At 53.2% G+C, this 53,840-nt stretch carries 52 protein-coding genes and 7 tRNA genes (1 of these 59 only partly in view); 43 read left to right on the top strand and 16 right to left on the bottom strand.

From position 1 onward, the window contains the following. Together glnS and nagE are read right to left on the bottom strand one after the other, a co-directional pair. Window positions 1-964 carry the 5' portion of a glutamine--tRNA ligase gene (gene glnS / locus KCR01S_RS14715; protein ID WP_061283440.1) on the bottom strand. It extends 695 nt beyond the left edge of the window, so 964 of the gene's 1,659 nt are visible here — the first part of the coding sequence; the start codon lies at window positions 962-964; the stop codon falls past the left edge of the window. Window positions 965-1,149: 185 nt separating this feature from the next. Next, a complete protein-coding gene (nagE, locus tag KCR01S_RS14720) occupies window positions 1,150-3,099 on the bottom strand; it encodes a PTS N-acetyl glucosamine transporter subunit IIABC (protein ID WP_061283441.1) in 1,950 nt (649 codons plus the stop codon). 341 nt (window positions 3,100-3,440) lie between these two features. On the opposite strand from nagE, the gene nagB reads away from it, so the two are divergent. From nagB to asnB, 5 genes are all read left to right on the top strand, one after another. Then, a complete protein-coding gene (gene nagB / locus KCR01S_RS14725; protein ID WP_061283442.1) occupies window positions 3,441-4,241 on the top strand; it encodes a glucosamine-6-phosphate deaminase in 801 nt (266 codons plus the stop codon). A gap of 57 nt (window positions 4,242-4,298) precedes the next feature. Beyond that, entirely contained in the window at window positions 4,299-5,447 is a 1,149-nt protein-coding gene (nagA, locus tag KCR01S_RS14730) for an N-acetylglucosamine-6-phosphate deacetylase (RefSeq protein ID WP_061283443.1), read from the top strand. Window positions 5,448-5,455: 8 nt separating this feature from the next. Continuing rightward, a complete protein-coding gene (gene nagC / locus KCR01S_RS14735; protein WP_052284825.1) occupies window positions 5,456-6,676 on the top strand; it encodes a DNA-binding transcriptional regulator NagC in 1,221 nt (406 codons plus the stop codon). A gap of 68 nt (window positions 6,677-6,744) precedes the next feature. Further along, window positions 6,745-7,497 (top strand): HAD-IIA family hydrolase, encoded by a 753-nt coding sequence (locus tag KCR01S_RS14740; RefSeq protein WP_061283444.1) that lies wholly within the window; start codon window positions 6,745-6,747, stop codon window positions 7,495-7,497. Window positions 7,498-7,892: 395 nt separating this feature from the next. Beyond that, window positions 7,893-9,557: an asparagine synthase B gene (gene asnB / locus KCR01S_RS14745; protein WP_061283445.1), complete on the top strand. Its 1,665-nt coding sequence runs from the start codon at window positions 7,893-7,895 to the stop codon at window positions 9,555-9,557. A 77-nt stretch (window positions 9,558-9,634) separates the two neighbouring features. Here the strand turns inward: asnB and KCR01S_RS14750 are convergent, their stop codons facing one another. From KCR01S_RS14750 to KCR01S_RS14770, 5 genes are read right to left on the bottom strand one after another with little or no spacing between them, the layout of a single operon-like run. Beyond that, the gene (locus KCR01S_RS14750) at window positions 9,635-11,719 is read right to left on the bottom strand and encodes a heavy metal translocating P-type ATPase (RefSeq protein WP_061283446.1); all 2,085 of its coding nucleotides are present in this window, start codon (window positions 11,717-11,719) and stop codon (window positions 9,635-9,637) included. Then, window positions 11,716-12,018 carry a YtxH domain-containing protein gene (locus KCR01S_RS14755; RefSeq protein ID WP_061283447.1) on the bottom strand — a complete coding sequence of 101 codons (303 nt, stop codon included), beginning with the start codon at window positions 12,016-12,018 and terminating at the stop codon, window positions 11,716-11,718. The genes KCR01S_RS14750 and KCR01S_RS14755 overlap by 4 nt, the downstream gene beginning before the upstream one ends. Further along, on the bottom strand, window positions 12,005-12,316 hold the full coding sequence (locus tag KCR01S_RS14760) for a magnetosome protein MamC family protein (RefSeq protein ID WP_061283448.1): 312 nt from the start codon (window positions 12,314-12,316) through the stop codon (window positions 12,005-12,007). The genes KCR01S_RS14755 and KCR01S_RS14760 overlap by 14 nt, the downstream gene beginning before the upstream one ends. Further along, entirely contained in the window at window positions 12,300-12,995 is a 696-nt protein-coding gene (locus KCR01S_RS14765; RefSeq protein ID WP_061283449.1) for a YtxH domain-containing protein, read from the bottom strand. Before KCR01S_RS14765 ends, KCR01S_RS14760 begins: the two co-directional genes overlap by 17 nt. Window positions 12,996-13,014: 19 nt before the next feature. Beyond that, complete coding sequence (locus tag KCR01S_RS14770; RefSeq protein ID WP_061283450.1) at window positions 13,015-13,341, bottom strand: HMA2 domain-containing protein; 327 nt, start codon at window positions 13,339-13,341, stop codon at window positions 13,015-13,017. 205 nt (window positions 13,342-13,546) lie between these two features. On the opposite strand from KCR01S_RS14770, the gene KCR01S_RS14775 reads away from it, so the two are divergent. The 8 genes from KCR01S_RS14775 (at window position 13,547) to KCR01S_RS14810 (ending at window position 14,821) form a co-directional block, all read left to right on the top strand. Beyond that, complete coding sequence (locus tag KCR01S_RS14775; protein WP_061283451.1) at window positions 13,547-13,912, top strand: hypothetical protein; 366 nt, start codon at window positions 13,547-13,549, stop codon at window positions 13,910-13,912. A gap of 200 nt (window positions 13,913-14,112) precedes the next feature. Next, window positions 14,113-14,189: transfer RNA gene (locus tag KCR01S_RS14780), tRNA-Met, on the top strand. Between the two features lie 9 nt (window positions 14,190-14,198). After that, window positions 14,199-14,283 (top strand) — tRNA-Leu (locus KCR01S_RS14785). Window positions 14,284-14,306: 23 nt separating this feature from the next. Next, window positions 14,307-14,381: transfer RNA gene (locus tag KCR01S_RS14790), tRNA-Gln, on the top strand. 36 nt (window positions 14,382-14,417) lie between these two features. Next, window positions 14,418-14,492: transfer RNA gene (locus KCR01S_RS14795), tRNA-Gln, on the top strand. Between the two features lie 20 nt (window positions 14,493-14,512). Further along, window positions 14,513-14,589 (top strand) — tRNA-Met (locus tag KCR01S_RS14800). Window positions 14,590-14,635: 46 nt separating this feature from the next. Continuing rightward, window positions 14,636-14,710, top strand: a tRNA-Gln gene (locus KCR01S_RS14805). 36 nt (window positions 14,711-14,746) lie between these two features. Next, window positions 14,747-14,821 (top strand) — tRNA-Gln (locus tag KCR01S_RS14810). Between the two features lie 128 nt (window positions 14,822-14,949). Here the strand turns inward: KCR01S_RS14810 and ubiF are convergent. Next, window positions 14,950-16,125, bottom strand: a complete 1,176-nt coding sequence (ubiF, locus tag KCR01S_RS14815) for a 3-demethoxyubiquinol 3-hydroxylase (protein ID WP_061283486.1) — start codon at window positions 16,123-16,125, stop codon at window positions 14,950-14,952. Between the two features lie 150 nt (window positions 16,126-16,275). On the opposite strand from ubiF, the gene miaB reads away from it, so the two are divergent. The 10 genes from miaB (at window position 16,276) to rihA (ending at window position 26,578) form a co-directional block, all read left to right on the top strand. Then, window positions 16,276-17,709 carry a tRNA (N6-isopentenyl adenosine(37)-C2)-methylthiotransferase MiaB gene (gene miaB, locus KCR01S_RS14820; RefSeq protein WP_061283452.1) on the top strand — a complete coding sequence of 478 codons (1,434 nt, stop codon included), beginning with the start codon at window positions 16,276-16,278 and terminating at the stop codon, window positions 17,707-17,709. A 154-nt stretch (window positions 17,710-17,863) separates the two neighbouring features. Beyond that, complete coding sequence (locus KCR01S_RS14825; RefSeq protein ID WP_061283453.1) at window positions 17,864-18,910, top strand: PhoH family protein; 1,047 nt, start codon at window positions 17,864-17,866, stop codon at window positions 18,908-18,910. Continuing rightward, on the top strand, window positions 18,907-19,374 hold the full coding sequence (gene ybeY, locus KCR01S_RS14830) for an rRNA maturation RNase YbeY (protein WP_061283454.1): 468 nt from the start codon (window positions 18,907-18,909) through the stop codon (window positions 19,372-19,374). Before KCR01S_RS14825 ends, ybeY begins: the two co-directional genes overlap by 4 nt. Window positions 19,375-19,472: 98 nt before the next feature. Next, a complete protein-coding gene (gene corC, locus KCR01S_RS14835) occupies window positions 19,473-20,351 on the top strand; it encodes a CNNM family magnesium/cobalt transport protein CorC (RefSeq protein WP_052284875.1) in 879 nt (292 codons plus the stop codon). 5 nt (window positions 20,352-20,356) lie between these two features. After that, on the top strand, window positions 20,357-21,895 hold the full coding sequence (gene lnt, locus KCR01S_RS14840) for an apolipoprotein N-acyltransferase (RefSeq protein WP_061283455.1): 1,539 nt from the start codon (window positions 20,357-20,359) through the stop codon (window positions 21,893-21,895). Between the two features lie 399 nt (window positions 21,896-22,294). Further along, complete coding sequence (locus KCR01S_RS14845) at window positions 22,295-23,218, top strand: amino acid ABC transporter substrate-binding protein (RefSeq protein ID WP_061283456.1); 924 nt, start codon at window positions 22,295-22,297, stop codon at window positions 23,216-23,218. Window positions 23,219-23,384: 166 nt separating this feature from the next. Then, on the top strand, window positions 23,385-24,125 hold the full coding sequence (locus KCR01S_RS14850) for an amino acid ABC transporter permease (RefSeq protein ID WP_052284813.1): 741 nt from the start codon (window positions 23,385-23,387) through the stop codon (window positions 24,123-24,125). Beyond that, window positions 24,125-24,799, top strand: a complete 675-nt coding sequence (gltK, locus tag KCR01S_RS14855; protein WP_061283457.1) for a glutamate/aspartate ABC transporter permease GltK — start codon at window positions 24,125-24,127, stop codon at window positions 24,797-24,799. Before KCR01S_RS14850 ends, gltK begins: the two co-directional genes overlap by 1 nt. Then, window positions 24,799-25,524: an amino acid ABC transporter ATP-binding protein gene (locus KCR01S_RS14860; protein WP_061283458.1), complete on the top strand. Its 726-nt coding sequence runs from the start codon at window positions 24,799-24,801 to the stop codon at window positions 25,522-25,524. The genes gltK and KCR01S_RS14860 overlap by 1 nt, the downstream gene beginning before the upstream one ends. A 118-nt stretch (window positions 25,525-25,642) precedes the next feature. Further along, entirely contained in the window at window positions 25,643-26,578 is a 936-nt protein-coding gene (gene rihA, locus KCR01S_RS14865; RefSeq protein ID WP_061283459.1) for a pyrimidine-specific ribonucleoside hydrolase RihA, read from the top strand. 58 nt (window positions 26,579-26,636) lie between these two features. On the opposite strand, the gene KCR01S_RS14870 is transcribed toward rihA, so the two are convergent. Continuing rightward, window positions 26,637-27,119: a zinc ribbon-containing protein gene (locus tag KCR01S_RS14870; protein ID WP_061283460.1), complete on the bottom strand. Its 483-nt coding sequence runs from the start codon at window positions 27,117-27,119 to the stop codon at window positions 26,637-26,639. A gap of 225 nt (window positions 27,120-27,344) precedes the next feature. Here KCR01S_RS14870 and leuS point away from each other — a divergent pair, with 225 nt between their 5' ends. The 15 genes from leuS (at window position 27,345) to lipA (ending at window position 42,923) form a co-directional block, all read left to right on the top strand. Next, complete coding sequence (leuS, locus tag KCR01S_RS14875; protein ID WP_156478768.1) at window positions 27,345-29,927, top strand: leucine--tRNA ligase; 2,583 nt, start codon at window positions 27,345-27,347, stop codon at window positions 29,925-29,927. Between the two features lie 14 nt (window positions 29,928-29,941). Next, entirely contained in the window at window positions 29,942-30,514 is a 573-nt protein-coding gene (gene lptE / locus KCR01S_RS14880) for an LPS assembly lipoprotein LptE (RefSeq protein ID WP_061283462.1), read from the top strand. Then, window positions 30,514-31,545 (top strand): DNA polymerase III subunit delta, encoded by a 1,032-nt coding sequence (gene holA, locus KCR01S_RS14885; RefSeq protein WP_061283463.1) that lies wholly within the window; start codon window positions 30,514-30,516, stop codon window positions 31,543-31,545. Before lptE ends, holA begins: the two co-directional genes overlap by 1 nt. Further along, window positions 31,538-32,197: a nicotinate-nucleotide adenylyltransferase gene (gene nadD, locus KCR01S_RS14890; RefSeq protein WP_061283464.1), complete on the top strand. Its 660-nt coding sequence runs from the start codon at window positions 31,538-31,540 to the stop codon at window positions 32,195-32,197. Before holA ends, nadD begins: the two co-directional genes overlap by 8 nt. A 24-nt stretch (window positions 32,198-32,221) precedes the next feature. Beyond that, complete coding sequence (locus KCR01S_RS14895; protein WP_061283465.1) at window positions 32,222-32,833, top strand: adenosylcobalamin/alpha-ribazole phosphatase; 612 nt, start codon at window positions 32,222-32,224, stop codon at window positions 32,831-32,833. Window positions 32,834-33,092: 259 nt separating this feature from the next. After that, window positions 33,093-33,410, top strand: coding sequence for a ribosome silencing factor (rsfS, locus tag KCR01S_RS14900; protein ID WP_061283466.1), 318 nt, complete (start codon window positions 33,093-33,095; stop codon window positions 33,408-33,410). Between the two features lie 3 nt (window positions 33,411-33,413). Continuing rightward, entirely contained in the window at window positions 33,414-33,881 is a 468-nt protein-coding gene (gene rlmH / locus KCR01S_RS14905) for a 23S rRNA (pseudouridine(1915)-N(3))-methyltransferase RlmH (RefSeq protein WP_061283467.1), read from the top strand. A 27-nt stretch (window positions 33,882-33,908) separates the two neighbouring features. Next, window positions 33,909-35,810, top strand: a complete 1,902-nt coding sequence (mrdA, locus tag KCR01S_RS14910; RefSeq protein ID WP_061283468.1) for a peptidoglycan DD-transpeptidase MrdA — start codon at window positions 33,909-33,911, stop codon at window positions 35,808-35,810. 2 nt (window positions 35,811-35,812) lie between these two features. Next, on the top strand, window positions 35,813-36,925 hold the full coding sequence (mrdB, locus tag KCR01S_RS14915; protein WP_061283469.1) for a peptidoglycan glycosyltransferase MrdB: 1,113 nt from the start codon (window positions 35,813-35,815) through the stop codon (window positions 36,923-36,925). Window positions 36,926-36,935: 10 nt separating this feature from the next. Beyond that, window positions 36,936-38,045, top strand: a complete 1,110-nt coding sequence (gene rlpA / locus KCR01S_RS14920) for an endolytic peptidoglycan transglycosylase RlpA (protein ID WP_061283470.1) — start codon at window positions 36,936-36,938, stop codon at window positions 38,043-38,045. 138 nt (window positions 38,046-38,183) lie between these two features. Continuing rightward, window positions 38,184-39,383, top strand: coding sequence for a D-alanyl-D-alanine carboxypeptidase DacA (gene dacA, locus KCR01S_RS14925; protein WP_061283471.1), 1,200 nt, complete (start codon window positions 38,184-38,186; stop codon window positions 39,381-39,383). A gap of 105 nt (window positions 39,384-39,488) precedes the next feature. Further along, window positions 39,489-39,752, top strand: coding sequence for a DUF493 family protein YbeD (gene ybeD, locus KCR01S_RS14930; RefSeq protein WP_035894333.1), 264 nt, complete (start codon window positions 39,489-39,491; stop codon window positions 39,750-39,752). Between the two features lie 99 nt (window positions 39,753-39,851). Further along, on the top strand, window positions 39,852-40,493 hold the full coding sequence (lipB, locus tag KCR01S_RS14935; RefSeq protein WP_061283472.1) for a lipoyl(octanoyl) transferase LipB: 642 nt from the start codon (window positions 39,852-39,854) through the stop codon (window positions 40,491-40,493). A 306-nt stretch (window positions 40,494-40,799) separates the two neighbouring features. After that, window positions 40,800-41,756 carry a YbeF family transcriptional regulator gene (locus KCR01S_RS14940; protein WP_061283473.1) on the top strand — a complete coding sequence of 319 codons (957 nt, stop codon included), beginning with the start codon at window positions 40,800-40,802 and terminating at the stop codon, window positions 41,754-41,756. A 201-nt stretch (window positions 41,757-41,957) separates the two neighbouring features. Continuing rightward, window positions 41,958-42,923, top strand: coding sequence for a lipoyl synthase (lipA, locus tag KCR01S_RS14945; RefSeq protein ID WP_061283474.1), 966 nt, complete (start codon window positions 41,958-41,960; stop codon window positions 42,921-42,923). Between the two features lie 210 nt (window positions 42,924-43,133). Here the strand turns inward: lipA and tatE are convergent, their stop codons facing one another. Both tatE and KCR01S_RS14955 read right to left on the bottom strand, forming a co-directional pair. Further along, window positions 43,134-43,334 (bottom strand): twin-arginine translocase subunit TatE, encoded by a 201-nt coding sequence (tatE, locus tag KCR01S_RS14950; protein ID WP_061283475.1) that lies wholly within the window; start codon window positions 43,332-43,334, stop codon window positions 43,134-43,136. Between the two features lie 126 nt (window positions 43,335-43,460). After that, window positions 43,461-44,249: a deaminated glutathione amidase gene (locus KCR01S_RS14955; protein WP_061283476.1), complete on the bottom strand. Its 789-nt coding sequence runs from the start codon at window positions 44,247-44,249 to the stop codon at window positions 43,461-43,463. A 174-nt stretch (window positions 44,250-44,423) separates the two neighbouring features. On the opposite strand from KCR01S_RS14955, the gene crcB reads away from it, so the two are divergent. Next, on the top strand, window positions 44,424-44,801 hold the full coding sequence (gene crcB, locus KCR01S_RS14960; RefSeq protein WP_061283477.1) for a fluoride efflux transporter CrcB: 378 nt from the start codon (window positions 44,424-44,426) through the stop codon (window positions 44,799-44,801). Window positions 44,802-44,863: 62 nt separating this feature from the next. Here crcB and cspE read toward each other — a convergent pair whose 3' ends face one another. Together cspE and pagP are read right to left on the bottom strand one after the other, a co-directional pair. Then, on the bottom strand, window positions 44,864-45,073 hold the full coding sequence (gene cspE / locus KCR01S_RS14965; RefSeq protein ID WP_000034826.1) for a transcription antiterminator/RNA stability regulator CspE: 210 nt from the start codon (window positions 45,071-45,073) through the stop codon (window positions 44,864-44,866). Between the two features lie 162 nt (window positions 45,074-45,235). Next, window positions 45,236-45,811: a lipid IV(A) palmitoyltransferase PagP gene (gene pagP, locus KCR01S_RS14970; RefSeq protein ID WP_373880252.1), complete on the bottom strand. Its 576-nt coding sequence runs from the start codon at window positions 45,809-45,811 to the stop codon at window positions 45,236-45,238. 696 nt (window positions 45,812-46,507) lie between these two features. Between pagP and dcuC the strand changes: the two genes are divergently transcribed. Together dcuC and rna are read left to right on the top strand one after the other, a co-directional pair. Beyond that, a complete protein-coding gene (dcuC, locus tag KCR01S_RS14975) occupies window positions 46,508-47,878 on the top strand; it encodes an anaerobic C4-dicarboxylate transporter DcuC (RefSeq protein WP_052284791.1) in 1,371 nt (456 codons plus the stop codon). Between the two features lie 94 nt (window positions 47,879-47,972). Beyond that, on the top strand, window positions 47,973-48,773 hold the full coding sequence (gene rna / locus KCR01S_RS14980) for a ribonuclease I (RefSeq protein ID WP_061283479.1): 801 nt from the start codon (window positions 47,973-47,975) through the stop codon (window positions 48,771-48,773). Window positions 48,774-48,806: 33 nt separating this feature from the next. On the opposite strand, the gene KCR01S_RS14985 is transcribed toward rna, so the two are convergent. Next, the gene (locus KCR01S_RS14985) at window positions 48,807-49,637 is read right to left on the bottom strand and encodes an alpha/beta fold hydrolase (RefSeq protein WP_061283480.1); all 831 of its coding nucleotides are present in this window, start codon (window positions 49,635-49,637) and stop codon (window positions 48,807-48,809) included. 234 nt (window positions 49,638-49,871) lie between these two features. On the opposite strand from KCR01S_RS14985, the gene rnk reads away from it, so the two are divergent. Together rnk and uspG are read left to right on the top strand one after the other, a co-directional pair. Further along, complete coding sequence (rnk, locus tag KCR01S_RS14990; RefSeq protein WP_061283481.1) at window positions 49,872-50,282, top strand: nucleoside diphosphate kinase regulator; 411 nt, start codon at window positions 49,872-49,874, stop codon at window positions 50,280-50,282. 162 nt (window positions 50,283-50,444) lie between these two features. After that, complete coding sequence (uspG, locus tag KCR01S_RS14995) at window positions 50,445-50,873, top strand: universal stress protein UspG (RefSeq protein ID WP_061283482.1); 429 nt, start codon at window positions 50,445-50,447, stop codon at window positions 50,871-50,873. 83 nt (window positions 50,874-50,956) lie between these two features. On the opposite strand, the gene ahpF is transcribed toward uspG, so the two are convergent. Both ahpF and ahpC read right to left on the bottom strand, forming a co-directional pair. After that, window positions 50,957-52,522, bottom strand: a complete 1,566-nt coding sequence (gene ahpF, locus KCR01S_RS15000; protein WP_061283483.1) for an alkyl hydroperoxide reductase subunit F — start codon at window positions 52,520-52,522, stop codon at window positions 50,957-50,959. A 244-nt stretch (window positions 52,523-52,766) separates the two neighbouring features. Further along, window positions 52,767-53,330 carry an alkyl hydroperoxide reductase subunit C gene (gene ahpC / locus KCR01S_RS15005; protein WP_052284784.1) on the bottom strand — a complete coding sequence of 188 codons (564 nt, stop codon included), beginning with the start codon at window positions 53,328-53,330 and terminating at the stop codon, window positions 52,767-52,769. Between the last annotated feature and the right edge of the window lie 510 nt (window positions 53,331-53,840).

Here is a 53,840-nt window from a genome sequence, read left to right on the forward strand (position 1 = left end):
TGTTATCCTGTTTGGTCACGCCGATACGTTTGCAGAATTCACGGATAGCGGCCGCGGTATACCCACGACGACGCAGACCGGAAATAGTCGGCATACGAGGGTCATCCCAACCTTCAACGTGCTTCTCGGTCACCAGTTGGTTCAGCTTACGCTTGGACATCACGGTGTATTCCAGATTCAGGCGCGAGAATTCGTACTGGCGCGGGTGAACCGGAATAGTGATGTTGTCGAGAACCCAGTCATACAGACGACGGTTGTCCTGGAATTCCAGAGTACACAGAGAGTGCGTAATCCCTTCCAGCGCATCGCTGATGCAGTGGGTAAAGTCGTACATCGGGTAGATGCACCACTTGTTACCGGTCTGGTGGTGTTCGGCGAACTTAATACGGTAGAGCACCGGATCGCGCATGACAACGAACGATGATGCCATGTCAATTTTAGCGCGCAGACAGGCTTTGCCCTCTTCGAAGCCACCGGTACGCATTTTTTCAAACAGCGCCAGGTTCTCTTCAACGCTGCGATCGCGGTATGGGCTATTTTTACCCGGCGCAGTCAGCGAACCACGATACTCACGGATCTGTTCTGGCGTCAGCTCATCGACGTACGCCAGACCTTTATTGATAAGTTCAACCGCATAGGCATGCAGCTGATCGAAGTAATCAGAGGAGTAGCGGACGTTGCCAGACCAGTGAAAACCTAACCACTCGACGTCATTTTTGATGGACTCAACGTATTCGATATCTTCTTTTACCGGGTTGGTATCATCGAAACGCAGGTTGCACTGGCCCTGATAGTCTTGCGCAATGCCAAAGTTCAGGCAGATAGATTTCGCATGGCCGATGTGCAGATAGCCATTAGGCTCTGGCGGAAAACGAGTATGCACCGTGTTGTGCTTACCGGTAGCCAGATCTTCGTCAATGATCTGACGAATAAAGTTAGTCGGGCGGGCTTCAGCCTCACTCATCGTAGATTCCTCAAAGCGTAAACAACGTATAACGGCATATGATCTTATAAGCCGGACGGACTGACAACCTTTAGTTACGCAAAAAACGTCGCAAACGAAAATATTGGGGCAGATTGCTGTAAAAAAAAGCGGCGGAGGATTTCCCCCCGCCGCTTAAGGCATTAATCAACTTTACTCAGGAGCGATTATTTACCTTTAATCTCATACAGTGGCGTTTGACCCGCAACCACGTGACCTTCGGCTTTAATAACCAGCGCGCCGAAATCATCGCTGTTACTGCAAACAACCGGGCTAATCATTGAGCGCGCATTCGCGTTGAGGAACTCCAGATCCATTTCCAGGATTGGCTGGCCTGCAACCACTTCAGCACCCTCTTCAACCAGACGTTTGAAGCCTTTACCTTCCAGCGCAACGGTATCGATACCCATATGGACAACGATCTCCGCGCCTTTGTCCGTTTCCAGGCAGAACGCGTGGTTGGTGTTAAAGATTTTCACGATAGTGCCCGCTGCCGGTGACACGACGGTTTTATCCGTTGGTTTCACCGCTACGCCATCGCCTACCGCTTTGCTCGCGAACGCTTCGTCAGGAACCTGTTCCAGAGCCACAATGTCACCGGTAATTGGTGATACCAGCGTTTCAATGGTCGCCGCGTTAGCCACTGCCTGCGGTTTTACCGCGGCGGTCGCTGCTGCGGGTGCGCTTTCTGCCGCTGCTGCTGCAACCGGACCACGTGCAACCACTTTCTTCATCGCGTCGCCGATAGATTCAGCTTTCGCGCCAACGATGACCTGAATGGTCTGTTTGTTCAGTTTCACCACACCGGAAGCACCCAGACGTTTGCACATCGCATCGCTCACCTTGGCGGAATCCCCCACGGTCAGACGCAGACGGGTAATACAAGCATCGATCGCTTTCAGGTTGTCAGTACCGCCAACCGCTGCAATGTAGCTGGTTGCCAGTTGATTCAGACCTTCTTCGGTGTTGCTGTTTGCTTCTTCAGTAACAACGTTGTCGTCTTTGTCTTCGCGGCCAGGCGTTTTGAGGTTAAACATGCGAATAACCACGCTGAACAGCACGAAGTAGATAACGAAGAACACCAGACCCATCACCACCAGCATCCAGACGTTCTTACTTGCTGCCGGCAGGCTGTACATCAACACGTAGTCGATAGCACCTGCGGAGAAGGAGAAGCCTGCGTGGATACCCAGCAGCGTCGCGATAAACAGGCTTACGCCGGTCAGAATCGCGTGCAGGAGATACAGCAGCGGAGCCAGGAACATGAACAGGAATTCCAGCGGCTCGGTAACACCGGTCAGGAACGCGGTAACCGCAACGGACAGCAGCATACCGCCAACCATTGGACGACGCTCTTTTGGTGCCGCGAAGTACATCGCCAGCGCCGCACCCGGCAGACCAAACATCATGATTGGGAAGAAGCCGGACATGAACATACCCGCAGTGCCGTCACCCGCATAGAAGCGGTTGATGTCACCGTGGAACACTGCGCCAGCGGCGTTGGTGAACTCACCAATCTGGAACCAGGCGATGGTATTCAGCACCTGATGCAGACCGGTTGGGATCAGCAGACGGTTGATGAAACCAAAGATACCGGAACCCAGCGCGCCTGCGCCAACGATCCATTCACCACCGGCATGGATTGCGTTCTGCACCGGTGGCCACACGTAGCCGAAGATAGCAGCCAGCACCAGACAGAAGAAGCCAGTGGCGATCGGTACGAAGCGTTTGCCGCCGAAGAAGCTCAGGAAGTCAGGCAGTTTGATACCCGCCCAACGGTTATACGCGGCACCACCGACCAGACCGGTAATGATACCCGCCAGTACACCCATGTTAATTGCTGGGTTGATGGTTACCATGGCTTTCGTCAGGACGAAATAACCCACGGCACCCGCCAATGCTGCCGAACCCGCGTTGTCTTTCGACCAGCTGGATGCCACACCGATGGCGAAAATCAGCGCCAGGTTATCAAAGATTGATCCACCCGCTTGCGCGATGAATGCAACGTTCAGTAAGTCTGGCTGACCAAATCGCAGCAACAGCGCCGCCACCGGCAGCACGGCGATAGGGAGCTGTAACGCCCTACCTAGTCGCTGGAAAAAACCTAAAATATTCATCTTATTCCCCCTACGAGACCCCGATACGGCTCATTTAAGCCATTTTTTTATTTTACAAAAAGCATGACATTGCGATGTCTTGTAAACTGCATTCACAACTCTTATGGATTGTGAGTGTGTGGAAGTTTAATTCGTATCGCAAATTAAACACGTGTTTTTTGTGACTATAGTCACCAAATATTGTCAACACCACTCCCTTTCACTGGCTAACTATGAAAACTTATTTTATCATTCAAAAAATCAAAACGGATCGCTCCCTGTCGATGTAAACAGGTTACGCTTAGAGCATGCACGGAGATGCCATCCGCCAACTTCTTACATTTTACATACTGAGGTGAAGAATGAGACTGATTCCTCTCGTTAACGCTGAGCAAGTCGGCAAATGGGCTGCTCGCCACATCGTTAACCGTATCAACGCATTTAAACCTACCGCGGACAGTCCGTTCGTGCTGGGCCTGCCAACCGGCGGTACTCCGCTGGCGACCTATAAAGTCTTAGTTGAAATGCATAAAGCGGGCCAGGTTAGTTTCCAGCACGTTGTCACTTTCAATATGGATGAATACGTTGGCCTGCCAAAAGAGCATCCGGAAAGCTATCACAGCTTCATGCACCGTAACTTCTTCGATCATATCGATATTCCTGCAGAAAACATCAACCTGTTGAACGGCAACGCGCCGGATGTGGATGCAGAATGCCGTCGTTATGAAGAAAAAATCCGTTCCTACGGCAAAATTCATCTGTTCATGGGTGGCGTGGGCAATGATGGTCATATCGCGTTTAACGAACCGGCCTCTTCCCTCTCTTCCCGTACCCGTATCAAAACCTTGACGCACGAAACCCGCGTCGCCAACTCCCGCTTCTTTGACGGCGACGTGGCAATGGTACCAAAATATGCGCTGACCGTAGGCGTAGGTACGCTGCTGGACGCGGAAGAAGTGATGATTCTGGTTCAGGGCGCGCCGAAAGCGCTGGCTCTGCAGCAGGCGGTTGAGGGTAACGTTAACCACATGTGGACCATTACCTGTCTGCAGCTGCATCCTAAATCACTGATCGTCTGCGATGAACCTTCCACCATGGAGTTGAAGGTCAAGACCCTGAAGTATTTCAACGAGCTCGAAGCGGAAAATATCAAAGGTCTGTAATGTCTTACCGTCCCGCGCCTCGCCGCGGGACAACATTTTTGAACACCGGGGGTCGTAATGTATGCATTAACCCATGGCCGGATTTATACCGGCCACGAAATTCTGGATGACCATGCGATTATCGTCGCCAATGGCCTTATTGAACGTATTTGCCCACTGGCTGATGTACCAGCGAACGTCGAACAGCGTTCCGTTAATGGCGCCATACTCGCCCCTGGCTTTATCGACGTTCAGCTTAACGGCTGCGGCGGCGTACAGTTCAACGATACCGCCGAAGCAGTAACCGTTGAAACGCTGGAAATCATGCAGAAAGCCAACGAGAAATCGGGCTGCACCAACTTCCTGCCAACCCTCATCACCACCTGTGACGACCTGATGAAACAGGGCGTTCGCGTGATGCGTGAATATCTGGCTAAACACCCTAATCAGGCGCTCGGTCTGCACCTTGAAGGCCCGTGGCTGAACATCGTGAAAAAAGGGACGCACAACCCAAGCTTCGTGCGTAAACCTGACGCTGAACTGGTGCAATTCCTCTGTGATAACGCCGACGTAATCACTAAAGTCACCCTGGCACCAGAGATGGTCGATCCAGCGGTCATTACCCAACTGGCTAACGCTGGCATCGTAGTTTCTGCCGGCCACTCCAACGCCACGGCGAAAGAGGCACGTATCGGTTTCCGCGCGGGCATCTCTTTTGCGACGCACCTGTTCAACGCCATGCCGTATATGTCGGGTCGCGAACCGGGTCTGACCGGCGCTATCCTTGATGCGAACGAAATCTACTGCGGCATCATCGCCGACGGCCTGCACGTTGACTACATCAATATCCGTAACGCCAAGCGCCTAAAAGGCGATAAGCTGTGTCTGGTCACCGATGCGACGGCCCCAGCAGGTGCCAATATTGAGCAGTTCATTTTTGCTGGTAAAACAATATACTACCGTAATGGACTCTGTGTTGATGAAAATGGGACACTGAGCGGTTCGTCCCTGACCATGATTGAAGGGGTTCGTAACCTGGTTAATCACGCCAACATTGCGCTCGACGAAGTGCTGCGTATGGCGACCCTCTACCCTGCTCGCGCGATTGGCGTTGATAAGCACCTGGGTAGCATCGCACCGGGCAAAGTGGCGAACCTCACTGCGTTCACCCACGACTTTAAAATCATCAAGACCATCGTTAATGGCAACGAGGTCGTCACTGAGTAAGAGAAAGTATGACATCAGGCGGACAAGCTCAAATTGGTAATGTTGACCTCGTAAAACAGTTAAACAGCGCGGCCGTTTACCGCCTGATTGACCAGCATGGGCCAATCTCGCGGATTCAGATTGCCGAGCAAAGCCAGCTTGCGCCCGCCAGCGTGACCAAAATCACGCGTCAGCTTATTGAGCGCGGATTGATCAAAGAAGTCGATCAACAGGCCTCCACCGGGGGCCGCCGCGCTATCTCAATCATCACCGAAACGCGCAATTTCCACGCTATCGGCGTGCGTCTTGGCCGTCATGACACCACCCTCACGCTGTACGATTTGAGCAGCAAAGCGGTGGCTGAAGAGCACTACCCGCTACCTGAGCGAACTCAGGAGACGCTGGAACACGCCCTGCTCAACACCATTGCCACGTTTATTGAATCGTGCCAGCGAAAAATCCGCGAACTTATCGCAATCTCAGTGATTCTGCCGGGTCTTGTCGATCCGGAAAGCGGTGTGATCCGCTATATGCCACATATTCCGGTAGAAAACTGGCGTCTGGTTGAAGCGCTGGAAAAACGCTTTAAGGTGACCTGTTTTGTCGGCCATGACATCCGTAGCCTGGCGCTGGCGGAGCACTACTTTGGGGCAAGCCACGATTGTGAAGACTCCATTTTGGTGCGCGTACACCGCGGCACAGGCGCGGGGATCATCTCCAACGGCCGTATTTTTATCGGCCGCAACGGCAACGTCGGCGAAATTGGCCATATCCAGGTTGATCCGCTCGGCGAGCGCTGCCACTGCGGTAACTTTGGCTGTTTAGAAACCGTCGCCGCTAACGCCGCCATTGAGCAGCGCGTTCGCCACCTGTTGGAGCAGGGCTATCAGAGCCGACTGACGCTCGACGATTGCCATATCAAGACCATCTGCAAGGCCGCCAATAAAGGCGATCCGCTGGCGACCGAGGTGATTGAGCATGTGGGCCGTCATCTGGGAAAAACTATCGCTATCGCCATTAACCTGTTCAACCCGCAGAAAGTGGTCATTGCCGGAGAAATCATCGAGGCCGATCGCGTGCTGCTGCCGGCAATTGAAGGCTGCATTAACACTCAGGTTTTGAAGGCGTTCCGTAAAAATCTACCGGTAGTGCGCTCAACCCTCGACCACCGCTCGGCGATTGGTGCTTTTGCGCTGGTTAAACGCGCGATGCTTAACGGCTCGCTGCTCCAGCATTTGCTGGAAGGTTAGTCGTAAGAGGTAATGCTGAGGATAACGTGTATAATTACGCCTCTTTAAGAACAAACGCCAGGTAGTCCATGACCATTCAGAATGTAATCTGTGATATTGACGGCGTGCTAATGCACGACAACGTCGCCGTGCCGGGCGCGGCAGAATTCGTCGCACGCGTGCTGGATAAAGGCATGCCGTTTGTCTGTCTGACCAACTACCCTTCGCAGACAGGCCAGGATTTGGCGAACCGCTTCGCCACTGCAGGTATCGATGTTCCGGACAGCGTTTTTTACACTTCCGCCATGGCAACCGCTGATTTTCTGCGTCGTCAGGAAGGCAAAAAGGCCTACGTTGTTGGCGAAGGCGCGCTGATCCATGAACTGTATAAAGCCGGGTTCACCATTACCGATGTTAACCCAGACTTCGTTATCGTCGGCGAAACCCGCTCCTTTAACTGGGATATGATGCACAAGGCCGCATTCTTCGTGGCCAACGGTGCACGCTTCATCGCCACCAACCCTGACACCCATGGCCGTGGATATTACCCGGCGTGTGGCGCACTTTGCGCCGGCATCGAAAAAATCTCCGGGCGTAAGCCGTTTGTCGTGGGCAAGCCAAGCCCGTGGATCATCCGCGCTGCGCTGAACAAAATGCAGGCGCATTCTGAGCAAACGGTGATTGTAGGCGATAATCTTCGCACTGATATACTGGCCGGCTTCCAGGCAGGGCTGGAAACCATTCTGGTTCTCTCCGGCGTTTCCACCGTCGACGACATCGACAATATGCCGTTCAGACCCTCGTGGATTTACCCATCGGTCGCCGAAATCGATATCATCTAATTCCCCCTGCTGCTGTCACTCACAGCAGCAATACCGATGCCTGCCCGGGCATCGGCCTGATTGACCTCAGCCGCTCTTCCTGCGATTTTCCCAGTTTTGTTCGCTGTCACCGGCCTCACTCCGCCATGCTTGAGCGATTTCGCTATCCACTCATTGGCTCAAAAAGATAATCGTTAAAAAAATCACGCCAAAAATGATAATTCATCAATAATAGCGAGAATGATGTACGTATTTTTTAGTATTCATTAAGCCCTATTGCATTATTTCTTTCAGGGTCCGAAAAAGCCTTGCACCCATCGTCCCTTTGCGGCATTTTTTAGTCATGCAAAGGCACCGCGTTAGCGCAGGGCCGCACAATAAAACAGCACAACACCACAGGGTTAACGGAGAAGTCTATGTGTTCTATTTTCGGTGTACTGGATATTAAAACTGACGCGGGCGAGCTGCGTAAAAAAGCGCTGGAGCTCTCCCGCCTGATGCGCCACCGTGGCCCAGACTGGTCCGGTATCTACGCTTGCGATAAAGCCATTCTTGCGCATGAACGCCTGTCGATTGTTGACGTCAATGCCGGTGCCCAGCCGCTGTATAACGAAAAGAAAACGCACGCCCTGGCAGTCAACGGTGAAATTTACAACCATCAAGCGCTGCGCGCAGAATACGCCGATCGCTACCAGTTCCAGACCGGCTCTGATTGTGAAGTGATCCTCGCGCTGTACCAGGAAAAAGGCCCTGATTTCCTCGACGAACTGGAAGGGATGTTTGCCTTCGCCCTGTATGATAGTGAAAAAGACGCTTACCTGATTGGCCGTGACCATATCGGTATTATTCCGCTGTACATGGGCCATGATGAGTTCGGCAACTTCTACGTTGCGTCCGAAATGAAAGCGCTGACCCCAGTCTGCCGCACCATTCAGGAATTCCCGGCAGGTAGCTATCTGTGGAGCAAAGACGGTGAGATTCGTCAGTATTATCAGCGCGATTGGTTCGACTATGACGCGGTGAAAGACAACGTTACCGATAAAAACGAACTGCGTCAGGCGCTGGAAGAGTCCGTAAAAAGCCACCTGATGTCCGACGTGCCTTACGGCGTACTGCTGTCCGGCGGCCTGGACTCTTCGGTTATCTCGGCGATCACCAAGAAATTCGCGGCCCGTCGCGTGGAAGATCAGGAACGTTCAGAAGCCTGGTGGCCGCAGCTACACTCCTTCGCCGTGGGGCTGGAGGGGTCTCCTGACCTGAAAGCGGCGCAGGAAGTCGCAAACCACCTTGGCACCGTGCACCATGAAATTCACTTCACCGTGCAGGAAGGTCTGGATGCAATCCGCGACGTTATCTATCACATTGAAACCTATGATGTGACCACCATCCGCGCCTCGACGCCGATGTATTTGATGTCGCGTAAAATTAAAGCGATGGGCATCAAGATGGTGCTGTCCGGTGAAGGGTCTGACGAAGTGTTTGGCGGCTACCTGTACTTCCATAAAGCGCCAAACGCCAAAGAGCTGCACGAAGAGACCGTACGTAAGCTGCAGGCGCTGCACATGTACGACTGCGCACGCGCAAACAAAGCAATGTCGGCCTGGGGTGTGGAAGCACGCGTGCCGTTCCTGGATAAGAAATTCCTCGACGTGGCAATGCGCATTAACCCGCAGGATAAAATGTGCGGCAACGGCAAAATGGAAAAACACGTGCTGCGTGAATGTTTCGAATCCTATCTGCCGGCAAGCGTGGCGTGGCGCCAGAAAGAGCAGTTCTCTGATGGTGTCGGCTATAGCTGGATTGATACGCTGAAAGAAGTGGCGGCTAAACAGGTTACTGACCAACAGCTGGAAACCGCGCACTTCCGCTTCCAGTACAACACGCCAACCTCGAAAGAAGGCTATCTGTACCGCGAAATCTTTGAAGAACTGTTCCCGGTCCCTAGCGCGGCTGAATGTGTCCCTGGTGGTCCATCCGTCGCGTGCTCTTCAGCGAAAGCCATTGAGTGGGATGAAGCGTTCAAAACCATGGACGACCCATCAGGCCGTGCGGTAGGCGTGCACCAGTCTGCATATCAGTAAGCGTGATGACTAAATAGAAAAGCCCCTGATGGAGACATCAGGGGCTTTTGTTTTTTGCCGAGGGTTTGGCTCCAGGTCTACCCCTCACGCCCTTTTTTCGCCGCCAGAGAACGCAGCAGCACCCCAAGCGTTGTGCCGTTATGCAGCATCGCACTCGCGCCCGGAGACAGCCAGCCCAGCGCAGCCGCCAGCATAATGGCGCTATTGACCCACTCGGTCAGCTTGATGTTGCTGTTCACCAGCTTCATCGCCTCGGTGGAGAGCTGTCGGGCGGCGATCACGCCGTGCAGGTTATCCTGCAACAGCACCGCATCCGCCGCCTGCTGCGCCAGCTCGGTACTTTGGTTCATCGCCAGGCCAACATCTGCCTGAGTCAGCACCGGCGCATCATTAATGCCGTCGCCGACAAACAGGACTTTATGTCCCGCCGCCTGCAGCGCCTGCACCACCTCAACTTTGCTTTCCGGCGTCGCTTCAGCAACGTAGCGGTCGATACCTACACGCTCTGCCAGCTGGCAGGCTTTCTCTGCCCGATCGCCGGTCAACAGAACGACCTGACGGATCCCCGATGCTTTCAGTTGAGCGATCACCTCAGAGGCTTCATCGCGCAGATGATCCTGCAGACCAATCATCCCCACCAATTGATCGTCGAAGCCGATAAACAGCAGGTGGCGCCCCTTCGCTTCCAGCTCACTGATCTCATCCTCATACGGCGAGAAATCGATGTCGTAGTGGCAATCGAGGAAGTGCCGGCTGCCAATCACCATCTGATGATCTTCCAGCGCACACAGCAGGCCATGAGCAATCACGTACTCCACTTCGCCATGCGGAATATGCGGCAGCTCGTGGTGTTCTGCCGCCGCCACTACCGCATGGGCCAGCGGATGGTTGCTGTGCTCTTCCACCGAAGCGGCGATAGCCAACAGACGCTTAGCCTGCACCAGCCGATCGTTAAAGCTGATGACATCCGTCACCTGCATCTGGTCGTGGGTCAGGGTTCCCGTTTTATCGAACACCACCGTGTCAACGTCCGCCAGCTTCTCAATCGCCCTGCCGCCTTTCAGCAACAGACCGCTCTGCGCGGCACGATACATAATCGATTTAAAGGCAATGGGCGTACTTAGCTTCAGCGCGCAGGAGTAGTCGACGAGGAAAACCGACGCCAGACGCTCCCAACTGCGGGTCATCGCAAACACGGCAGCCCCCACCCCCAGCGTGATTGCCACGCGGCGATCGGCCATTTGCTGCGTGACCTGCTGCGTTTCGCTACGCTGGGTCAGGGAGTCGCGGATAAAACGACGAATATGCGCGGTTGAAGAAGATTCCCCAACCTGCTCGGCGGTTATCGCCACATTCCCTTCCTGGATTTGCGTTCCCGCATACACCCACGAACCCGCTTCGCGACGCACCGGAACGCTTTCACCTGTCATCGACGCTTGGTTAACCTGAGCCACGCCGCGCAGTACGGTACCGTCAGCCGGAATATTATCACCCGGGCCAAGCAGCATCACATCGCCGGCCACCAGCTCACTGCTGCTGATTTCGACGCTTTCCCCTGCCCGCTCTACCCACACCGGATGTTCACGCGGCTGCATGAGATCCGCCAGCAGCGCATCGGAATGACGGCTGGTCTCCTGCTCCATATATTCGCCAAGCGTCAACAGCGATTGGGTCAACATGGCGGTACGGTTATCCCCGCGCAGCATCGACAGGCTGAGCGCCAGCGCATCCAGCACTTCGACCTTAAGCTTGCCCTCGCTGAGAGTATGCGCCCCTTCGAGGATAGTCGGTGCCGTTAGCAGTGCTGCAGGCAAACGCGCCCAACGCTCGGGTAAAACCTGCGTCAGCGCCAGACCGGCAAGATTGAGCAGGTTGTCGCCGCCGCAGTATTCGGTTTCAAACTCGATGTCGTCCGCCGTTTGCCAATCAAGCGTACTTACGGCCGCCACGATATCCGCAAGCGAAGTCCGTGCACGATCCCATTCGATCACCGCACTGCGTGCTGAAGGACGAAGGCGTACGCCGCTGACGCCCGGGAACGAAAGGATCTGTTGTTTCAGCCAGCCTGCGGCATCAGGGTACTCCGCCAACGCAGATATCCGCAGACGCACACGCCCAGGGATCTGGTGAACGATAACCACCGATTCGCCTACAGCACTCACGCGATATCATCCTTATTCTGGCTGCGGTAATAGTCGACTTCAGCCTGCAGATCCGCCACACGCTCTTTCAACTCTTCCATCTCGCCCCGCACGGTTCCCCACGCTTTACTCGCCGTATTGGTAATCCCCTGCTGGACGTTACGATTGGTCAATAAATAGGTGATAGCCGCACCTGCAAGCAGGCCGGTGATCAGATGCGTACGGCTATTATTGGCGACCGGCGCTTGTACCGGCATCGCCGCCGGGTTGACTTCCCACATCCCGGTGTACGGGTTGTACAGATATTCAGGCTGATTCATTGTTTCCTCGCTTAGCTATCGCATCCATAAGATAAAGAGAAGCGGCCCCCACCCCGATAATGGTCAGGACAGACTCCAGCGGGCGCGCTTTATGGGTGTCCGCAATTGCCATAACCGCGCCGCTTATCAGGCTGGCTTTTGCCGTCTCCTTCATGACTGCGCAAGCCGCTTCGTTCAGCGTCTGTTCACTTTGCTGGTAGCGCTGCCATTCTCGCAGGCAGGCCGCGCTTCCGCCGACAAGCGCACCGGCAACGGCGGCGCGGCTTACCCGGCTATTTCTGTCACGGCTGTTGTTCATCCGCTACGCCCTCGTCGTCAAATGGCATGGCGGAAGGCTGACGATGACGCTCAACGGATTCCTGGAAACCGTCTTTACCCGCCTTCATGGTGTCGCGGAAGATAGCTGCGCTTGAGGTGGCTGTCTCTTTAATGGCTTCAGAACCATTTTTCACGCCATCTTTTACTTTGCTGGAGCCCGCTTTGAGCATGTCACCCGCCCCAGCCAGCGTCTGCATTAACATGCCGCGCACGGAATCGTTGGTCAGCAGCAGCGTGACGGCCGCGCCGACCATTGCCCCTTTCCAGAACTCTTTATCGTCCATCCCCACGGTACTGATGATGTTCTTCAGCAGGCCCGCCTGATCGCCCATCGCACCGTCAACCACGTGCTGAGCATATTGACTCCAGTCAACCCCAGGCGCTGCGGCATGATGATGCTGATGATGTGGATGATGAGGCTGAGCGAACTGCGGTGGCACCGCACCCTGCGGGAAGCCCATTGGAGGGAACCCCATTGCCATTTGCGGCGGCATCTGCATTTGTGGCTGAGGTGGCACCTGTGGCTGGGCCGGCATCTGTCCATTCTGTGGCCAGGCCATACCCTGTGGCATTGGTGGGTACGGATACCATGGGTAGCCATAGGGTGGATAGTAACCTGCTGGTGGTACCTGCTGTGCGTTGCTGTCATTAGTGCTCATGATGACAATCCTTATTCATTTAATGGGAAGGAGCGAGAATGGCGGCAAGTTGCTCTAGCGCTTGCTGCGCCTGCTCGCCGTCATGACCAAACAGTTGATTTAAAATCTGCGGGCGAATGGCCGCCGCATCGTACTCAAGGACGATGGAGCCGGTATCGCTATTGACCTGATAACGCCGGAGGTGCCCTTCAGGGTGGCAATAGGCATCAAGCTGTTTCAGCTTGCCCTGACTCAGGCTGGCAATCAGCTTGTTAGAAAAACGCAGGCGTAAACGCCCGGGTATATGGTGTGCCACTTCAACAAAGCGGCGCAGCGTCAGTAAGTCGCCAAAGGATTCGGCAGGCATATCAGTTAATACCCAGATATTTATTGGTGACATTAATCAAATCACAGATGTAGAGCACCAGACAGCGCTAATCCACCTTCTTTTGCGGTGTGTCAAAAGCCAATGCGCGATTCTTTTTTGCGCTGCGTGCGGTGAGCGCTGGACATGGGTGTAATGCAAATATAAATTACTCTCATTACTACTACATAAGTAAAATGAGGCGGCTATGACTCCTTACCTGCACCAGACTCCCAATCGCATTCGCATCCGCTCAAGCTGGATCCAGCGTCATCCGCAAGAGGTTTCGCGCCTCATTGAGACGCTGCGCGCCCGCGAGGGGATCCACGAAATCGTGCACCGTTTATATGCCGGTTCGGTGGCGATCAACTTTGACTCCTCGCGCGTTTCATCGAGCGAACTGCTGACGCAGCTTGAACAAGCGCAGTGGCTCAGCAGCCAGAAGGATAAAAGTTATATAGAGAACACATTACGCGTTGGTGCCGGTCATTTATTGAAAACGCTGGCTTTTGGTGCATTAAAGCGTACAGTCGGTGGCCCGGTCGTTTCTATCGTCAGCGTGTTGACCCGATAACCCTTGATAGAAGATGGGTACTTTAGCCGCACTGATTAACGGTAAATAACCAATAATTGCCGATTATTGCGCCATGCTGTTCGCAACCTAACCAAACAGTCACATTCCAGTGAATTTCATTGAAAAAGGTGTTGACGGTATTGGGCTCAATACGCATAATGCGCCCCGCAACGCCGATAAGGTAACGCGAAAAAAAAGATGGCTACGTAGCTCAGTTGGTTAGAGCACATCACTCATAATGATGGGGTCACAGGTTCGAATCCCGTCGTAGCCACCATCTTTTTTTGCGGGAGTGGCGAAATTGGTAGACGCACCAGATTTAGGTTCTGGCGCCGCAAGGTGTGCGAGTTCAAGTCTCGCCTCCCGCACCATTCACCCGTAAGCGTTGCACGGATGGGGTATCGCCAAGCGGTAAGGCACCGGTTTTTGATACCGGCATTCCCTGGTTCGAATCCAGGTACCCCAGCCATATTTCTTCGATATTTGCGGATTGCCGCGACGGTATTGGGGTATCGCCAAGCGGTAAGGCACCGGTTTTTGATACCGGCATTCCCTGGTTCGAATCCAGGTACCCCAGCCATCGAAGAATATGTTAGTATCGGCTACGTAGCTCAGTTGGTTAGAGCACATCACTCATAATGATGGGGTCACAGGTTCGAATCCCGTCGTAGCCACCAAATTCAGAATTTCTCGATTGAATCGTTAAATTCGAAAAAAAATTGTTGGGGTATCGCCAAGCGGTAAGGCTCTGGTTTCTGATACCAGCATTCCGAGGTTCGAATCCTCGTACCCCAGCCATTTTCAAAAAGTCGTTCACTCTGTGGACGCACCCGTTGGGGTATCGCCAAGCGGTAAGGCTCTGGTTTCTGATACCAGCATTCCGAGGTTCGAATCCTCGTACCCCAGCCATTTTCGAAAAGCTCGCTCCGGCGAGCTTTTTTTGTTTTTGTCCCTGCCGAAATAAAGGCGCCCGTTTTTCTCAGCAACCGAATCCCACATTCCCGGGGTCGCAGCGCTCGCCCGGGATCGATTTGGCTTTACACCCCTAACGCATACTTCAACGCCTGACGCTTCAACGCGCCTGCGCGCTGCGCGGCCATCAGACCGACGTTACGCAGCACGCGTAACGGTGCCAGATCGTTACTGAACCCGGCATAGAAGAGATCCATCCCGCTTTGCATCAGTAAATTATCTGCCCGACGGCGAGCCTGATAGCGCTGTAGCACCGGCAGACTCGCCCAGTGTTCACCCACACTGCGCGCGCTGGCCAACACGTCCCACAGCGCATCAACGTCGCGATAGCCCAGGTTCACCCCTTGTCCTGCCAACGGATGAATGGTGTGTGCGGCATCACCGACCAGCGCCAATCCAGGCTGCACGTACTGCTGCGCATGTCGGCGCGTTAACGGGAAGGCGCCAGCCGCAACCGGCGTAACCTCACCTAACCGCGCGGGGAAATGGGCGGCAATCTCTCGCTGCAGCTGCGGCATCGTCAGTGACTGGAGCTGGCGAATTCGGGCCGGCGTGTCATACCAGACCAGCGATGCCCAGTTTTCAAACAGCGGCAGAAAAGCGCGCGGGCCGGTTGGCGAAAACTGCTGCCAGGTGCTGTCGCCAGGTTCGTTTTCGGACTTGACGGTTATCAACATACAGGATTGTGGATACTGCCAACCGTGGGTGCCAATCCCCGCCTGCTGTCGTATCTGCGACATCGCCCCATCCGCCCCCACCACCAGCTTCGCGTGAATTTCACTGGCGTTAGTCAGTCGCAGAATCTGCCCTTCGCCCTGCGAATGCATTTTCTCAAGGGATGTGCCCTGCAAAAGTGTTACCTGAGGATGCGCCTCCAGCGCCTGCCACAGTGCCAGCTGCAGCACATTGTTTTCAACCATATAGCCCAGATTTGGCAGCTTCAGCTCGCTGGCATCAAACACCACGTGTGCATTCTGCCACTCCCAGGTTTCCAGACGACGCCAAGGATGAGCTCGCATGGCCAGCACCGCATCCCAAACGCCCAGACTGCGTAATAAGGCGACGGAAGAGGCGCTGATGGCCGAAATCCGCACATCAGGCTGCGAAGTGGAGTCAAAGGCCGGCGGCGGGCTTTTCTCCAGCACCGTGACCGCAAATCCATTCTGCGCCAGCCCTAACGCTAGCGCCCCACCGACCATTCCGCCGCCAACGACGGCAACATCTGCGTGAAGAATTGTCATCATCTAGTATCCTTAAACCTGAATCCCTCAAGTTTACCGGACTTTTCCGGACTTGAGGCGAATAACCGTCACTCTGGTCACAACCTCACCAAAGCATTACAATACGCGCCCTGCAATGTTGGCGAATAATAAATAAGCAAGAGCAAGTCGATGACAAAAAAACTCCATATTAAAACCTGGGGCTGTCAGATGAACGAATACGATTCATCCAAGATGGCCGATCTGCTGGATGCCACCCACGGCTATCAGCTGACTGAAAATGCCGATGAAGCCGACGTGCTGCTGCTGAACACCTGCTCGATTCGCGAGAAGGCGCAGGAAAAAGTATTCCACCAGCTCGGGCGCTGGAAGCTCATTAAGGCGAAAAGACCGGATGTCATCATCGGCATCGGCGGCTGCGTGGCTTCGCAGGAAGGCAAACTTATCCGCCAGCGCGCCCATTACGTAGACATCATTTTTGGCCCACAAACCCTGCACCGCCTGCCGGAAATGATCGACTCCATTCGGGGCATGCGCGATCGCCGTAAGCCCATCATCGACGTCAGCTTCCCGGAAATCGAAAAATTCGATCGCCTGCCTGAGCCAAAGGCCGATGGCCCGACCGCATTCGTTTCAATCATGGAAGGCTGCAATAAGTACTGTACCTACTGCGTCGTGCCGTACACCCGTGGTGAAGAAGTGAGCCGTCCCTGCGACGATATCCTGTTTGAAATCGCTCAACTGGCGGCTCAGGGCGTGCGTGAAGTGAACCTGCTTGGGCAGAACGTCAACGCCTGGCGTGGTGAAAACTACGACGGTACCACCGGTTCATTTGCCGAGCTGCTGCGTTTAGTCGCCGCGATTGACGGTATTGACCGCGTGCGTTTCACCACCAGCCATCCTATCGAGTTTACTGACGATATTATTGAGGTGTATCGCGACACGCCGGAACTGGTCAGCTTCCTGCACCTGCCGATTCAAAGCGGCTCTGACCGCGTCCTGAATATGATGGGCCGTACGCATACCGCGCTGGAATATAAATCGATTATCCGCAAACTGCGTGAAGCGCGCCCGGACATTCAGATTAGCTCTGACTTTATTGTCGGCTTCCCGGGTGAAACCAGCCAGGACTTTGAGCAGACCATGAAGCTGATTGGTGAAATCAACTTTGATGTGAGCTTTAGCTTTATCTTCTCAGCTCGCCCGGGAACGCCGGCGGCCGACATGATTGATGACGTGCCGGAAGAAGAGAAAAAACAGCGTCTGTATATCCTGCAGGATCGCATCAACCAACAGGTTATGGCCTGGAGCCGTCGTATGCTTGGTACCGTCCAGCGTATTTTAGTGGAAGGTACTTCGCGTAAAAACATCATGGAGCTAACTGGCCGCACGGAGAATAACCGCGTGGTTAACTTCGAAGGCACGCCGGATATGATCGGTAAATTCGTCGATGTGGAAATCGTTGATGTTTATACCAACTCCGTGCGCGGTAAGCTGGTGCGTACCGAAGAGGAAATGGGTCTGCGCGTGGTGGAGTCACCGGAGTCGGTGATTGCCCGTACCCGTAAAGAAAGCGACCTTGGCGTCGGGATTTATCAGCCTTAATCTTCATGGCCCGTCAGCTCTGGCGGGCCTTGTATTTCCTCCTGACATCCCCATATTTGTTGCAATGCTTGCGCCTTTTTACATCGGCGTGAATAATTCCTTTATCAGCCGGTAACCGTTTGTCTTCCGGCAACTCATGCATAAGAGGAACAGTTTGAACATAGACACTCGCGAAATTACCCTGGAGCCAGTCGACAATGCCCGTCTGCTGAGCCTGTGTGGCCCGTTTGATGACAATATCAAACAACTGGAGCGACGACTGGGCATCGAAATCAACCGCCGCGATAACCATTTCAAACTGACGGGACGCGCTATTTGCGTGACCGCCGCTGCCGATATTCTGCGCAGCCTGTATGTTGATACCGCCCCAATGCGCGGCCAGATTCAGGACATTGAGCCTGAGCAGATTCATCTGGCTATCAAAGAAGCGCGCGTGCTGGAACAGAGCGCGGAAAGCGTGCCGGAATACGGCAAGGCCATCAATATCAAAACCAAGCGTGGTGTTATCAAGCCGCGTACGCCAAACCAGGCGCAGTATATTGCGCATATTCTTGACCACGACATCACCTTCGGCGTGGGTCCTGCGGGTACCGGTAAAACTTACCTTGCGGTGGCCGCCGCGGTCGATGCCCTGGAACGCCAGGAGATTCGCCGTATTCTGCTGACACGTCCGGCGGTTGAAGCCGGCGAAAAGCTTGGCTTCCTGCCAGGCGATCTCAGCCAGAAGGTTGACCCGTATCTGCGCCCGCTGTATGACGCCCTGTTCGAAATGCTTGGCTTTGAAAAAGTAGAAAAGCTGATGGAACGCAACGTCATTGAAGTGGCTCCGCTGGCCTACATGCGTGGTCGTACGCTGAACGATGCGTTTATCATTCTTGATGAGAGTCAGAACACCACCATCGAGCAGATGAAAATGTTCCTGACGCGTATTGGCTTTAACTCGAAAGCAGTGATTACCGGTGACATCACCCAGATCGACCTGCCGCGCAGCACCAAGTCCGGCCTCCGCCACGCCATTGAAGTGCTGGCTGAAGTTGATGAAATTAGCTTTAACTTCTTCCACAGCGAAGACGTGGTGCGCCACCCGGTAGTTGCCCGTATCGTTAACGCCTACGAGGCGTGGGAAGAAGCCGATCAAAAACGTAAAGCCGAGCAGGCCGCGGAACGTAAACGCGAAGCTCAGGTGCAGGAGCAGAAATGAGTCAGGTGATCCTCGATCTCCAGTTGGCCTGTGAAGACAACACCGGTCTGCCAGAAGAAAGTCAGTTCCAGAAATGGCTTGATGCCGTGGTTCCACAGTTCCAGGAAGAGTCAGAAGTCACCATTCGCCTGGTTGATACGGCAGAAAGCCACGAGCTGAACCTCACCTACCGCGGTAAGGATAAACCCACCAACGTGCTGTCGTTCCCGTTCGAAGCCCCCCCGGGTATCGAACTGCCGCTGCTAGGCGATCTGATCATCTGCCGCCAGGTGGTTGAACAAGAAGCCGCCGAGCAGGGTAAGCCGCTGGAAGCCCACTGGGCGCATATGGTTGTCCACGGCAGCCTGCATTTGCTGGGCTATGACCATATCGAAGATGAAGAAGCAGAAGAGATGGAAAGCCTCGAGACAGAGATAATGCTTGCTCTGGGCTATGAGGATCCGTACATTTCCGAGAAAGAATAAAGCATCGGGCTGCGGCCCGATTCTTTTACATGCCGTCCGGCGCTGAATTTACGCGCGACGAGCGACAGTTAACCCAACATGAGAACCCAAACGACGCCATGAGCGACGACAATTCACACAGTAGTGACACAGTAAACAGCAAAAAGGGATTCTTCTCCCTCTTACTCAGCCAGCTTTTCCACGGTGAACCGAAAAACCGTGACGATCTCCTGGCGCTGATCCGTGATTCCGGGCAGAACGAGCTTATCGATGAAGATACGCGCGATATGCTTGAAGGGGTAATGGATATTGCCGACCAGCGCGTCCGCGATATTATGATCCCACGCTCTCAAATGATCACCCTGAAACGCAACCAGACCCTGGACGAATGTCTCGATGTCATCATTGAGTCCGCCCACTCACGTTTCCCGGTTATCAGCGAGGACAAAGATCACATTGAAGGGATTCTGATGGCGAAAGACCTGCTGCCGTTTATGCGCAGCGATTCCGAAGCCTTCAGCATGGATAAAGTGTTACGCACCGCGGTTGTCGTACCGGAAAGCAAACGGGTTGACCGAATGCTCAAGGAATTCCGCTCCCAGCGCTACCATATGGCCATCGTTATCGATGAATTTGGCGGCGTTTCTGGTCTGGTGACGATTGAAGATATTCTTGAACTTATCGTCGGGGAAATTGAAGACGAGTATGACGAAGAGGACGATATCGACTTCCGTCAGCTCAGCCGTCATACCTGGACGGTACGCGCGCTGGCATCAATTGAAGACTTCAACGAAGCGTTCAGTACCCACTTCAGCGATGAAGAGGTCGATACCATTGGCGGACTGGTGATGCAGGCCTTTGGTCATCTGCCCGCGCGCGGTGAGACCATCGACATTGATGGTTACCAGTTTAAGGTAGCCATGGCGGATAGCCGTCGTATTATTCAGGTTCACGTTAAAATCCCGGACGATTCCCCACAACCGAAACTGGATGAATAATCTCCATGGCATTTGCCTCACTGCTTGAACGCCAGCGCATTCGTCTGCTGCTGGCGCTACTTTTCGGAGCCAGCGGTACGCTGGCTTTTTCTCCTTATGACATCTGGCCGGCGGCGATAGTCTCGCTGTTAGGTTTGCAGGCGCTGACGCTTAACCGTCGCCCGGTTCAGGCCGCCGCGATTGGCTACGCCTGGGGCTTTGGCCTATTCGGCAGCGGCATCAACTGGGTTTACGTCAGTATCGCGCAGTTTGGCGGTATGCCGGGCCCGATCAACGTCTTCCTCGTCGTCCTGCTGGCTGCTTATCTTTCGCTGTATACCGGTCTGTTCGCGGGGATTTTGTCGCGCCTGTGGCCGAAAACCAACTGGCTGCGCGTGGCGATTGCCGCTCCCGTCGTCTGGCAGCTCACCGAGTTTCTGCGCGGCTGGGTGCTTACCGGCTTCCCTTGGCTGCAGTTTGGCTACAGCCAGATTGATGGCCCGCTACAAGGGCTGGCGCCGGTCATGGGCGTTGGCGCGATTAACTTCCTACTGATGGCCGTAAGTGGCCTGCTGGCGCTGGCGCTGGTAACCCGTAACTGGCGACCATTGGTGGTTGCCGTGGTGCTGTTTGCCCTCCCCTTCCCGCTGCGCTATATCCAGTGGTATACCCTGCAGACCGATAAAACCACCCAGGTTTCCATGGTGCAAGGCGACATTCCGCAGGCGCTTAAGTGGGATGAAAATCAGCTACTCAATACGCTTAAAGTCTATCTTGACGCCACCGAACAGGTAATGGGCAAGTCCGATCTCATCATCTGGCCCGAGTCGGCGATTCCCGACCTGGAAATCAACCAGCAGCGCTTCCTTAGCATGATGGACGATCTGCTGCGGGCCAAAAACAGTACCCTGATTACCGGTATCGTCGATTCCCGTCTTAACAAGCAGAACCGTTACGATACCTACAACACCATCATTGCGCTGGGCAAAGACAGCCCGTACAGCTATGAGTCTCAGAATCGCTACAACAAAAACCATCTGGTACCGTTTGGTGAATTTGTACCGCTGGAGTCGATTCTGCGCCCATTAGCGCCATTCTTTGACCTGCCCATGTCATCTTTCAGCCGCGGGCCTTACGTTCAGCCGCAGCTCAAGGCGCATAACCTTAAGCTAACCGCAGCCATCTGCTACGAGATTATCCTCGGCCAGCAGGTACGCGATAACTTCCGTCCGGACACGAACTTCCTGCTGACCATCTCTAACGATGCATGGTTTGGGAAGTCTATCGGTCCATGGCAGCATTTCCAGATGGCGCGTATGCGTGCGCTGGAATTAGCGCGTCCGCTGCTGCGTAGCACCAATAACGGCATCACCGCCGTGATTGGGCCGCGCGGCGAAATTCAGGCAATGATCCCGCAATTTACCCGCCAGGTGCTGACGGCGAAGGTGACACCAACCACCGGCTTAACGCCTTACGCACGTACCGGTGACTGGACGCTGTGGTTGATTACTGCCCTGTTCGGCTTTGGCGCGCTGGTGATGAGCCTACGTCAACGCCGCCGTTAATCACTTAACATCACGGGACTTGCCCGGCCGCATTCATTGACGTATGCGTCCGGGTAAGCCCCGCAGTCTGCTGGTTTTCCCCTCGCCCATTTTGCCATTCTGGCACGCCACTTGCTTAATATAATCAAGAGGCTGCATCTGACTTATTAGCGCAACCCGGTTGCACCACAAAAACACATCGGTAGCACCATAATCGTGCAAACGGTGTTTTTTGCCTCAAAGCGGTGCGGCGCACTTCGCAAAAATAAACAATAACGCAGCAAAATCTTTACATTAAGCCAAACTAAATGCTAACAAACACACATAACGCTGCTGACAAAAAGTGCAGCCTATAACAACACGACAATCACAATGGGTATCAATGCATCATTGCCGATGCAGAGGATAAAGGAGTTGGAAATGCAATTACGTAAATTGGCCGCCGCCATGCTGGTTCTGGGTGTGAGCGCAGGTCTGGCGCATGCAGAAGACGCAAAACCTGCAACCGATGCCGCACAGCAGCAATCGACTCTGGATAAAATCGCGAAAAACGGCGTTATCGTCGTGGGTCACCGCGAATCTTCCGTGCCGTTTTCCTATTATGACAACCAGCAAAAAGTGGTCGGTTACTCTCAGGACTACTCCAACGCCATCGTTGACGCTATCAAGAAAAAGCTGAATAACCCGAAACTGGACGTCAAGCTTATCCCTATCACGTCTCAGAACCGTATTCCGCTGCTGCAAAACGGCACCTTCGATTTTGAGTGTGGTTCTACAACCAACAACCTTGAGCGCCAGAAACAAGCCGCTTTCTCCGACACGATCTTCGTGGTGGGTACTCGTCTGTTAGTGAAGAAAGGCGGCGCGATTAAAGATTTCGCCGATCTGAAAGATAAAGCAGTCGTTGTCACCTCCGGTACCACCTCCGAAATTCTGCTGCATAAGCTTAATGACGAGAAAAAAATGAATATGCGCATCATCAGCGCCAAAGACCACGGCGACTCCTTCCGTACGCTGGAAAGCGGCCGTGCGGTTGCCTTTATGATGGATGATGCCCTGCTGGCGGGTGAACGTGCGAAAGCGAAAAAACCGGACAACTGGGAGATTGTTGGCAAGCCACAGTCCCAGGAAGCCTACGGCTGTATGCTGCGTAAAAACGACCCTGACTTTAAAAAGCTGATGGACGATACCATTGCTCAGGCCCAGACCTCCGGCGAAGCGGCGAAGTGGTTTGATAAGTGGTTCAAAAACCCAATTCCACCAAAAAACCTGAACATGAACTTCGAGCTGTCTGAAGAGATGAAAGCGCTGTTCAAAACGCCAAATGACAAAGCACTTAACTAATTAAAACAACAGGGTGGAATAATCTGCCCTCTCGATTGTAGCTCAGCACGGACAGACTATAAGTCAGGTGGTCGTTCCCCACCTGGCCTGAATACCGCAAAACGCTGTTCAACAATCTTCGAGGGTAGCAGGAGTCCTGCTACCCTTTTTTTTCTGGAGTACATTTATGTCCATAGATTGGAACTGGGGTATCTTTTTACAACAGGCCCCATTCGGCAACACCACCTATCTCGGCTGGCTCTGGAGCGGTTTCCAGGTCACCGTGGCGCTCTCTATTACCGCCTGGATTATCGCCTTCCTCGTTGGCTCGCTGTTTGGCATCCTGCGCACCGTACCCAACCGTTTTCTAGCGGCACTTGGTACCTGCTACGTTGAGTTATTCCGTAACGTCCCGCTGATTGTGCAGTTCTTTACCTGGTACCTGGTGGTGCCAGAACTGCTGCCGGAAAATCTCGGCATGTGGTTTAAATCGGAGCTGGATCCGAACATTCAGTTCTTCCTCTCCTCAATGATCTGCCTGGGGCTGTTCACCGCCGCACGCGTCTGCGAGCAGGTGCGCGCCGCGATTCAATCGCTGCCACGTGGACAGAAAAACGCTGCGCTGGCGATGGGCCTTACCCTGCCACAGGCCTACCGTTATGTGCTGCTGCCAAATGCCTACCGCGTCATCGTGCCGCCAATGACCTCTGAGATGATGAACCTGGTGAAAAACTCCGCCATCGCCTCAACCATTGGTCTGGTCGACATGGCCGCTCAGGCCGGCAAACTGCTGGATTACTCGGCGCACGCCTGGGAATCCTTTACGGCAATCACCTTAGCCTACGTCTTGATTAACGCCGTGATTATGCTGGTAATGGCGCTGGTAGAACGCAAAATTCGCCTGCCGGGCAATCTGGGGGGTAAATAATGTACGAGTTTGACTGGAGTTCTATCGTTCCGTCGATGCCCTACCTGCTGGCAGGTTTGGTTATCACGCTGAAAATTACCGTGACGGCAATCATCATCGGTATTGTCTGGGGCACAATTCTGGCGGTGATGCGTCTATCGGCGTTTAAACCCATTGCCTGGTTTGCCAAAACCTACGTCAACGTTTTCCGCTCAGTGCCTTTGGTAATGGTACTGCTGTGGTTTTATCTGATTGTGCCGGGCTTTCTGCAAAACGTACTGGGGCTGTCGCCAAAAAGCGATATCCGCCTGATCTCAGCGATGGTGGCGTTTTCAATGTTTGAGGCGGCTTACTACTCGGAGATTATCCGCGCCGGCATCCAGAGTATCTCCCGCGGGCAGTCTAGCGCTGCGCTGGCGTTGGGGATGACCCACTGGCAATCGATGAAGCTTATCATTCTACCGCAGGCTTTCCGCGCCATGGTGCCGCTGCTGCTCACCCAGGGCATCGTACTATTTCAGGATACGTCGCTGGTGTACGTCCTCAGTCTGGCTGACTTCTTCCGTACCGCCTCAACGATTGGCGAACGTGATGGTACCCAGGTGGAAATGATCCTGTTTGCTGGTTTTGTCTATTTTGTCATCAGTCTTAGCGCCTCGCTGCTGGTCAGCTACTTGAAGAAAAGGACCGTATAATGATTACCCTGAAAAATGTTTCTAAATGGTATGGCCACTTTCAGGTGCTGACCGACTGCTCAACGGAAGTGAAAAAAGGTGAAGTGGTCGTCGTGTGTGGGCCATCTGGCTCCGGGAAATCAACCCTGATTAAAACCGTGAACGGCCTCGAACCGGTCCAGCAGGGTGAAATTCTGGTGAACGGCACCCAAGTGAATGATAAGAAAACGGATCTCGCTAAACTGCGTTCCCACGTCGGCATGGTGTTCCAGCATTTTGAACTGTTCCCACATTTGTCGATTATCGAAAACCTGACGCTGGCGCAGGTTAAAGTGCTCAAGCGTGATAAAGCCGCCGCCCGCGATAAAGGGCTCAAGCTGCTTGAGCGCGTAGGGCTGTCTGCACATGCCAATAAATTCCCGGCCCAGCTTTCTGGCGGTCAGCAGCAGCGTGTGGCGATTGCCCGTGCGCTGTGTATGGATCCGGTCGCCATGCTGTTCGACGAACCGACTTCTGCACTCGATCCCGAGATGATCAACGAAGTATTAGATGTCATGGTGGAACTGGCCCACGAAGGGATGACGATGATGGTGGTAACCCACGAAATGGGCTTTGCCCGTAAAGTGGCAAACCGGGTGATCTTTATGGATGAAGGTAAAATTGTCGAAGATGCCGAAAAAGAGGCTTTCTTCGCCAACCCGAAATCCGATCGTGCCAAAGATTTCCTCGCCAAAATTCTGCACTAATCTTTCCTGCGCGCACTCAGCAGAGTGCGCGCTTCATCACGCTTTAACGTATCCTTTCTCGTTCATTCCATTGCTAAGCCTTACCCTTGCCACAAAACAACGCTGACAAGGAACTGATATGGCACAGCCAATTATTCTTGATTGCGATCCGGGTCATGATGACGCCATTGCTATCGTACTCGCTCTCGCCTCACCAGAACTGGAGGTTAAAGCCATCACCTCCTCTGCGGGCAACCAAACGCCGGAGAAAACCCTGCGCAATGTACTGCGAATGCTCACCTTGCTCAAACGCCCGGATATTCCCGTTGCCGGCGGAGCCGTTAAACCGCTGATGCGCGAGTTGATAATTGCCGATAACGTTCACGGTGAAAGCGGCCTGGATGGCCCCGCCCTGCCAGAGCCGTCGTTTGCTGCGCAGCCCTGCACCGCCGTTGAGCTGATGGCCAAAACGCTGCGTGACAGCGCTGAGCCGATCACTCTCGTTTCAACCGGGCCGCAAACCAACGTTGCGCTACTGCTGAATGGGCATCCAGAGCTGCACACAAAAATCGCCCGCATCGTTATCATGGGTGGCGCGATGACATTAGGTAACTGGACGCCAGCCGCCGAGTTCAATATCTACGTCGACCCGGAAGCGGCTGAAATAGTCTTCCAGTCAGGTATTCCGGTGGTGATGGCCGGTCTGGACGTCACCCATAAAGCGCAAATCCACGCTGCCGATATCGAACGTTTCCGCGCGATTGGTAACCCTATCTCAACTATCGTGGCAGAACTGCTCGACTTCTTTATGGAGTACCATAAAGATGAAAAATGGGGCTTTGTCGGCGCGCCGCTGCACGACCCATGCACCATCGCCTGGCTGCTGGAGCCAGAAATGTTTACCACCGTGGAGCGTTGGGTGGGCGTTGAAACCCAAGGCAAATATACGCAAGGAATGACGGTCGTTGATAACTATTTCCTGACCGGAAACAAACCAAACGCCGAGGTGATGATAGATATCGATCGCCAGAGGTTTGTTGATTTACTGGCGCAAAGACTGGCGTTTTACGCCTGAGCCTTCCCCGCAAATGATAGCCGTGCCGGATAGCGTTAACGTTACCCGGCACAATCGATTACGGTTCGAATGGTCGTCTCTGGAACTGGTCATGCCCACACTTCGGGCAGCGTGGGAGCACGTCAGGGGTGTAAACCGCCAGATGATAATGGCATTTCTCGCACACCAGATTACCTAGCCCTACCACCTCACCGCTGTGGTAAACGCCATGGTGATTAAGATCCTGGAACACCTCGCGCCACTCGAGCTGAGTTTTGTCGGTAATATCCGCCAGCTCCTGCCAGATACTCTCTTTGATGACCCGCAGGAATACGCTGTCTGATTCATCTTCCTGACTTTCGCCGTAGCTCATGGCGAACTCTTCTAAATCGCGACGTACCGCGCGAATAAGTTCATCAACTTCAGTGCGCGTTAACTCGCTGGTTTGCGCGACCTTTGCTCGCGCCTGAGTCACCAGCGCATCAATGTCGCGTTCTCCGTTACGCAGCCGTTCGGTCAGCGTCGCGACCAGTTCACGGTAAATTTGAGCAACCTTGTTCATTGTTTCCTCTCCCAGCCAGTTAACCTATTCTAATAGTAGCCGTTATTTCCTTTTCGCTTTGCCAGCTTCACCACAGAGTTCACAAAATGCGTCGACAGCTTTTCATCCGCGTAATGTGCGAAAGGCTGTTTTGACGAGAGCGTTTGGGCTATGCTATGCGGATCTGAAATACCACATCTATTGGCTACGTTAGTAGCTGCATTGAAAACAGGATCACTGGCTGCCATGCAAGAGCAATACCGCCCGGAAGAGATAGAATCGAAAGTCCAGCTTCACTGGGATGAGAAGCGCACATTTGAAGTTACTGAAGACGAGAGCAAAGAGAAGTATTACTGCCTGTCGATGCTTCCCTATCCTTCTGGTCGACTACACATGGGCCACGTTCGTAACTACACCATCGGCGACGTGATTGCCCGCTACCAGCGTATGCTGGGCAAAAACGTCCTGCAGCCAATCGGCTGGGATGCGTTCGGCCTGCCGGCTGAGGGCGCTGCGGTTAAAAACAACACCGCGCCGGCGCCGTGGACGTATGACAACATCGCATACATGAAAAACCAGCTCAAAATGCTGGGCTTTGGCTATGACTGGAGCCGTGAGCTGGCAACCTGCACCCCGGAATACTATCGCTGGGAGCAGAAATTCTTCACCGAGCTGTACAAAAAAGGCTTGGTGTACAAGAAAACCTCTGCGGTGAACTGGTGCCCGAACGATCAGACCGTGCTGGCCAACGAGCAGGTGATTGATGGCTGCTGCTGGCGTTGCGATACCAAAGTAGAGCGTAAAGAAATTCCACAGTGGTTCATCAAAATCACCGCTTACGCAGACGAACTACTGCGTGACCTGGATAATTTGGATCACTGGCCTGACACCGTGAAAACGATGCAGCGTAACTGGATTGGCCGTTCCGAAGGCGTGGAAATCTCCTTCAACGTAAACGACTACGCCGACAAGCTGACCGTCTACACCACTCGTCCAGACACCTTTATGGGTTGTACTTACCTGGCCGTTGCTGCGGGTCACCCGCTGGCACAGCAGGCTGCTGCCAATAACCCAGAGCTGGCGGCCTTTATCGATGAATGCCGTAATACTAAAGTGGCCGAAGCCGATATGGCGACCATGGAGAAAAAAGGCATCGATACCGGCTTTAAAGCGATTCATCCGCTGACCGGCGAAGCAATTCCTGTTTGGGCGGCTAACTTCGTACTGATGGAATATGGCACAGGCGCAGTCATGGCCGTTCCAGGTCACGATCAGCGCGACTACGAATTTGCCACCAAATACGGTCTGAACATCAAGCCGGTTATCCTGGCCGCTGACGGTTCTGAACCTGACCTGTCCGAGCAGGCGCTGACCGAAAAAGGCACCCTGTTTAACTCCGGCGAATTCGACGGTCTGAGCTATGAAGCTGGCTTTAATGCCATCGCTGACAAACTGGCTGAAATGGGCGTCGGTGAGCGTAAAGTAAACTACCGTCTGCGTGACTGGGGCGTATCCCGTCAGCGCTACTGGGGTGCACCAATCCCGATGGTCACACTGGAAGACGGCACCGTGCTGCCAACGCCAGAAGATCAACTGCCGGTTATTCTGCCGGAAGACGTGGTCATGGACGGCATCACCAGCCCAATTAAAGCAGATCCGGAGTGGGCAAAAACAACCGTTAACGGTATGCCGGCACTGCGTGAAACTGACACCTTCGATACCTTCATGGAATCTTCATGGTACTACGCGCGCTACACCTGCCCGCAGTATCAGGAAGGCATGCTGGATTCTAAAGCCGCCAACTACTGGCTGCCGGTTGATATCTACATTGGCGGTATTGAACACGCCATCATGCACCTGCTGTATTTCCGCTTCTTCCACAAACTGATGCGCGACGCAGGTCTGGTTAACTCTGATGAACCCGCGAAACAGCTGCTGTGTCAGGGCATGGTACTGGCTGACGCCTTCTACTATGTTGGCGCAAACGGCGAACGTAACTGGGTATCTCCGGTTGATGCTATCGTTGAGCGCGATGAGAAAGGCCGTATTGTGAAGGCGAAGGACGCTGAAGGTCATGAACTGGTGTATACCGGCATGAGCAAAATGTCCAAGTCGAAAAACAACGGTATCGACCCGCAGGTCATGGTTGAACGTTACGGCGCGGATACCGTACGTCTGTTCATGATGTTCGCTTCTCCAGCCGATATGACGCTGGAATGGCAGGAGTCCGGTGTTGAAGGGGCGAACCGCTTCCTGAAGCGCGTCTGGAAACTGGTTTACGAGCACACTGCACGTGGCCCGGTTGCCGCACTGAACGTCGACGCCCTGAGCGAAGACCAGCAGGCGCTGCGCCGCGATGTTCACAAAACTATCGCTAAAGTCACCGATGATATCGGTCGTCGTCAGACCTTTAACACAGCTATCGCTGCCGTGATGGAGCTGATGAACAAACTGGCGAAAGCACCGCAGGAAGGCGAGCAGGATCGTGCGCTGATCCAGGAAGCTCTGCTGGCGGTTGTGCGTATGCTCAACCCGTTCACTCCGCACGTGTGCTTCACCCTGTGGCAGGAACTGGGCGGTGAAGGCGATATCGACAACGCGCCGTGGCCGGTTGCAGACGAAAAAGCGATGGTGGAAAACACCACGCTGGTCGTTGTACAGGTTAACGGTAAAGTTCGCGGCAAAATCACCGTGGCGGTGGATGCGACGGAAGAACAAGTGCGTGAACGTGCGGGCCAGGAACACCTGGTGGCAAAATACCTTGAGGGCGTGACCATACGTAAAGTCATCTACGTACCGGGCAAGCTGCTTAACCTGGTCGTTGGCTAAGCGCGGGAGGAAGCGTGCGAATTCTGACAACATTGTTGTTATCTGTGGCGGTGCTGGTCACCGCCGGATGCGGCTGGCACCTGCGTAGCACCACGCAGGTACCAGACGAAATGAAAACCTTGATCCTTCAGTCTGGCGATCCAAACGGACCATTTAGCCGTGCGGTACGCGAACAGCTGCGGAGCAATGATATTACCGTGCTCGACCAAAGTACGCTGCGTCAGGATGTTCCGTCATTGCGTCTGGGCGCTATCAGTCTTTCTCAGGATACGGCTTCCGTCTTCCAGAATGGTCAGACTGCAGAATACCAGATGGTCATGACTGCGCATGCCACGGTGCTGATCCCGGGCCAGGATATCTTCCCGATCTCCACCAAAGTGTATCGTTCGTTCTTTGACAACCCACAGCAGGCGCTGGCAAAAGACAACGAACAAAGCCTGATTGTTCAGGAAATGTACCAGAAAGCCGCTGAACAGCTGATTCGTAAGCTGCCAAGCGTACACATCGCTGATGTCAAAGAGAGCGAAAAAGCGCCGGCCGTACAGCCGAACGCCAACGCTCGTGTATCGACGACTCTGGGTAACTGATGATTCGGTTGTACCCAGAACAACTCCGCGCGCAGCTCTCCGAAGGGCTGCGCGCGGCGTATCTCCTGCTCGGTAATGACCCCTTATTTCTACAGGAAAGCCAGGACGCTATTCGGCATGCTGCCGTTGGCGAAGGCTTTATCGAACATCACACCTTTTCGCTCGATGCCAGCACTGACTGGCAGGCGCTATTTTCACTTTGCCAGGCCATGAGCCTGTTTGCCAGTCGGCAGACGCTGCTGCTGTTATTGCCGGAAAACGGCCCCAACGCGGCAATTAACGAACAACTGGCAACGCTGGTGAGCTTACTGCATGACGATCTGCTACTGATTGTTCGCGGTAACAAGCTGACGAAGGCGCAGGAAAATGCCGCCTGGCTGACCTCGCTGGCGACGCGCGCGGTACAGATTAACTGTCAGACGCCGGAGCAAGCACAGCTGCCTCGCTGGCTGGCCAATCGCGCTAAACAGCACAATATCCAAATTGATGAACCCGCCGGCCAACTGCTGTGCTACTGCTATGAAGGAAATCTGCTGGCATTAGCGCAGGCGCTGGAGCGTTTGTCTCTGCTGTGGCCCGATGGAAAGCTAACGCTCCCCCGCGTTGAGCAAGCGGTGAATGATGCCGCACACTTTACCCCATTCCACTGGGTTGATGCCCTGTTGGCGGGTAAAAGCAAACGTGCGCTGCATATTCTGCAGCAGCTGCGGCTCGAAGGCAGTGAACCGGTTATTTTACTGCGCACAGTGCAACGAGAACTGCTGCTACTGGTGACGTTAAAACGGCAAAGCGCGCAAACCCCGCTGCGGTCGCTGTTTGACAAACATCGCGTCTGGCAAAATCGCCGGGCGATGGTGGGCGAGGCCGTGAACCGCCTCAGTCATTCGCAGCTCCGCCAGGCCGTAACTCTGCTGAGTCAGGCTGAACTAACGTTGAAACAAGATTACGGTCAGTCGGTTTGGGCTGAACTGGAAAGTCTGTCGCTGCTGCTTTGTCACAAAGCGCTAGCCGACGTTTTTATCGATGGATGATATGGCAAAATTACAGGCGCTTTTCGGCGGGACATTCGATCCCATCCATTACGGTCACCTGAAGCCGGTAGAGATTCTGGCCAATCAAATTGGCCTCTCCAGGGTAATAATTATGCCCAACAACGTGCCGCCACACCGTCCGCAGCCGGAAGCGACCAGCGAACAGCGCAAGCTAATGGTCGAACTGGCTATCGCCGATAAGCCATTGTTTGTGTTGGATGAGCGCGAATTACGCCGCGACACGCCCTCTTTTACGGCCGATACACTGCAGCAGTGGCGCGAGGAGCAAGGGCCAGACAAGCCGCTGGCCTTTATTATTGGCCAGGATTCCCTCCTCACTTTCCCAAGCTGGCACCGTTACGAAACCATTCTCGATAACGCCCATCTGCTGGTCACTCGTCGTCCTGGTTATCCGCTCACCATGGCGCAGGAAGAACATCAGCAATGGTTAGATCGTCATCTCACCAGCAACATTGAAGAGTTGCATAACCAGCCAGCGGGTAAAATCTACCTCGCCGAAACTCCGTGGTTTGATGTTTCGGCAACGCTTATCCGCGAACGGCTACAGCGCGATGAGTCCTGCGAAGAGATGATGCCGGAAGCCGTGCTGAGCTACATTATGCAGCAAGGTCTCTATCACCACAGCGCATAGCCGCTTATTGAAGGGGAAGGCATCATGAAACTCTGGTTAGTGCGCCATGGCGAAACAGAAGCCAATGTTGCCGGGCTGTACAGCGGCCATGCCCCGACGCCACTCACGGATAAAGGCCAAATGCAGGCTCGTCGATTGGGTGAAATGCTAAACCAGGTGCCGTTTGATCGGGTGCTGTGCAGTGAGCTGGAGCGAACGCAACAAACCGCGCGCCTGCTTCGGGGCGCTCGTCAAATCCCCCTCGCTGCCCATCCATTGCTCAATGAGATGTTTTTCGGCGACTGGGAAATGCGCCATCACCGCGATCTGCAGGTCGAAGATAAGGCCAACTACGAGGCCTGGTGCGCTGACTGGCAGCACGCCGCCCCCACTAACGGCGAAAGTTTTGCCGATTTCTCCCAGCGGGTGCAGGCCTTTGCCGATGAGCTTGCCGATTATAACGATGAGAATCTACTTATTGTCAGCCATCAGGGTGTCCTTAGCCTGCTTACGGCCCTGCTGCTGGGAATGCCAACTGCCAGCATGTGGCATTTTCGCATCGACCACGGTGCCTGGAGCGTCATCGATTTTAGCCCCCAGTTTGTCACGCTACGAGTGCTCAATAGCAGAGCTATCTGGACGCCAAACGAAGGATAAAACGTATTTCTGCTACAGAGATCCGCCAACCCATTGACACGCATAAATAGACTGTTATTCTCCGCAGCCTGAAACATCCCCCTCCAACACTTGTGGACAGAAATTGTTTTACAAAAATGGCGATGCAATCGGCATAAAGGAATGGGATGATAGCCCGCCAGAACGCTGATAGGTGTTTTTTTGTCCCGACATTAATTTCAGTTCGGGTATACTGTTGGGCTGTTTTATATTGTTTATCTTCACACCCCAGGGGGAACACTTGCAGGGTAAAGAACTCCAGGATTTTGTTGTCGACAAAATTGATGATTTGAAAGGTCAGGATATCGTCACCATCGATGTTCACGGTAAATCCAGCATCACCGATTGCATGGTTATTTGCACCGGTACCTCCAGCCGCCACGTCATGTCTATTGCCGATCATGTGGTACAGGAATCTCGCGCTGCCGGTCTGCTGCCGATGGGCGTTGAAGGCGAAAACGTTGCCGACTGGATCGTCGTCGATTTAGGCGATGTGATTGTCCACGTGATGCAGGAAGAAAGCCGTCGCCTGTATGAACTGGAAAAGCTCTGGAGTTAAGTTGTGAAGCTGCAGTTGGTCGCCGTCGGCACCAAAATGCCGGATTGGGTACAAACCGGTTTTACCGAATACCTTCGTCGTTTTCCGAAAGACATGCCGTTCGAGCTGGTGGAAATTCCCGCCGGTAAGCGCGGCAAGAATGCGGACATCAAACGTATTCTGGATAAAGAAGGCGAAATGATGCTCGCCGCCGCTGGAAAAAATCGCATTGTCACGCTGGATATCCCTGGTAAGCCCTGGGATACGCCGCAGCTTGCTCGCGAGCTGGAACGCTGGAAGCAGGATGGGCGTGATGTCAGCCTGCTGATTGGCGGCCCTGAAGGTCTTTCTCCAGCATGCAAAGCCGCAGCAGAACAAAGTTGGTCACTCTCTACGTTGACGCTTCCCCACCCGCTGGTGCGCGTGCTGGTTGCCGAAAGCCTTTATCGGGCGTGGAGTATCACCACCAACCACCCTTACCACCGCGAGTAATGATGACCAGGGTAGATTAAGCAGCGAATGAAACTACAGAATTCTTTTCGCGACTATACGGCAGAGTCCGCGCTCTTTGTGCGCCGGGCGGTGGTCGCTTTTTTGGGAATTTTGCTGCTGACCGGCGTGCTGATTGCCAACCTCTACAATTTGCAGATCGTTCGTTTTACTGACTACCAAACGCGTTCAAACGAAAACCGCATTAAGCTGGTGCCAATCGCCCCCAGCCGCGGCATCATTTACGATCGTAACGGCACTCCGCTGGCGCTTAACCGCACGATCTATCAGCTTGAGATCATGCCGGAGAAAGTCGACAGCGTGCAGCAGACCATCGATGGCCTGCGCGACGTCGTTGATCTGACCGACGACGATATTGCCGCCTTTAAAAAAGAGCGCGCACGCTCGCATCGCTTTACCTCTATCCCACTGAAAACCAACCTGACGGAAGTCCAGGTGGCTCGCTTTGCCGTCAACCAGTACCGCTTCCCGGGCGTGGAAGTAAAAGGCTACAAGCGCCGTTTCTACCCGTATGGTTCCGCCCTCACCCACGTCATCGGCTATGTTTCAAAAATTAACGATAAAGACGTCGACAGGCTGGATAAAGACGGCAAACTGGCCAACTACGCGGCGACGCATGATATTGGTAAGCTCGGTATCGAGCGCTATTACGAAGACATGCTGCACGGGCAGACCGGTTATGAAGAGGTCGAAGTAAACAACCGTGGGCGCGTCATTCGTCAGTTAAAAGAGGTGCCACCGCAGGCTGGGCATGACATCTATCTGACTCTCGATCTGAAGCTGCAGCAGTATGTTGAAACGCTGTTGGCGGGCAGTCGTGCGGCAGTAGTGGTCACCGATCCGCGTAACGGTAGCATTCTGGCGCTGGTTTCCATGCCAAGCTACGACCCGAACCTGTTCGTCGACGGCATCTCCAGCAAAGACTACAGCGGTCTTTTGAACGATCCGAACACTCCGTTGGTTAACCGCGCCACGCAAGGGGTCTACCCTCCGGCATCAACGGTGAAACCTTACGTTGCCGTTTCTGCAATGAGTGCTGGCGTTATCAACCGCAACACCAGCCTGTTTGACCCCGGCTGGTGGCAGTTGCCCGGTTCCGATAAACGCTATCGCGACTGGAAAAAATGGGGCCACGGCCACCTGAACGTCACTAAGGCGCTGGAAGAATCTGCGGATACCTTCTTCTACCAGGTCGCCTATGACATGGGTATTGACCGTCTATCCGAATGGATGAGCAAATTTGGCTACGGCGACTACACCGGCATTGACCTGTCGGAAGAGCGCTCCGGTAATATGCCAACCCGTGAATGGAAGCTAAAACGCTTTAAAAAGCCGTGGTATCAGGGTGACACCATTCCGGTCGGTATCGGCCAGGGCTACTGGACGGCAACGCCGATTCAGATGAGCAAAGCGCTGATGATCCTGATTAACGACGGGGTGATTAAAACCCCTCACCTTCTGGCCAGTACCGTGGAAGAAGGTAAGAAAGTGCCGTGGGTCCAGCCGCAGGAACCGCCGATTGGTGATATCCACTCCGGCTATTGGGAAATTGCCAAAGACGGGATGTTCGGCGTGGCTAACCGCGGCAACGGCACTGCGCACAAATACTTTGCCAGCGCACCGTATAAAATCGCGGCTAAGTCCGGTACTGCGCAGGTCTTTGGCCTGAAGGCCAATGAAACCTATAACGCCCACCGTATTGCCGAGCGTTTGCGTGACCATAAGCTGATGACCGCTTTTGCACCGTATAACGATCCGCAGGTTGCGGTAGCGATTATTTTAGAGAACGGCGGCGCAGGCCCGGCGGTCGGTACCATCATGCGTCAGATCCTTGACCACATCATGCTGGGCGACAATAACACCGAACTGCCGACAGAAAACCCAGCGGCCACCGCGTCGGAGGACCAATAATTATGACGGATAATCCGAACAAACGATCGTTCTGGAACAAAATCCATATCGACCCCGCCATGCTGCTGATCCTGCTGGCACTGCTGACTTATAGCGCGCTGGTTATCTGGAGCGCCAGCGGCCAGGATATGGGGATGATGGAGCGTAAAATCGGCCAGATCGCAATGGGCCTGGTGATTATGGTGGTCATGGCGCAGATCCCGCCGCGCGTGTACGAAGGCTGGGCGCCGTGGCTGTATATCATCTGCATTATTTTGCTGGTTGCGGTTGACGCCTTCGGCGCCATTTCGAAAGGCGCACAGCGCTGGCTCGACCTCGGTATCGTCCGTTTTCAGCCGTCAGAGATTGCGAAGATTGCCGTCCCGCTCATGGTGGCGCGCTTTATCAACCGCGATGTTTGTCCGCCGTCGTTGAAGAATACCGGCATCGCGCTGGTGCTGATCTTCATGCCGACCTTACTTGTCGCCGCGCAGCCTGACCTCGGTACCTCGATTCTCGTCGCCCTTTCCGGCCTGTTCGTGCTGTTCCTGGCGGGGCTGAGCTGGCGTTTGATTCTGGTGGCCGTGCTGCTAGTTGCCGCCTTTATTCCGATCCTGTGGTTCTTCCTGATGCACGATTATCAGCGCCAGCGCGTGATGATGCTGCTCGACCCGGAATCCGATCCGCTCGGCGCGGGCTATCACATTATTCAGTCTAAAATCGCCATCGGTTCGGGCGGCCTGCGCGGAAAAGGCTGGCTGCACGGAACGCAGTCGCAGCTGGAATTTTTACCCGAACGCCACACCGACTTTATCTTTGCAGTATTGGCTGAAGAACTGGGGCTTATCGGCATTCTGATCCTGCTGGCGCTCTACGTGCTGCTGATTATGCGCGGACTGTGGATAGCCGCCCAGGCACAAACCACCTTTGGCCGCGTGATGGCCGGCGGTTTGATGCTGATTTTATTCGTTTATGTCTTCGTAAATATTGGTATGGTAAGTGGCATCTTGCCGGTGGTCGGCGTTCCGCTGCCGCTGGTCAGCTACGGGGGGTCTGCCCTGATCGTACTGATGGCCGGGTTCGGTATCGTGATGTCGATCCATACCCACAGAAAAATGTTGTCAAAAAGCGTCTAAGGGGTGCTCAATGCGTAAGCAATGGCTTGGGATCTGCATAGCGGCAGGGCTGCTGGCGGCTTGTTCGAGTAATGATGTTCAGCAACAAACCGTTTCCGCACCACAACCTGCGGTATGTAATGGCCCGGTAGTAGAAATCAGCGGGGCCGATCCACGCTTTGAACCCCTGAATGCGACCGCTAATCAGGACTATGAGCGCGACGGCAAGAAATACAGCATCGTGCAGGATCCATCCAAATTCAGCCAGGCAGGTTTTGCCGCAATTTACGACGCCGAGCCGGGCAGTAATCTGACGGCCAGCGGTGAAGCTTTCGACCCGAATCAGCTTACCGCCGCGCACCCAACGCTGCCGATTCCGAGCTATGCGCGTATTACTAACCTTGCCAACGGTCGTATGATCGTCGTTCGCATCAACGATCGTGGCCCTTACGGCAACGATCGCGTGATTTCGCTTTCGCGCGCCGCGGCCGATCGGCTCAATAACTCGAACAACACCAAAGTCCGCATCGATCCTATCATCGTTGCCCAGGATGGTTCGCTTTCCGGTCCCGGCATGGCCTGTACAACGGTGGCCAAGCAGACCTACGCACTGCCGAGCCGCCCGGATCTGAGCGGCGGCATGGGCAGCGTCTCTTCCGCCCCGCAGGCCTCTGCGCCGCAAGGGGATGTGCGGGCTATCAGCAATGATACGTTGACGGCCACCAACGCCGGTGACGGCGCACCGGTAAAAAGCAGCGGTTTCCTCGGGGCGCCAACGCCGCTGAATAGCGGCGTACTTGAAGAAAGTGCACCGGCGGCGACACCAGTGCAAACTGCCGCTCCCGTCACCGCACCGGCTACGACCGCACCTGCTGCGGTCGTAGCCGCACCAGCAGCAACCGCTGCGGCCGCCACAGGCGATTACGTGGTACAGGTTGGCGCCGTCAGCGATCAGGCGCGTGCTCAGCAATATCAGCAGCGCTTAAGCCAGCAATTTTCAGTACCGGGGCGCGTGACGCAAAACGGCGCGGTCTGGCGTATTCAGCTTGGCCCATTTGCCAGCAAAGGTGAGGCCAGCACCATCCAACAACGTTTGCAGAGCGAAGCGCAGCTGCAATCGTTTATTACTCACGCCAACTAAAACGCTCAGAGGCGTCCGATTTTTCGCAAATGTAAAAGTCATTAACAAAGTCATATGCGATGTCGGATGCCTGTCGGAAGGGCATTTGTTATAGTAAGGCACTTTTTTAACTCCATCACGGACGTCGTTGTTCTGACCATGAAGACCTCTTTTCTCGCACGCTTACTCATTCCGGCGCTTTCAGTCGCTGCCCTGGCTTCCGCTGCTCACGCCGATGACCTGAATATCAAAACCATGATTCCAGGCGTTCCGCAGATTGACGCGGAGTCCTACATCCTTATTGATTACAACTCTGGCAAAGTGCTGGCAGAGCTTAACGCGGACTCTCGCCGCGATCCTGCAAGTCTGACCAAGATGATGACCAGCTATGTCATCGGCCAGGCAATGAAAGCGGGTAAATTCAAAGAGTCCGATCTGGTTACCATTGGTAACGATGCCTGGGCGACCGGTAACCCGGTGTTCAAAGGCTCTTCACTGATGTTCCTGAAACCGGGTATGCAGGTGCCGGTATCGCAGTTGATCCGCGGGATTAACCTGCAGTCGGGCAACGATGCTTGCGTGGCGATGGCCGATTACGTTGCCGGCAGCCAGGATTCCTTCGTGGGCCTGATGAACAACTACGTCGCCCAATTGGGCCTGAAAAACACCCACTTCCAGACCGTTCATGGCCTGGACGCTGATGGACAGTACAGCTCCGCGCGCGATATGGCGCTTATCGGTCAGGCGCTTATCCGCGACGTACCGAATGAGTACACCATCTATAAAGAAAAAGAATTTACCTTTAACGGTATTCGCCAGATGAACCGTAACGGTCTGCTGTGGGACAACAGCCTGAACGTTGACGGTATTAAAACCGGCCATACCGATAAAGCTGGCTACAACCTGGTGGCTTCGGCGACCGAAGGCCAGATGCGCCTTGTTTCCGCCGTGATGGGCGGTCGCACCTATAAAGGCCGCGAAACCGAAAGTAAAAAATTGCTGACCTGGGGCTTCCGTTTCTTTGAAACCGTGAACCCGATTAAAGCTGGCAAAGAGTTTGCGTCAGAACCGGCCTGGTTTGGCAACACCGATCGAGCTTCCCTGGGCGTAGATAAAGACGTTTACCTGACCATTCCACGCGGCCGCATGAAAGACCTGAAAGCCAGCTACGTGCTGACCAACAGCGAACTGCACGCTCCGCTGCAGAAAAACCAGGTGGTGGGTACCATTAACTTCCAACTGGACGGTAAAGTCATCGACCAGCGTCCTCTGGTGGTGCTGCAGGAAATTCCAGAAGGCAACTTCTTCGGCAATATCATTGATTACATTAAATTAATGTTCCATCACTGGTTTGGTTAAAAATCACTCACTTGAAAGTGTGATTTCCATCCCCATATAATATGCATAGCAAAAACAACTCCCGCCCAGAAGCGGGAGTTGTTCTTTTTTAACTCTGGAGCTGACATGAAAACCAAACTGAACGAACTGCTTGAATTCCCTACACCATTTACTTACAAAGTGATGGGTCTGGCGAAACCTGAGCTGGTTGACCTGGTGGTTGAAGTGGTACAGCGCCATGCGCCAGGTGACTACTCTCCACAGATAAAGCCAAGCAGCAAGGGCAATTACCACTCGGTGTCTATTACCATCAATGCTACCCACATTGAGCAAGTCGAGACGCTGTACGAAGAGCTGGGCAATATCGAAATCGTCCGTATGGTGCTGTAATATCATCATCGTTACCCGGCACAGTCGGGTAACGCTTCCTCTCCTCTCGCTGTGATATACTCTGCGTCCATTATTTCCCCTCCCCGCGGAGACGCTGTTTTGGACTTAAATACCCTTCTCATCCGTCAACTTGGTTTGCAACCCTACGAACCCATTTCGCAGGCTATGCACGATTTTACCGATCATCGTGATGACGACACGCTGGATGAAATCTGGCTGGTTGAACATCAGCCGGTCTTTACCCAGGGACAAGCGGGTAAGGCCGAACACGTGCTGGTTCCCGGTGATATTCCGGTCATTCAAAGCGATCGTGGAGGTCAGGTCACCTACCACGGTCCCGGTCAGCAGGTGATGTACGTGCTGCTCAATCTTAAACGCCGTAAGCTGGGTGTACGTGAGCTCGTGACGCTGCTGGAGCAAACCGTGGTCAATACGCTGGCAGAAGTCGGTATCGATGCGCATCCCCGTGCCGATGCGCCAGGAGTGTACGTAGGGGAAAAGAAAATCTGTTCGCTGGGTCTGCGCATTCGCCGAGGTTGCTCTTTCCATGGGCTGGCGCTCAACATCGCCATGGACTTATCGCCGTTCCTGCGCATAAACCCTTGTGGTTACGCCGGTATGGAGATGGCCCAGGTATCGCAATGGGTGGCAGAGGCTAAACCAGAGAATATATCCACAATTTTGGTAGACCAATTTTTAGCGCTGCTAAACAATCCCCCGCATAAATATATTTACGAATAATATATTATACATTATGGCCCGTTATTTAGCGGGCCGCATCGCTAATCCCATCACAGCCAATTATAAAAAAAACAAAAATTTGTGCTTTTTCTGTACACATCTACACTAAATTTGTACTTGGATCTCATTTTCATGAAAAAAAGCCATTAATTACATATATCGCATGAATACATTAGTGCAGTTAATGCATTGACTATCCACGAAAAATTGTGCTTTTAACCTTGCGAATTACCTCTCGTCAGAATAATAATGATAATGAAATCATCAACTATCATTCATGATATGAATGAATATGGAGTGCGTAGTGTGGATTATAACGATAAGCCCGAAAATAAAATAAACTTGAATGTCGATAATGATACGCCACAAATCTTCCGGACCCTGCGTAATATAGATCTTAATTTATTGACCATATTTGAAGCTGTTTATGTGCATAAAGGTATCGTCAATGCCGCGAAGATTCTGAACCTCACCCCCTCGGCTATCAGCCAATCGATCCAAAAACTCCGGCTTCTGTTTCCCGATCCACTGTTCATCCGTAAAGGTCAGGGTGTAACGCCAACGGCCTACGCAACGCATCTCCATGAATATATTAGCCAGGGGCTGGAATCGATTCTCGGCGCCTTAGATCTCAACGGCAGCTACGACAAACAGCGAGTGATCACCATAGGCACGGCGGCTTCAGTCGGTGCGATAGTCATGCCGGTCATTTATCAGGTGGTTAAGAAAACGTATCCGCAGGTGCTGTTGCGTAATGTTGCCGTCACCGATGCCAACACCCAGCTAAGCCAGTTCCAGACAGATTTGATTATCGATAACCATGAACACAACAATCCTCGCACTCTGGGTCGTCATGCACTGTTTAGCGATAAACTGGTACTGGTTTGTCGCGACGATCACCCGGCCCACAGCGCAGAGCCTTCGGTCGATACGCTCATGCAGTACGAACACACGCTCCTGACGATGGACGGTGCCGGGCAAAACGATCTGTATAAACGCATTCGCGACATGCTGCCTGACCGTCAGGTTAGCGTCAGCAGTTACAATCTATTCACTATTGCGTCACTGATCGCATCAAGCGATCTGATCGGCATTATGCCGCTACGCTTTTACCATATCTTCAAGCAGTGCTGGCCGCTGCAGGCGCTTGAGTTCGCCCCACTGCAACAAGAACAGATCGATTTTTCATTGCATTACAACAAACTCAGTCTGCGTGACCCGGTAATGCAAAACATTATCAACGTGATTCACGAAGCATTCTAAGACTCCCGTCGTCCGTCTCCCCACCGCCGGCAAAAAAGCATTATTCAACAACTATTTTACAATTTGCCGGCCAGTTAGGCTGCTTTATGCCCCATTTCAATGGTATACTGCCTGTCATTAATTCAAAAATAGTTGATAAATACAACAATCCCTTGAATTGAAAAGCTTTCCCTCGATACTCGGAACTGGAAGACGCATGCTATGAGTAAACCCATTGTGATGGAACGCGGTGTTAAATACCGTGATGCCGATAAAATGGCCCTTATCCCGGTGAAAAACGTCGTTACAGAGCGCGAAGCGCTGCTGCGAAAACCGGAATGGATGAAAATTAAACTTCCTGCAGACTCTTCCCGTATTCAGGGTATTAAAGCAGCCATGCGTAAAAACGGTCTGCACTCGGTCTGTGAAGAGGCCTCCTGTCCAAACCTGGCAGAATGCTTTAACCACGGCACCGCGACCTTTATGATCCTCGGCGCAATCTGCACGCGTCGTTGCCCATTCTGCGATGTTGCCCACGGTCGCCCGGTTGCTCCGGATGCCAACGAGCCGCAAAAGCTGGCGCAGACGATTGCCGACATGGCACTGCGCTATGTGGTTATCACCTCGGTGGATCGTGACGATCTGCGCGACGGCGGTGCCCAGCATTTTGCTGATTGCATTAGCGCAATTCGCGAAAAGAGCCCAAGCATTAAAATTGAAACGCTGGTACCAGACTTCCGTGGTCGTATGGATCGCGCGCTGGAGATCCTGACGGCGACTCCGCCAGATGTGTTCAACCACAACCTGGAAAACGTGCCGCGCATCTACCGTAACGTCCGCCCGGGCGCTGACTATAACTGGTCACTGAAGCTGCTTGAGCGCTTTAAAGAAGCGCATCCTGACATCCCGACAAAATCCGGTTTGATGGTCGGACTGGGTGAAACGAACGCTGAAATCATCGAAGTGATGCGCGATCTGCGCCGTCATGGCGTGACCATGCTGACGCTGGGGCAGTATCTGCAGCCAAGCCGCCATCACCTGCCGGTACAGCGCTACGTGAGCCCGGACGAATTTGAAGAGATGAAAGAGGAAGCGATGGCAATGGGCTTTACCCATGCAGCCTGCGGCCCATTCGTTCGCTCGTCTTACCATGCGGATCTCCAGGCCAAAGGCATGGAAGTGAAGTAAGATTCGTCAGTAAGACAAAAAGCCGCTCTCTTTGGATAGCGGCTTTTTTTATCACTGCCAGCGACACAAATTGTTGCAATGAAACATCATTTGCAATGAGCTACTCATGAAAAAGGGCCACAACGTCATCACGCTGTAGCCCCTTCCGCGGGTATGACCCCTGCGCACGAGATGCACGCTTTCTGCACCTCACGTTAAACGCTGCCCTGCTTACTCTTTATGAGAGAGCTTCTCTGCCGGAGTCTCTTCTGCGCTTTTCTGCGCAGTGGTTTCATCATCGTTCATGGCTTTCTTAAAGCCTTTGATGGCTGAACCCAGATCTCCACCCAAAGTCCGTAATTTTTTGGTACCAAACACCAGAACAATCAGTGCTGCCACTACCAGTAGTTTGGTAATACTAATCTCACCCATAGATACCTTCTTCTCAAAAACAGGCTGCAAAATGCGCCACATCACTGTGGTTTATTAACGGTCATCTGGCGCGTGCACACAATAGCAATCTGTAACAAGGTGAATCAAGCGTTGTTTAAAAAAACGTCACGTTAATTGCGGTAGCGCAAAGCGCCGGTTCTCCAGGACGGGAAGCTGCTGACGAACGGTTAAAAGATGTTCGCGGCTGACCTCGCCCACAATCAATTGCGGCTGCTGAGCCGCCCCGGCAAGCGTGACGCCCAGAGGATCAACAACCCGACTCTGCCCGATATTACGATTCCCGCACTCACCGCTTGCCACCAGATAGCAGGTGGTGTCTAACGCGCGCGCGGCGAGCAGCGTTGACCAGTGATGTTCCTTCAGCGGGCCACGCACCCACGCTGCGGGCAAAACTAGAACCTCTGCCCCCTGCAACGCCAGGGCCAGCGCCATATCAGGAAAACGCAGATCATAGCAGGTCATCAGCCCGACCTGGAAACCGGCGACTTCAATCAACGGCGGCAATACATGTCCGGCATCTACGCGCTTTGACTCCTGCGTGGAGAACGCATCGTAGAGATGCAGTTTGTGATAATGGGCAATGACCTCACCACCGCGCAGCGCCACCAGCGTATTATTGGCTCTCCCCTCACCCGCTGGAGTATGGATAGTGAGCACGGTGGTCAACGAGTTCTGACGGCTCTGCGCCTTGAGTTGTTGCATAAAACCGCCATCTAACGATTGTGCGGACTTAACCGAAAGGTCCGGATCGCTATCGTCGCGAGCCAACAACGCCTCCGGCAACACTAAAAGCGCCGCCCCCTGCTCGGCCGCATTTTGCATCAACCGCACGCAAGTTTGCGCATTCACCTGCCATTCTGGCGTTACCACAAATTGTCCTGCCGCAACCCGCATCATCACCTCCAGAGTTTTGCTAATATATCAACACCATGAATAATGATGTGATTACTGGTCATCATTCAAACCGCTGACGCAACATCGGCAATCGTAAATCCAACCAGTATATAGTCATAATAGCCCGTTCGACGTTAAACTCAGGGCATTGCTCAAAAATGGCAGGAACCCGGCATGATGCAACTTTTATTAGCCGTTTTTATCGGTGGGGGTACCGGGAGCGTGGCCCGCTGGCTGCTCAGCCTGAAACTCAATCCGATGCACCACGCGCTTCCGCTCGGTACGCTAACCGCAAACCTGATCGGTGCATTTATCATTGGCGCAGGACTTGCCTGGTTCAACCGGCTGCCGCAAATTGATCCGGTCTGGAAGTTGCTCATCACCACGGGCTTTTGCGGAGGCCTGACAACCTTCTCAACGTTTTCCTCCGAAGTGGTCTTTTTGTTACAGGCGGGGAAAGTAAGCTGGGCATTGCTGAATGTGGCCGTGAACCTGCTGGGTTCATTTGCCATGACGGCGCTAGCGTTCTGGTTGTTTAGCACCAGCCGTTAGCGAAAAAAGAATAAAAAAAACCCGCGGTTAAGCGGGTTTTGAATTCTGACTGCTATTGTCGCTTACAGAGCGGTTACGTTAGCAGCAGAAGGGCCTTTGGCACCGTTAGTGATTTCGAACTCTACACGCTGACCTTCAGCCAGAGTTTTGAAACCGTTGGTCTGGATTGCAGAGAAATGTACGAATACATCTTTGCTACCATCTTCCGGAGTAATGAAACCGAATCCTTTGGACTCATTAAACCACTTAACGTTACCTTTAATCTTAGACATCAAAATTACCTTTATATGAAAAAACGACACTAATCTGTGTCAGTTAACAGTACAACAATTGTGGTGCGTTTTGTCCAGCCCAACTTTGTTAAAAAGTGATAAATGTCGCTAACTTTTATTCGCAGGTTGACTTTATCGTTAAATTAGCTACAAGAGCCGTTTTTAGAACTGAAAACGCAGCCAGGCGAAGTAGACATTACCGTTATTGTAAGTCCCTGGAATGTAAGTCATCTGGAACGTGGCAGGCCCATAACCAATGGATGCCATAGGTAGCAAAACGGGAACGGGAATGTAGTTCCAGTTATCCCGTGCGGTTACCCCAACGGTATACCCCAGACCCCAATGAAAATTGTCGTCCGCCAGCGGTCGCCAGGTTGCTTCCCATCCATAGCCGCCAATAGGCTCCCATTTGTTATAGGAATCTTTAAAGGCCATTAGATAGATGCCGTGCCAGTTTCCTTTATCATCCCAACGTGATACGCCAAATCCAGCGCCCCATGGGCGTTCATTGTATCTGTCGGTTTTATCTTTATCGTAAGCAAAACGCGCATGCCAGGTAATCGCCGGAATGTAGAGATCGTAATTCTGCGGTTCTTGCCAGGTTTGAACAACATTGCTGCTCAGCGTGTTATAGCCCTCTTTTACCGTTTGAGTAAAAGAGGCATAAGCCGGTTGAGCGGCCCCCGTCAGCCCTGCAGCAGCAATCAACAACGGCGGAAATCTATTTAGTTTTAACACGATACTCTTGCCAATTAATCATCTATTAAGAATAGTCTAACAAGAGTAAACTTAATCGCACCTTAACGGTATCGATGTTCTGCTCTTTCCCCAACCCTCCATTACAAATTAGAATATTCCTAAGCAGATCGTCAAGCGGACGTAATGAGGAGACAACAATGCGTCAATTAACCTTGGAATACTGAATCTTATAAACCCACGCTAACTATTAACGGCTTGTAGTATAATAAAAAATATCCACAGTTAGCTTTCTTAGGAAATTACCAATATTCAAAAATAGCTTTTTATTATTAAATAAAAATTCTAAATATCTATTTTCATCGACCCTAAAATTATTTCTTCATCATCAAAAAAGCGGTATCCTTCGATGCAGCACCATCGGCGACATCCCCTCGCGCAATGAGGCTTTCACCGCTATCCTCAGCACCTCCGTTTGTTGCTAACCCCTAGAATTATTTATAAAAATAATAACATTTCATTTACCTTGATTGTTTATTATTCCAGCACTGCGCTATACTCGTCACGATACAGATGTTCAGCTTTGTGAGTACATCGTGTAAATTGAAATCTCATTCTCCTTAATTAGTCTGTTTTTTGATTTTCATCAGCTAATTTTGCCGGTTTTTTCGGCACATTCCACCCCTTACTTTGATGCAGGTCTGCGTCAATTTTACAACTGGGCGATAGGTGTTAATAATGTTAACGTTCTTTGAACTCCTGATTGGTGTTGTGGTTATTGTGGGCGTAGCCCGCTACATCATCAAAGGATATTCCGCGACGGGGGTCCTATTTGTTGGCGGCCTGCTGTTGCTGATTGCCAGCGCATTGATGGGACATAAGATTTTACCGAGCAGCGAAACCAGCACCGGTTACTCTGCTACCGATATTATTGAATACATTAAGATCCTGCTGATGAGCCGCGGTGGCGACCTCGGTATGATGATTATGATGCTGTGCGGCTTCGCAGCATATATGACGCATATTGGCGCCAACGACATGGTGGTTAAGCTGGCCTCTAAGCCGCTGCGTTTCATTAACTCACCTTATCTGCTGATGATTGCCGCCTACTTTGTCGCTTGCCTGATGTCGCTGGCCGTCTCTTCCGCCACAGGCCTTGGCGTTCTGCTGATGGCAACGCTGTTCCCGGTGATGGTAAACGTCGGTATCAGCCGCGGTGCCGCTGCCGCAATCTGCGCCTCACCGGCAGCCATTATTCTTTCGCCAACCTCCGGCGACGTGGTGCTGGCCGCGAAAGCGGCGGAAATGCCGTTAATTGATTTTGCATTTAAAACCACGCTGCCTATTTCCATCATCGCGATTATTGCCATGGCGATCGCCCATTTCTTCTGGCAGCGCTATCTGGACAAGAAAGAGAATATTTCTCATGAAATGCTGGATGTGAATGAGATTACCACTACCGCTCCCAGCTTCTACGCTATCCTGCCGTTTACACCGATTATCGGCGTACTCATTTTTGACGGCAAATGGGGTCCGGAGCTGCATATTATTGCCATTCTGGTTATCTGTATGCTGCTGGCGGCCATTCTCGAGTTCTTCCGTGGCTTTAATACTCAGAACGTGTTTGCCGGTCTGGAAGTGGCTTATCGCGGGATGGCCGATGCCTTTGCGGGCGTAGTCATGCTGCTGGTTGCGGCGGGCGTATTTGCCCAAGGCCTGAGCACCATCGGCTTTATTAATAGCCTGATTTCCATCGCCACCTCGTTTGGCTCCGCCAGTATAATTCTGATGCTGGTGCTGGTCGTACTGACCATGCTGGCCGCCATGACCACCGGATCCGGGAATGCGCCGTTCTACGCCTTCGTTGAGATGATCCCTAAACTGGCTCACTCTTCCGGCATTAACCCTGCGTATCTTTCTATTCCGATGCTTCAGGCATCCAACCTGGGCCGCACCATCTCCCCGGTATCCGGCGTGGTGGTTGCCGTGGCTGGGATGGCAAAAATTTCACCCTTTGAAGTGGTGAAACGTACCTCCGTACCGGTCATCGTCGGGCTGATTGTGGTCATTATCGCCACCGAAATTCTGGTGCCCGGTGCTGCCGCATAATCATTTGCCAGCCAAATAAATAAGGCGCCTAAGGGCGCCTTATTTTATGATTAAGTCACACCCTTAAATGATGAAAAAACGTGGAGTCAGAAATATGTTCAGGAAGACTATTGTGTCAGGGTGTGCGCTATTGCTCAGCGCCGGCAGCCTTCACGCTGCCCCTCTCGTACCAGCACAATATGGCGACTTCGACCGTTATGTTCTGGCGCTCTCCTGGCAAACCGGTTTTTGCCAAAGTCAGCATGATAAAAACCGCAAAGAACCACTGGAATGCCAACAGCCCAAAGAGGCGACCAACAAAGCCGACTATTTGACGGTTCACGGTTTATGGCCGGGTTTACCGGGATCGATTGCCTCTCGCGGCGTCGATAATAACCGCTGGATGCGTTTTGGCTGCGCGACGCGGCCCATTCCCAATATGCCCGAAGCGAAAGCAGGCCGAAAATGCGCCGCTGAAGAGACCGGGTTATCGCTGGAAGTGGCCAATAAGCTGAATCAGGTGATGCCCGGTAGCGGCGGAAAATCCTGCCTTGAGCGCTACGAATACGCCAAACATGGCGTTTGCTTTGGATTTGACCCTGATGCGTATTTTGGCACCATGGTCCGTTTGAATAACGAAGTGAAACAAAGCGCAATTGGCCAGTTTTTGGCGGAAAACTACGGCAAAACCGTCGATCGCGCCAGCTTTGACAATGCGGTCGCCCGCGCCTTTGGCCAGCAAAACGTTAAAGCGGTAAAGCTAACCTGTAACGGTAATCCGGCCTATCTGACCGAGATGCAGATCGCCATTAAATCGGCCCGAATTAACGATCCGCTTTCCGCCGATTCCCTGCTCCCGCAGCCGCATCCGGGTAACTGTGGCAAGCAGTTCGTATTAGATAAAAACGGTTATTGATCCATGCCCCCGCATCCTGCGGGGGCAGATTCACTAGCGTTGGATGAAGGCCAACAGATCGTCATTGATCTGATGCTTATGGGTTGTGCAAATTCCGTGCGATCCCCCGTGATACACCTTGAGTTCGGCATCCGGTAAAAGCTCAGCCGCAACCTTACCGCAGGTTTCGAACGGCACAATCTGGTCATCGTCGCCGTGAATCACCAGCGTTGGAATGGTCATCTTACGCAGGTCGTCACGCAGATCGGTTTCTGAGAAGGCTTTGATACAGTCGTAAAGCGCCTTAATTGAACCCTGTAGCCCCTGCTCAACAAATCCTTCGCGCACCGCTTTCGACTCCTTGGCCCCATCGCGGTTGTAGCCATAGAATGCCGCCGTCAGCTCATAGAAAAATGCCCCGCGATCGTTGATAACGCCATCACGAATACCATCGAACACCTCTATCGGTACGCCGTGCGGGTTAAAATCCGTTTTCAGCATAATCGGCGTCACGGCGCCAATCAGAACCGCCTTCGCCACCCGGCTTGTTCCGTGACGGCCAATATAGCGCGCCACTTCACCACCACCGGTTGAGTGACCAACGTGCACGGCATCTTTTAAGTTCAGATGCGCCGTCAGCGCCGCCAAATCGTCCGCATACTGATCCATGTTGTGCCCATCCCAGGGCTGCGCCGAGCGTCCGTGTCCACGTCTATCATGGGCGATTACGCGATACCCTTTTGAACCCAGATATAACATCTGATCCTCAAATGCGTCAGACGTCAGCGGCCAGCCATGGCTGAAAACTATCGGCTGCCCGCTCCCCCAATCTTTGAACCACAGATAGCTACCATCTTTCAGGGTCAGTTTATCGAAACCGCTCATACGATCTCCTGTGCTGGAAGGTCGCTGCCAGTTGCAGCCTAAAAAGAATAAGCCAGATTTCGCGGTCGCGATGGATTTAGCACAAAATTCACACAGCTTCCGGGTCGCCGCTCCTGAATGTGCGCTACATCACTTCAAACCTGATGCTGGGATCAGTATGATGGGGTGAGATGAACCCTTGCCGCTGGCGGTGAGGGTTTTCTTTTGGATAATAGATATGACATGGAGTAGATAATGACCAGACCTGCCATCATTATTAATGAGTTCGATGCCGAGCGTATCGACCGCCTGCTTGAGCAATCTGCTTACGCAAATTCACCGGTGGCGAACGCGCTAAACGACGAACTGGATCGCGCCCAAATGTGTGCCCCGGAGGCCATGCCGCACGATGTAGTGAGTATGAATAGCCAGGTCAGATTCCGCGATCTCACCACCGGCGAAGAGCGCGTGCGCACGCTGGTTTTCCCGGCGCAGATGACCGACAGCAGCAGTCAGCTCTCCGTAATGGCACCGGTTGGTGCAGCCCTACTCGGCCTGCGTACCGGTAGCACCATCCATTGGGAATTACCGGGCGGTGCATCGACCCACCTGGAAGTGCTTGAGCTGCTCTATCAGCCGGAAGCCGCTGGCGAATTTAACCGCTAATCCCACCGCGATAAATTAAGAGGATGCCCAACATCCTCTTTCTGTCTGTGCCTGACTAAACTTTACATCCCCCCTCCGCTCACTAAACTAATTTGCGAACTCAATGACATATTCAAAGTGAATTATGTGTTTTGATAGTTCAACAAAGACAAGGAGGAGCCTATGTACAAGACAATCATTATGCCAGTTGATGTTTTTGAGATGGAATTGAGTGACAAAGCCATTCGTCACGCCGAGTTTATGGCCCAACAGGATGGCGTCATTCATTTGCTGCACGTACTCCCTGCTTCAGCCAGTTACACCATGAGTCGCTTCGCTTCTGACCTGCGTCGTTTCGAAGAACACCTGCAGCAAGAGGCGGAAACCCGTCTGCAAACGATGATCAGTCACTTCAACATTGACCCTTCACGAATCAAACTGCACGTGCGCCTCGGCAACGTGCGCGACGCGGTCAATGAGCTGGCGGAAGAACTGCACGCCGATATGGTGGTGATTGGTTCTCGCAATCCATCCATCAGCACCCATTTACTGGGTTCAAACGCTTCCAGCGTGATTCGCCACGCCCATATCCCGGTGCTGGTCGTACGCTAAATGGCATCCGGCCTGATGGTCGTCGATGACAAAAAAAGGCCACCTTTCGGTGGCCTTTGACATTGCAGGTATTGTCTTCTTTTTTATGCTGTTTTGGTGCGAATCAGATAATCGAATGCGCTCAACGACGCCTTCGCACCTTCGCCCGCGGCGATAATAATCTGTTTGTAAGGAACCGTTGTACAGTCACCGGCGGCAAACACGCCTTTCACGTTGGTTTCACACTTGGCATCAATGATGATTTCACCCATGCGGTTACGCTCAATCGCGCCTTCCAGCCAGTTGGTGTTTGGCAGCAGACCGATCTGGACGAAGATCCCCGCCAGTTCAACATGATGCTCATCGCCAGTCACGCGGTCACGGTACTGCAGCCCGGTAACCTTAGAACCATCACCCTTCACTTCGGTGGTCTGCGCATTCAGAATAATATCGACATTCTTCAGGCTGCGAACTTTATCCTGCAGCACCTGATCGGCCTTCATTTCTGGGGCAAACTCGAGCAGGGTAACGTGTTCAACCACACCGGCCAGGTCGATAGCCGCTTCCACGCCGGAGTTACCGCCACCGATAACCGCCACGCGTTTACCTTTAAACAGCGGGCCGTCGCAGTGTGGGCAGTAGGTTACGCCCTTAGTACGATACTGGTCTTCACCCGGGACGTTCATATTACGCCACTTAGCACCGGTGGAAATGATGATGCTGCGCGCTTTCAGCACCGCACCAGAGGCGGTTTCAATCTGATGCAGGCCGCCTTCAACCGCTGCCGGAACCAGCTTAGATGCGCTCTGAGAGTCAATCACATCAACGTTGTATTCACTTACGTGTGCTTTTAACGCACCCGCCAGCTTCTGCCCTTCCGTTTTCGGCACAGAAATGTAGTTCTCAATATCAACCGTATCCAATACCTGGCCGCCAAAGCGCTCGCCCATCAGGCCTGTACGGATGCCCTTACGTGCAGAATAGACCGCGGCAGCAGCGCCGGACGGGCCAGAACCGACAATCAGCACATCATAGGCATCGCGTTGATTCAGCTCTTCGGCTGCACGTTTTTCCGCACCGGTATCAACTTTGGCGACAATTTCCGTCAACGTCATGCGCCCCTGGCCAAATTCCTGACCATTCAGGTAGACCGCCGGAACGCCCATCACGTTACGTTCGGTGATTTCATTCTGGTAAGTCCCGCCGTCAATCGCCGTATGTTTGATACGCGGGTTCAGTACCGCCATCAGGTTCAGCGCCTGCACCACATCCGGGCAGTTGTGGCAGGAGAGTGAATAATAAGTCTCAAACTCAAAATCACCGTCCAGATCGCGAATCTGCTCCAGCAGAGACTGCGCTTCTTTCGATGGGTGACCACCGGTCCACAGCAGCGCCAGTACCAGCGAGGTAAACTCGTGGCCCAGCGGAGAGCCTGCAAAACGCGGCCCCTGGTGTGAACCCGGATTAGTAATCAGGAATGATGGTTTACGCACTGCCAGGGTATCATCTTGTTTAAAGGTGACTTTGTCTGACAGTTCAGCGATTTCAGCCAACAGTTCCTTGATCTCTGCCGATTTAGCGCTGTCATCCAGCGTGGCAATCAGCTCAACAGGTTTGGTCAGCTTCTCAAGATACGCCTTGAGCTGGGTTTTCATGTTGGTGTCGAGCATTTTTATCTCCTGGGCTTAAAACATCATCATGCAAGCGGCCTTAGGCCAGCCTGAATGCGGCTTGCATGATGATTTTCGAGAAAGAAAGCGGGCGCGTACATGCCCCCGCTTGAGGATGAATTCACCAGTATTTCATGTTACAGGAAGGCGGTAAGCTTATGAGTCCCCGGGAGCTTACTGAAGTAAGTGACCGGGGCGATTAAGCGTTGCCAACGCACCTTTGGCATGAAAGACGCAGCGAATTTTAGATTTTGCCAACCAGGTCCAGAGACGGAGCCAGAGTCGCTTCACCTTCTTTCCATTTAGCCGGGCAAACTTCACCTGGGTGAGAAGCAACATACTGAGCTGCTTTGATTTTACGCAGCAGGTCAGACGCATCGCGGCCGATACCTTCAGCAGTAACTTCGATTGCCTGGATGATACCTTGTGGGTCAACCACGAAGGTTGCGCGGTCAGCCAGACCTTCATCTTCACGCATGTTTTCAAAGTTACGGGTCAGGGCGCCAGTCGGGTCGCCGATCATCGCATATTTGATTTTCGCGATGGTGTCGGAGCTACCGTGCCATGCTTTGTGGGTGAAGTGGGTATCGGTAGAAACGGAGTAAACATCTACGCCCAGCTTCTGCAGCTCTTCGTAATGGTCAGCAACGTCACCCAATTCGGTTGGGCATACGAAGGTGAAGTCAGCCGGGTAGAAGAAGAAGACGCTCCAGCGACCTTCGGTATCTTTCTCGGTTACTTCGATGAACTCACCGTTTTTGAACGCCTGGTTTTTGAAAGGTTTGATTTTGGTGTTAATTAAGGACATCTATACTTCCTCCGTGTTTTCGTTGAGGTCTAAGTTAACGAAATTATTCCGATTCGACCAATGCGTTTACATTATCAAATCGATAAGCGTTATCTAACAACCAGAACAAGACAGCTTTGTGAACCCTGGTCACAGAGCGGCACAAATCGCTCATCCCATAACGTAAAAGGGCCGCAACAAGGCGGCCCGTTTACCTGAATCTCCCGCAGGTGAATTCAGCGCCAGCCAGGCTGGCTAAGTGTTGCGCTCCACCTGACCTTAAAATCAGCGGTAGCGTCTGGATTACAACACCCACATCCACAAAGGGCAATCCGCAATACGTTGGTGTAACCTATAGCTGTGATAGGCTACACCGCCGAAACTCACCTACCCACTGATTTTACAGAGCTTTTCTATGTGGTACCGCTCTTTACTTCAGCGAGCATCCACCCGCTAACTCTCCGTGGATGATTTATGTCATGAATAAGAAAAAAATCCCGTGGCTGACTATGTATCAGGCCAACAATAGAC

The organism is Kluyvera cryocrescens NBRC 102467 (genome assembly GCF_001571285.1).
GTDB lineage: Bacteria > Pseudomonadota > Gammaproteobacteria > Enterobacterales > Enterobacteriaceae > Kluyvera > Kluyvera cryocrescens.

What these genes read in the sequence shown, in the direction of transcription:
- nagC (WP_052284825.1), top strand. Translation starts at nt 5,456, where the DNA reads ATGACATCAGGCGGACAAGCTCAAATTGGTAATGTTGACCTCGTAAAA.
- rihA (WP_061283459.1), top strand. Translation starts at nt 25,643, where the DNA reads ATGGCACAGCCAATTATTCTTGATTGCGATCCGGGTCATGATGACGCC.
- rnk (WP_061283481.1), top strand. Translation starts at nt 49,872, where the DNA reads ATGACCAGACCTGCCATCATTATTAATGAGTTCGATGCCGAGCGTATC.
- KCR01S_RS14845 (WP_061283456.1), top strand. Translation starts at nt 22,295, where the DNA reads ATGCAATTACGTAAATTGGCCGCCGCCATGCTGGTTCTGGGTGTGAGC.
- dacA (WP_061283471.1), top strand. Translation starts at nt 38,184, where the DNA reads ATGAAGACCTCTTTTCTCGCACGCTTACTCATTCCGGCGCTTTCAGTC.
- mrdB (WP_061283469.1), top strand. Translation starts at nt 35,813, where the DNA reads ATGACGGATAATCCGAACAAACGATCGTTCTGGAACAAAATCCATATC.
- dcuC (WP_052284791.1), top strand. Translation starts at nt 46,508, where the DNA reads ATGTTAACGTTCTTTGAACTCCTGATTGGTGTTGTGGTTATTGTGGGC.
- ubiF (WP_061283486.1), bottom strand. Translation starts at nt 16,125, where the DNA reads ATGACAATTCTTCACGCAGATGTTGCCGTCGTTGGCGGCGGAATGGTC.
- KCR01S_RS14775 (WP_061283451.1), top strand. Translation starts at nt 13,547, where the DNA reads ATGACTCCTTACCTGCACCAGACTCCCAATCGCATTCGCATCCGCTCA.
- lnt (WP_061283455.1), top strand. Translation starts at nt 20,357, where the DNA reads ATGGCATTTGCCTCACTGCTTGAACGCCAGCGCATTCGTCTGCTGCTG.
- KCR01S_RS14760 (WP_061283448.1), bottom strand. Translation starts at nt 12,316, where the DNA reads ATGAACAACAGCCGTGACAGAAATAGCCGGGTAAGCCGCGCCGCCGTT.
- KCR01S_RS14765 (WP_061283449.1), bottom strand. Translation starts at nt 12,995, where the DNA reads ATGAGCACTAATGACAGCAACGCACAGCAGGTACCACCAGCAGGTTAC.
- KCR01S_RS14870 (WP_061283460.1), bottom strand. Translation starts at nt 27,119, where the DNA reads ATGAACAAGGTTGCTCAAATTTACCGTGAACTGGTCGCGACGCTGACC.
- gltK (WP_061283457.1), top strand. Translation starts at nt 24,125, where the DNA reads ATGTACGAGTTTGACTGGAGTTCTATCGTTCCGTCGATGCCCTACCTG.
- rna (WP_061283479.1), top strand. Translation starts at nt 47,973, where the DNA reads ATGTTCAGGAAGACTATTGTGTCAGGGTGTGCGCTATTGCTCAGCGCC.
- KCR01S_RS14770 (WP_061283450.1), bottom strand. Translation starts at nt 13,341, where the DNA reads ATGCCTGCCGAATCCTTTGGCGACTTACTGACGCTGCGCCGCTTTGTT.
- nagA (WP_061283443.1), top strand. Translation starts at nt 4,299, where the DNA reads ATGTATGCATTAACCCATGGCCGGATTTATACCGGCCACGAAATTCTG.
- uspG (WP_061283482.1), top strand. Translation starts at nt 50,445, where the DNA reads ATGTACAAGACAATCATTATGCCAGTTGATGTTTTTGAGATGGAATTG.
- KCR01S_RS14895 (WP_061283465.1), top strand. Translation starts at nt 32,222, where the DNA reads ATGAAACTCTGGTTAGTGCGCCATGGCGAAACAGAAGCCAATGTTGCC.
- ahpC (WP_052284784.1), bottom strand. Translation starts at nt 53,330, where the DNA reads ATGTCCTTAATTAACACCAAAATCAAACCTTTCAAAAACCAGGCGTTC.
- miaB (WP_061283452.1), top strand. Translation starts at nt 16,276, where the DNA reads ATGACAAAAAAACTCCATATTAAAACCTGGGGCTGTCAGATGAACGAA.
- ahpF (WP_061283483.1), bottom strand. Translation starts at nt 52,522, where the DNA reads ATGCTCGACACCAACATGAAAACCCAGCTCAAGGCGTATCTTGAGAAG.
- cspE (WP_000034826.1), bottom strand. Translation starts at nt 45,073, where the DNA reads ATGTCTAAGATTAAAGGTAACGTTAAGTGGTTTAATGAGTCCAAAGGA.
- nadD (WP_061283464.1), top strand. Translation starts at nt 31,538, where the DNA reads ATGGATGATATGGCAAAATTACAGGCGCTTTTCGGCGGGACATTCGAT.
- tatE (WP_061283475.1), bottom strand. Translation starts at nt 43,334, where the DNA reads ATGGGTGAGATTAGTATTACCAAACTACTGGTAGTGGCAGCACTGATT.
- nagB (WP_061283442.1), top strand. Translation starts at nt 3,441, where the DNA reads ATGAGACTGATTCCTCTCGTTAACGCTGAGCAAGTCGGCAAATGGGCT.
- mrdA (WP_061283468.1), top strand. Translation starts at nt 33,909, where the DNA reads ATGAAACTACAGAATTCTTTTCGCGACTATACGGCAGAGTCCGCGCTC.
- leuS (WP_156478768.1), top strand. Translation starts at nt 27,345, where the DNA reads ATGCAAGAGCAATACCGCCCGGAAGAGATAGAATCGAAAGTCCAGCTT.
- asnB (WP_061283445.1), top strand. Translation starts at nt 7,893, where the DNA reads ATGTGTTCTATTTTCGGTGTACTGGATATTAAAACTGACGCGGGCGAG.
- crcB (WP_061283477.1), top strand. Translation starts at nt 44,424, where the DNA reads ATGATGCAACTTTTATTAGCCGTTTTTATCGGTGGGGGTACCGGGAGC.
- corC (WP_052284875.1), top strand. Translation starts at nt 19,473, where the DNA reads ATGAGCGACGACAATTCACACAGTAGTGACACAGTAAACAGCAAAAAG.
- lipA (WP_061283474.1), top strand. Translation starts at nt 41,958, where the DNA reads ATGAGTAAACCCATTGTGATGGAACGCGGTGTTAAATACCGTGATGCC.
- ybeY (WP_061283454.1), top strand. Translation starts at nt 18,907, where the DNA reads ATGAGTCAGGTGATCCTCGATCTCCAGTTGGCCTGTGAAGACAACACC.
- rlpA (WP_061283470.1), top strand. Translation starts at nt 36,936, where the DNA reads ATGCGTAAGCAATGGCTTGGGATCTGCATAGCGGCAGGGCTGCTGGCG.
- ybeD (WP_035894333.1), top strand. Translation starts at nt 39,489, where the DNA reads ATGAAAACCAAACTGAACGAACTGCTTGAATTCCCTACACCATTTACT.
- KCR01S_RS14740 (WP_061283444.1), top strand. Translation starts at nt 6,745, where the DNA reads ATGACCATTCAGAATGTAATCTGTGATATTGACGGCGTGCTAATGCAC.
- KCR01S_RS14860 (WP_061283458.1), top strand. Translation starts at nt 24,799, where the DNA reads ATGATTACCCTGAAAAATGTTTCTAAATGGTATGGCCACTTTCAGGTG.
- KCR01S_RS14985 (WP_061283480.1), bottom strand. Translation starts at nt 49,637, where the DNA reads ATGAGCGGTTTCGATAAACTGACCCTGAAAGATGGTAGCTATCTGTGG.
- KCR01S_RS14850 (WP_052284813.1), top strand. Translation starts at nt 23,385, where the DNA reads ATGTCCATAGATTGGAACTGGGGTATCTTTTTACAACAGGCCCCATTC.
- KCR01S_RS14955 (WP_061283476.1), bottom strand. Translation starts at nt 44,249, where the DNA reads ATGCGGGTTGCGGCAGGACAATTTGTGGTAACGCCAGAATGGCAGGTG.
- nagE (WP_061283441.1), bottom strand. Translation starts at nt 3,099, where the DNA reads ATGAATATTTTAGGTTTTTTCCAGCGACTAGGTAGGGCGTTACAGCTC.
- holA (WP_061283463.1), top strand. Translation starts at nt 30,514, where the DNA reads ATGATTCGGTTGTACCCAGAACAACTCCGCGCGCAGCTCTCCGAAGGG.
- KCR01S_RS14755 (WP_061283447.1), bottom strand. Translation starts at nt 12,018, where the DNA reads ATGAATCAGCCTGAATATCTGTACAACCCGTACACCGGGATGTGGGAA.